The organism is Arthrobacter horti, from assembly GCF_030731045.1.
Lineage (GTDB): Bacteria > Actinomycetota > Actinomycetes > Actinomycetales > Micrococcaceae > Arthrobacter_E > Arthrobacter_E nanjingensis.
Map to the genome: position 1 here is coordinate 168,768 of NZ_JAVALS010000005.1, position 40,968 is coordinate 209,735.

General features: G+C 67.9%; 38 protein-coding genes and 1 riboswitch (1 of these 39 cut by a window edge). Of the genes, 18 read left to right on the plus strand and 20 right to left on the minus strand.

Annotated features, from left to right (window positions below):
• The 5 genes from Q9R02_RS09780 to Q9R02_RS09800 form a co-directional block, all read right to left on the minus strand.
• Positions 1 to 958, minus strand: partial view of an ABC transporter permease gene (locus tag Q9R02_RS09780; RefSeq protein WP_305996486.1) — the 5' portion only. The gene continues 257 nt to the left of window position 1, outside the view; only the first 958 of its 1,215 coding nucleotides appear in the window; the start codon lies at positions 956 to 958; its stop codon lies off the left edge, out of view.
• On the minus strand, positions 924 to 2,528 hold the full coding sequence (locus tag Q9R02_RS09785; protein ID WP_305996487.1) for an ABC transporter ATP-binding protein: 1,605 nt from the start codon (positions 2,526 to 2,528) through the stop codon (positions 924 to 926). The genes Q9R02_RS09780 and Q9R02_RS09785 overlap by 35 nt, the downstream gene beginning before the upstream one ends.
• A 183-nt stretch (positions 2,529 to 2,711) precedes the next feature.
• The gene (locus Q9R02_RS09790) at positions 2,712 to 3,836 is read right to left on the minus strand and encodes a BMP family lipoprotein (protein ID WP_305996488.1); all 1,125 of its coding nucleotides are present in this window, start codon (positions 3,834 to 3,836) and stop codon (positions 2,712 to 2,714) included.
• Between the two features lie 147 nt (positions 3,837 to 3,983).
• Entirely contained in the window at positions 3,984 to 5,198 is a 1,215-nt protein-coding gene (locus Q9R02_RS09795) for an amidohydrolase (RefSeq protein ID WP_305996489.1), read from the minus strand.
• 51 nt (positions 5,199 to 5,249) lie between these two features.
• Entirely contained in the window at positions 5,250 to 6,383 is a 1,134-nt protein-coding gene (locus Q9R02_RS09800; RefSeq protein ID WP_305996490.1) for a mannose-1-phosphate guanylyltransferase, read from the minus strand.
• Between the two features lie 254 nt (positions 6,384 to 6,637).
• Between Q9R02_RS09800 and sdhC the strand changes: the two genes are divergently transcribed.
• The 5 genes from sdhC to Q9R02_RS09825 all read left to right on the plus strand — a co-directional run bounded on the left by sdhC (position 6,638) and on the right by Q9R02_RS09825 (position 11,031).
• On the plus strand, positions 6,638 to 7,018 hold the full coding sequence (gene sdhC / locus Q9R02_RS09805) for a succinate dehydrogenase, cytochrome b556 subunit (RefSeq protein ID WP_305996491.1): 381 nt from the start codon (positions 6,638 to 6,640) through the stop codon (positions 7,016 to 7,018).
• Between the two features lie 3 nt (positions 7,019 to 7,021).
• Positions 7,022 to 7,495 (plus strand): succinate dehydrogenase hydrophobic membrane anchor subunit, encoded by a 474-nt coding sequence (locus Q9R02_RS09810; protein WP_305996492.1) that lies wholly within the window; start codon positions 7,022 to 7,024, stop codon positions 7,493 to 7,495.
• A 76-nt stretch (positions 7,496 to 7,571) separates the two neighbouring features.
• Entirely contained in the window at positions 7,572 to 9,359 is a 1,788-nt protein-coding gene (gene sdhA, locus Q9R02_RS09815) for a succinate dehydrogenase flavoprotein subunit (RefSeq protein ID WP_305996493.1), read from the plus strand.
• Positions 9,359 to 10,141, plus strand: a complete 783-nt coding sequence (locus Q9R02_RS09820) for a succinate dehydrogenase iron-sulfur subunit (protein WP_305996494.1) — start codon at positions 9,359 to 9,361, stop codon at positions 10,139 to 10,141. The genes sdhA and Q9R02_RS09820 overlap by 1 nt, the downstream gene beginning before the upstream one ends.
• A 125-nt stretch (positions 10,142 to 10,266) precedes the next feature.
• Positions 10,267 to 11,031, plus strand: a complete 765-nt coding sequence (locus Q9R02_RS09825) for an alpha/beta hydrolase family protein (protein WP_305996495.1) — start codon at positions 10,267 to 10,269, stop codon at positions 11,029 to 11,031.
• On the opposite strand, the gene Q9R02_RS09830 is transcribed toward Q9R02_RS09825, so the two are convergent.
• The 10 genes from Q9R02_RS09830 to glyA form a co-directional block, all read right to left on the minus strand.
• On the minus strand, positions 10,994 to 12,076 hold the full coding sequence (locus tag Q9R02_RS09830) for a YihY/virulence factor BrkB family protein (RefSeq protein ID WP_305996496.1): 1,083 nt from the start codon (positions 12,074 to 12,076) through the stop codon (positions 10,994 to 10,996). The two genes, Q9R02_RS09825 and Q9R02_RS09830, sit on opposite strands and share 38 nt — an antisense overlap.
• Positions 12,054 to 12,638 carry a 2'-5' RNA ligase family protein gene (locus Q9R02_RS09835; protein WP_305996497.1) on the minus strand — a complete coding sequence of 195 codons (585 nt, stop codon included), beginning with the start codon at positions 12,636 to 12,638 and terminating at the stop codon, positions 12,054 to 12,056. Before Q9R02_RS09835 ends, Q9R02_RS09830 begins: the two co-directional genes overlap by 23 nt.
• 4 nt (positions 12,639 to 12,642) lie before the next feature.
• Positions 12,643 to 13,707 carry a tryptophan--tRNA ligase gene (trpS, locus tag Q9R02_RS09840; RefSeq protein WP_305996498.1) on the minus strand — a complete coding sequence of 355 codons (1,065 nt, stop codon included), beginning with the start codon at positions 13,705 to 13,707 and terminating at the stop codon, positions 12,643 to 12,645.
• 41 nt (positions 13,708 to 13,748) lie between these two features.
• Positions 13,749 to 14,591: an exodeoxyribonuclease III gene (locus Q9R02_RS09845; protein WP_425279252.1), complete on the minus strand. Its 843-nt coding sequence runs from the start codon at positions 14,589 to 14,591 to the stop codon at positions 13,749 to 13,751.
• Between the two features lies 1 nt (position 14,592).
• Positions 14,593 to 15,159 (minus strand): hypothetical protein, encoded by a 567-nt coding sequence (locus tag Q9R02_RS09850; RefSeq protein WP_305996500.1) that lies wholly within the window; start codon positions 15,157 to 15,159, stop codon positions 14,593 to 14,595.
• A 147-nt stretch (positions 15,160 to 15,306) separates the two neighbouring features.
• Positions 15,307 to 15,576, minus strand: coding sequence for an SHOCT domain-containing protein (locus Q9R02_RS09855; RefSeq protein WP_305996501.1), 270 nt, complete (start codon positions 15,574 to 15,576; stop codon positions 15,307 to 15,309).
• Positions 15,577 to 15,736: 160 nt separating this feature from the next.
• Positions 15,737 to 16,408 carry a response regulator gene (locus Q9R02_RS09860; protein WP_305996502.1) on the minus strand — a complete coding sequence of 224 codons (672 nt, stop codon included), beginning with the start codon at positions 16,406 to 16,408 and terminating at the stop codon, positions 15,737 to 15,739.
• Positions 16,401 to 17,555, minus strand: coding sequence for a sensor histidine kinase (locus Q9R02_RS09865; RefSeq protein ID WP_305996503.1), 1,155 nt, complete (start codon positions 17,553 to 17,555; stop codon positions 16,401 to 16,403). The genes Q9R02_RS09860 and Q9R02_RS09865 overlap by 8 nt, the downstream gene beginning before the upstream one ends.
• A gap of 128 nt (positions 17,556 to 17,683) precedes the next feature.
• Positions 17,684 to 18,601 carry a bifunctional methylenetetrahydrofolate dehydrogenase/methenyltetrahydrofolate cyclohydrolase gene (locus Q9R02_RS09870; protein WP_305996504.1) on the minus strand — a complete coding sequence of 306 codons (918 nt, stop codon included), beginning with the start codon at positions 18,599 to 18,601 and terminating at the stop codon, positions 17,684 to 17,686.
• Entirely contained in the window at positions 18,598 to 19,887 is a 1,290-nt protein-coding gene (glyA, locus tag Q9R02_RS09875; RefSeq protein WP_305996505.1) for a serine hydroxymethyltransferase, read from the minus strand. Before glyA ends, Q9R02_RS09870 begins: the two co-directional genes overlap by 4 nt.
• Positions 19,888 to 19,994: 107 nt before the next feature.
• A riboswitch (ZMP/ZTP riboswitch) is annotated at positions 19,995 to 20,080 on the minus strand.
• 30 nt (positions 20,081 to 20,110) lie between these two features.
• Here glyA and purU point away from each other — a divergent pair.
• Positions 20,111 to 20,965: a formyltetrahydrofolate deformylase gene (purU, locus tag Q9R02_RS09880; protein WP_425279253.1), complete on the plus strand. Its 855-nt coding sequence runs from the start codon at positions 20,111 to 20,113 to the stop codon at positions 20,963 to 20,965.
• A gap of 159 nt (positions 20,966 to 21,124) precedes the next feature.
• Positions 21,125 to 22,276, plus strand: a complete 1,152-nt coding sequence (locus Q9R02_RS09885; RefSeq protein ID WP_305996506.1) for a type IV toxin-antitoxin system AbiEi family antitoxin domain-containing protein — start codon at positions 21,125 to 21,127, stop codon at positions 22,274 to 22,276.
• Between the two features lie 91 nt (positions 22,277 to 22,367).
• On the opposite strand, the gene Q9R02_RS09890 is transcribed toward Q9R02_RS09885, so the two are convergent.
• The gene (locus Q9R02_RS09890) at positions 22,368 to 24,044 is read right to left on the minus strand and encodes a flavin monoamine oxidase family protein (protein ID WP_305996507.1); all 1,677 of its coding nucleotides are present in this window, start codon (positions 24,042 to 24,044) and stop codon (positions 22,368 to 22,370) included.
• Positions 24,045 to 24,088: 44 nt separating this feature from the next.
• Positions 24,089 to 25,567, minus strand: coding sequence for an amino acid permease (locus Q9R02_RS09895; RefSeq protein ID WP_305996508.1), 1,479 nt, complete (start codon positions 25,565 to 25,567; stop codon positions 24,089 to 24,091).
• A 127-nt stretch (positions 25,568 to 25,694) separates the two neighbouring features.
• On the opposite strand from Q9R02_RS09895, the gene Q9R02_RS09900 reads away from it, so the two are divergent.
• A complete protein-coding gene (locus Q9R02_RS09900; protein ID WP_305996509.1) occupies positions 25,695 to 27,377 on the plus strand; it encodes a PucR family transcriptional regulator in 1,683 nt (560 codons plus the stop codon).
• Between the two features lie 48 nt (positions 27,378 to 27,425).
• Here Q9R02_RS09900 and Q9R02_RS09905 read toward each other — a convergent pair whose 3' ends face one another.
• Positions 27,426 to 28,217: a carbon-nitrogen hydrolase family protein gene (locus Q9R02_RS09905; RefSeq protein WP_305996510.1), complete on the minus strand. Its 792-nt coding sequence runs from the start codon at positions 28,215 to 28,217 to the stop codon at positions 27,426 to 27,428.
• A 237-nt stretch (positions 28,218 to 28,454) separates the two neighbouring features.
• Between Q9R02_RS09905 and Q9R02_RS09910 the strand changes: the two genes are divergently transcribed.
• The 4 genes from Q9R02_RS09910 to Q9R02_RS09925 all read left to right on the plus strand — a co-directional run bounded on the left by Q9R02_RS09910 (position 28,455) and on the right by Q9R02_RS09925 (position 33,817).
• Entirely contained in the window at positions 28,455 to 29,645 is a 1,191-nt protein-coding gene (locus Q9R02_RS09910; RefSeq protein WP_305996511.1) for an ROK family transcriptional regulator, read from the plus strand.
• A 148-nt stretch (positions 29,646 to 29,793) separates the two neighbouring features.
• On the plus strand, positions 29,794 to 31,344 hold the full coding sequence (gene mmsA / locus Q9R02_RS09915) for a multiple monosaccharide ABC transporter ATP-binding protein (RefSeq protein ID WP_305996512.1): 1,551 nt from the start codon (positions 29,794 to 29,796) through the stop codon (positions 31,342 to 31,344).
• Between the two features lie 63 nt (positions 31,345 to 31,407).
• On the plus strand, positions 31,408 to 32,637 hold the full coding sequence (mmsB, locus tag Q9R02_RS09920) for a multiple monosaccharide ABC transporter permease (RefSeq protein WP_305996513.1): 1,230 nt from the start codon (positions 31,408 to 31,410) through the stop codon (positions 32,635 to 32,637).
• Positions 32,638 to 32,707: 70 nt separating this feature from the next.
• Positions 32,708 to 33,817: a substrate-binding domain-containing protein gene (locus Q9R02_RS09925; protein WP_305996514.1), complete on the plus strand. Its 1,110-nt coding sequence runs from the start codon at positions 32,708 to 32,710 to the stop codon at positions 33,815 to 33,817.
• A 97-nt stretch (positions 33,818 to 33,914) separates the two neighbouring features.
• Here Q9R02_RS09925 and Q9R02_RS09930 read toward each other — a convergent pair whose 3' ends face one another.
• Complete coding sequence (locus tag Q9R02_RS09930; RefSeq protein WP_305996515.1) at positions 33,915 to 34,604, minus strand: phosphonatase-like hydrolase; 690 nt, start codon at positions 34,602 to 34,604, stop codon at positions 33,915 to 33,917.
• Between the two features lies 1 nt (position 34,605).
• Positions 34,606 to 35,367: a GntR family transcriptional regulator gene (locus tag Q9R02_RS09935; RefSeq protein WP_305996516.1), complete on the minus strand. Its 762-nt coding sequence runs from the start codon at positions 35,365 to 35,367 to the stop codon at positions 34,606 to 34,608.
• Positions 35,368 to 35,531: 164 nt separating this feature from the next.
• Here Q9R02_RS09935 and Q9R02_RS09940 point away from each other — a divergent pair, with 164 nt between their 5' ends.
• The 6 genes from Q9R02_RS09940 to Q9R02_RS09965 form a co-directional block, all read left to right on the plus strand.
• Positions 35,532 to 36,680, plus strand: a complete 1,149-nt coding sequence (locus Q9R02_RS09940) for a TIGR03364 family FAD-dependent oxidoreductase (protein WP_305996517.1) — start codon at positions 35,532 to 35,534, stop codon at positions 36,678 to 36,680.
• Positions 36,681 to 36,715: 35 nt separating this feature from the next.
• A complete protein-coding gene (locus Q9R02_RS09945; RefSeq protein WP_305996518.1) occupies positions 36,716 to 37,657 on the plus strand; it encodes a phosphate/phosphite/phosphonate ABC transporter substrate-binding protein in 942 nt (313 codons plus the stop codon).
• Positions 37,657 to 38,421 carry a phosphonate ABC transporter ATP-binding protein gene (locus Q9R02_RS09950; RefSeq protein WP_305996519.1) on the plus strand — a complete coding sequence of 255 codons (765 nt, stop codon included), beginning with the start codon at positions 37,657 to 37,659 and terminating at the stop codon, positions 38,419 to 38,421. Before Q9R02_RS09945 ends, Q9R02_RS09950 begins: the two co-directional genes overlap by 1 nt.
• On the plus strand, positions 38,418 to 39,260 hold the full coding sequence (phnE, locus tag Q9R02_RS09955; RefSeq protein ID WP_305996520.1) for a phosphonate ABC transporter, permease protein PhnE: 843 nt from the start codon (positions 38,418 to 38,420) through the stop codon (positions 39,258 to 39,260). The genes Q9R02_RS09950 and phnE overlap by 4 nt, the downstream gene beginning before the upstream one ends.
• Positions 39,261 to 39,318: 58 nt before the next feature.
• A complete protein-coding gene (locus Q9R02_RS09960) occupies positions 39,319 to 40,389 on the plus strand; it encodes a Gfo/Idh/MocA family protein (protein ID WP_305996521.1) in 1,071 nt (356 codons plus the stop codon).
• Between the two features lie 105 nt (positions 40,390 to 40,494).
• A partial coding sequence (locus Q9R02_RS09965) for a helix-turn-helix domain-containing protein (protein ID WP_305996522.1) occupies positions 40,495 to 40,968 on the plus strand: 474 nt, incomplete at its 3' end.

The window sequence follows — 40,968 nt, forward strand, 5'->3', positions numbered from 1 at the left end:
CGTAGCTGGCGGCGACGCCGTCGGTCAGCACCTTCTCCGTGCCGGCCACCTGTGCCACACCGCTCAGACCCGCCAGGCCGCCGGCGATCGCCATGACCAGGATGGTGGCCCGGGAGACGTTCACGCCGGCCGTCAGTGCGGCCTTCGGGTTGGCACCGATGGCGCGGAACTCAAAGCCGAGCGTGGAGCGGTTCAGCAGCCACCAGACCAGGACCGTGGCGCCGATGGCCACGATGAAGCCCAGGTGCAGACGGTACTGGCCACCGGCGATCAAGGGATACAGGGCGCTGTCATCCAGGCGCGGCGTGATCGGGTTCGACTCACCCGGGCGCAGGAACGCCGGTGTGGTCAGGAGCCAGCGCAGCGCGAAAAGCGCCACGTAGTTGAACATGATCGTGAGGATGACCTCGTGGGCTCCGGTGCGGGCCTTGAGGTAGCCGACCAGGCCACCCCAGGCGGCGCCACCCAGGATGCCCGCCACGACCACCAGCAGGAGGTGCAGGACGATCGGCAGGTGCCAGGCGAAGCCGAGGTAGGCCGCAAGGGTGCCGGAGACGATGATCTGGCCCTGGGCGCCGATGTTGAAGAGCCCGGCCCGGAAGGCCAGAGCCACGCCCAGTCCGGAGGTGATCAGCGGGGTGGCGATGGTCAGGGTCTCCATGAACGGTCCGAAGGGCCCGAGGGGGCCGCTCACGCCGGGCGCGAACACGGCACCCTGGAACAGCGCCACGTAGGAGTTGGTGGCCGCCGACCAGAAGGCGGACAGGAAGTCGGTGGGACGGGCGAAGAAGTACCCGGCCGTGCTCGCCACGTCCTTGTCCGTCGCGGCGATCAGCAGGCCGCCCACCACCAGTGCCAGGAACACCGACAGCACGGACACGAGCGCGCTGCCCGTGAAGATCTTCTTGAGTACGTCCGTGCTCTCAGGCTTGGACACTGCCTGGCTGTTCACCGGCATCTCCTTCGTCAGTGCTCTGCGTCGCCGCGGCGGCGGTGTGCTCGGCGGTGGTCTGCTCGGTGGCGGCCTCCTCGGCCGGGACGCCGGCCATCATGAGGCCCAGGACGTCGCGCGGGGTGTCCTGCGGGACCACGCCCACCACGCGGCCCTTGTACAGGACGGCGATGCGGTCGGCGAGTTCCACCACCTCGTCCAGCTCGGTGGAGACGATCAGCACGGGCACGCCCTTGTCCCGTTCCTCCACGATCCGCCGGTGCAGGAACTCGATGGAGCCCACATCCACGCCACGGGTGGGCTGGGACGCCACGAAGAGGCGCAGCGGGCGGGACAGCTCCCGCGCCATGACCACCTTCTGCTGGTTGCCACCGGACAGGGCCCCGGCCGGGGTGGCCCCGGAAGGGGTGCGGATGTCGAACTCCTGGATCCGGGACTCGGCGTTGCGGGCCACCTTCTCCGGACTCATCGCCAGGCCTCTGGCGTACGGGCCCTGATCGTAGAGGTCCAGGATCAGGTTCTCCGCCACGGAGAAGCTGCCCACCAGACCGTCCTCGGTGCGGTCCTCCGGGACGAAGCCGACGCCGGCGCGCAGGACCTCCTTCACGCTGCGGCCCACGAGTTCCTTGCCGTCCAGCGTGATGGATCCGCTCACGTGCTCATGCAGGCCCAGGATGGCCTCGGTCAGCTCGGTCTGGCCGTTGCCCTGGACGCCCGCGACGGCGAGAATCTCGCCTTCCGCGATTTCCAGGTCGAGCCCGTCCACCACGCGCTGGCCGTTGGATGCCAGCACCGTGAGTCCACGGATCCTGAAGGTGGTGTCACCGGGCTGAGCCGGCGCCTTGCCGAGGCTCAGGTTCACGGGCCGGCCCACCATGAGGGCGGCCAGTTCCGTGGTGGACGCCGACGGATCGGCCGAGCCCACCACCTTGCCGCGCCGGATGACGGTGATGGTGTCTGATACAGCCTTCACCTCGCGCAGCTTGTGGGAGATGAACAGGATCGAGGTCCCGGAGGCCTTGAGCTGGCGCATGATGTCCAGGAGCTCGTCCGTTTCCTGCGGGGTGAGGACCGCAGTGGGCTCGTCCAGGATCAGGACCTTGGCCTCACGGACCAGCGCCTTGATGATCTCCACGCGCTGCTGGACACCCACTGGGAGGTCCTCCACCAGGGCGTCAGGGTCCACGTTGAAGCCGTAGCGCTCGGAGATCTCGCGGATCCGGGCCTTGGTGGCCTCCAGGTCCAGGAAGCCGCCCGCCTTGGTGGTCTCCGCACCCAGCGCCACGTTCTCCGCCACGGTGAACACCGGCACCAGCATGAAGTGCTGGTGCACCATGCCGATCCCCGCCGCCATGGCGTCTCCCGGGCCCCGGAAGGACACCGACTTGCCGTCCACCAGGATCTCGCCCGCCGTGGGTTCGTAGAGACCGTAGAGGACGTTCATGAGAGTTGATTTTCCGGCGCCGTTCTCTCCGAGAAGGCAATGGATCTGGCCGGGTTCGACCACCACGTCGATGTGGTCGTTGGCCGTGAACGTGCCGAAGGTCTTGGTGATCCCCCGAAGCTCAAGTTTCACGCTGTTGTTTCCGTTCCATCGATTCCGTCAGATGGTGCCGCGAACCGCGCTCGGCGCGGCTGTCAGCAGGCTATCCCAGGACGCCGCGTGCGGGGAGGGGTCCCCTCGCATGCAAAGAGCCGCCGCCCCTGATCCGGCTCAGGCCGGAGGGAGGGGCGGCGGCACTTTGGGTGCGCCCGCTGCCTACTGCTTGGGGCTGGACACCGAGTCGACCTTGATCTTGCCGTCGATGATGTCCTTCTTGATCTGGTCAAGGTCGGACTTCACATCGGCGGGGACGGCGGAGTCCATGCTGTGGAAGGGAGCCAGATCCACACCACCATTGGCCAGGGTGCCGACGTACGGCTTGGAGGTGAACGTGTTGCCCTTGTCCTCCTTGATGACCGTCTCCACGGCCTCGCCCATCTTCTTCATGACGGAGCTGAGCATGAGGTCCTTGTAGTCGGGCGCGGTCAGGTAGCCGTCCGAGTCGACCCAGATCAGCTTGATGTCCTTGCCGGCGGCCTTGGCCTCCTTGACCGCGGCGCCCGCGCCCTTGCTGACCTGGCCGGCCACGGGCAGGATGATGTCCGCACCGCCGTCGATCAGGCCCTTGGTCAGCTGCTTGCCCACGTCCTGCTTGTCGAAGGAGTTGGTGAAGCTGCCGTCCTGCTTGTCCTTGTCCCACCCGAGGAGCTGGACATTCTTGCCCTTCTTCTCGTTGTAGTACTTCACGCCGTCGGCGAAGCCGTCCATGAAGATGGTCACGGTGGGGAGCTTCATGCCGCCGAAGGTGCCGACCTTGCCGGTCTTGGTGGTCCCTGCGGCCAGGTAGCCGGCCAGGAACGCGGCCTGGGCCGTGTCGTAGATGATCGGCTTGACGTTCGGGATGTCCTTGTCATACGCGAAGTCGATGATGGCGAAGTGCTTGTCCGGCGTGGCGGCGGCCTGGGCCTTGGTGGCGTCGCCGAGCAGGAAGCCCACCGTGATGGTGAGGTTGCAGCCCGCACCCGTCATGGCGCGGAGGTTCGGCTCGTAGTCGTTGTTGGACTTCGACTCGGCCTTGTTGATGCTGATGCCCAGGTCCTTCTCCGCCTTCTGCAGGCCCTCATAGGAGGACTGGTTGAAGGACTGGTCATCGAAGCCTGCGGTGTCGCCGACCATGCAAGCCTTGTAGTTGGAGGCGCCGGCGGTGGAACCGGACTTCTGGTCCGGGGCGGCGCCGCACGCGCTCAGCACGAGGGCAGCCGCGCTGACACCTGCCACGCCGAGCAGGGAACCGCGCTTGGCGAGAGCGCCGAAACCGCGCGTCTGCTTGGAAATCTTCAAGGGTCCTCCAGGAAACTCGAAAGGCCCAGGCGTTCCAGTCCTGGGCGTTGATGAGGCAACCCTACTAAGGCTCTTGGCGCGCGGCTACCACGGCAGCCTGAAAATTCAGTGATCGTTGAATATTTGTTACCTAGGAGTAGATCCCGCTCACTCCGCGGCGAGCGTCAGGTCCCGGATGGTGCGCAGCGCGGCACCCGCCAGCACCTTGATGCCGTTCCCCAATGCCCGCTCGTCGATGATGTAGTCACCGCGGTGCAGATCGTACTCCTCGCCGCCCGGCACGCGGGTGCCCAGGCGCATCATGGCACCGGGAAGGTCGGCCAGGAACCAGGCGAAATCCTCCCCGCCCATGGACTGAGGCGTCAGCACCACGGCGTTCTCACCGAGCTCGGCGCGGGCCGCGGCCTCGATGAGCGCGGTCTCGTGTTCGGAGTTGACCACGGGCGGCACGCCCCGGGTGTGTTCCAGGTGGACATCGACGCCGTAGGGTGCGGTCACCTGCTGCACCACGGCGTCCAGAAGCTCGCCGGCGCCGTGCCAGGCATCGCGGTCCAGGCAACGCATCGTGCCGGCCATGTACCCGTTCGCGGGGATGGCGTTCGGCGCGGATCCGGCGCTGATCTGCCCCCACACCACGGAGACGGCGCTGCGTACGTCGATGCGCCGGGACAGCACGGCCGGGACGTTCACGGCGATCTGCGCGAGCGCGAAGACCAGGTCCTCGGTCAGGTGCGGGCGCGAGGTGTGCCCGCCCCGCCCGGTGAGTTCGATCTTGATGGTGTCGGACGCCGAGGTGATCGCGCCGATGCGTGTGCCGATGTGGCCGACGTCGATCTTGGGGTCGCAGTGCAGCGCCATGATGCGCGGCACCCCGTCCAGGACGCCCTGTTCGATGCAGGACAGGGCGCCGCCGGGCATGGTCTCCTCGGCGGGCTGGAAGATGATGCGCACGGTGCCGCCGAGCGGCTTCTTCTCATGCATCGCGTGCAGCACCAGAGCCACCCCGAGCATGGTGGTGGTGTGCACATCGTGGCCGCACGCGTGCGTGACGCCGTGATTGGTGCTGGCGAAGGACAGCCCCGTCTCCTCGATGATGGGGAGCGCGTCGATGTCACCGCGCAGCGCGGTGGCGATGGGCCCGTCCCCCACGTCGACCACGACGCCGGTGCCGTCCAGGCGCTTGGGCGAGAGTCCCGCGGCCTCCAGGCGCTCGACGATCCGGTCCGTGGTGCGGAACTCTTTGAAGGACAGTTCGGGGTGTGCGTGAAGGTCCCGGCGGAACTCGATCAGCTCCGGCAGCAGTGGCTCAAGCCACGGGCCTGCGAGCTGCGGCGGGTTCGATTCGCTGGAGTAGTTGCGCACCTTGACACTCTAGATCGAGCGTGAGGAAAAACCTCAAAAGGTCACGCGCGGTTACAGCACGTCCGTATCGCCGCTGGCCTTCAGAGCATCCACGGCACTCTTGACGCGCTGGGCATGCTCCGTGGTGGTCACCAGGAGTGCGTCCGGGGTGTCCACGATGACCACGTCCTTGATGCCGATCAGGGCGATCACCCGCTTGGTGTCGGCCACCACCACGCCGCTGGCGTCCTCGGCGAAGACACGGGGCGTGTCGCCCAGCACCGTCACGTCGTCCTCTTCACGGGCGCTGTTCAGGCGGCCGATCGCCGCGAAGTCCCCGACGTCGTCCCAGCCGAACTCACCGGGCACGACGGCGACGTCGCCGGCTGCCGCGGCAGGCTCGGCCACAGCGTAATCGATGGCGATCTTGGGCAGCGTGGGCCAGACGCGTGCGGTCACGGCCGCCCGGTCCGGGGTGTCCCAGGCGCGGGCGATCTCCAGGAGACCGGCGTGGAGCTCGGGCTGGTTGATCTCCAGGTGCTTGAGCATGAGGGACACCGGCGCCACGAACATGCCGGCGTTCCAGACGTAGTCGCCACCGGCCACGTATTGGCGGGCCACATCCTCGTTCGGCTTCTCCACGAACTCGACCACGGCGTGCGCGTTCGGGGCGTAGTCCACGTTGAGGAGTTCGCCGACCCGGATGTAGCCGAACCCGGTGGAGGGGTGCGTGGGCTTGATGCCGATGGTGACGATTTTGCCGGCGGCCGCGGTGTGGATGGCCTCACGGACGGCGTCCTGGAAGACGCCCGCCGGGCTGATGACCTGGTCCGCCGCAAAGGAGCCCATGATGGTCTCCGGGTCGCGTTCGTGCAGGATCGCGGCGGCGAGCCCGATGGCCGCGCCGGAGTCCTTCGGCTCGCTCTCCAGGACCAGGTCCCTCTCGCCCAGTTCGGGAAGCTGTGCGCACACGGCGGCCCGGTGCGCCTCCCCGGTCACCACCAGGACCCGTCCATCCGCCAGGGGCTCCAGACGGTCATAGGTGGCACGGATCAAGGTACTGCCGGATCCGGTCAGGTCGTGGAGGAACTTGGGCGCGGCCGCACGGGACAGCGGCCAGAGGCGCGTCCCCACCCCGCCTGCGGGGATGACCGCGAAGAAACGGGCCAAGGTGGCAGTGCGGGCATCCACAGCGTCGGTAGTCACTCCCACATGGTAGGGGACGAACCACCGCGAACCGCCTGTCGGCCGACTGTTGCGCGGCCGCTTTGTGGCGTTAATCTCATTACCAGTCGCATTTGGCCCGATTCGCCGCACGCATTAATGGCATGAGGCGATGCTGAATTGAATAAGCTGTGAGCGAAGCCTAGATTTGGCTTGGGCCGTCAGGCTCACACAGCATGCGTTCCCCCGCATGGACATACATGCCAGCGCTGCCGTGTACCAGGGAGGTTTATTCAGTGCCGACGAAACCAGCTGGCACCTTGTACCGCGGCCGTGAGGGCATGTGGTCTTGGGTTGGGCACCGCATCACCGGTGTGGTGATCTTCTTCTTCTTGTTGGTCCACGTCCTGGACACATCGCTGGTCCGAGTCTCCCCCGAGGTCTACACCAGCGTCATCGGCGCCTACAAGAACCCGCTCATGGCCATCGGTGAGACCGGCCTGGTGGCCGCCATCCTCTTCCACGCCTTCAACGGCCTGCGCGTGATCGCCATCGACTTCTGGAAGAAGGGTGCCAAGTACCAGCGCCAGATGCTGTGGGCCGTGCTCATCATCTGGGTCGTGGTCTTCGGCGCCTTCGCCATCCGTCACCTCAGCCTTGCACTCGGAGGTCACTGAGCCATGAGCACCATCCAGGCACCCCGCAGCGGCAACAGCCGCATCGCACTGCAGTACCGCCGCACCTCCGGCTCCAAGGGCAACTTCGAGATGCTCGCATGGCTGTTCATGCGTCTCTCCGGCGTCGTCCTCGTGGTCCTGATCTTCGGCCACCTCTTCGTCAACCTGATGGTCGGCCAGGGCATCCACGCCATCGACTTCGGGTTCGTGGCCGGCAAGTGGGCCGACCCGTTCTGGCAGTTCTGGGACCTCGCCATGCTGTGGCTGGCCTTCCTGCACGGCACCAACGGCGTCCGCACCATCATCAACGACTACGCCGAGAAAACCGCCACCCGCCGGGCCCTGAAGACCCTGCTCTACGCCGCCACCGTCGTCGTCGTGATCCTGGGCACCCTGGTGATCTTCACCTTCGATCCCTGCCCCGTGCTCAACGGCCAGCTGATGGACGGTTCGCCGTCCTTCTGCCCGGCCCCGTAGCGTGCGAGCCGCGCCCGGGCCTCACGGCACGGGCGCGGAGAAGTTTTCAACTCGAAAGAGAGAAGGCATTACGAGAATGCAGGTCCACAAGTACGACGTCGTGATCGTCGGCGCCGGCGGCGCCGGGATGCGCGCTGCGATCGAATCCGGACAGCGAGCCCGCACCGCGGTGCTCACCAAGCTCTACCCCACCCGGTCCCACACCGGTGCCGCCCAGGGCGGCATGTGCGCCGCCCTGGCCAACGTCGAAGAGGACAACTGGGAGTGGCACACCTTCGACACCGTCAAGGGCGGTGACTACCTGGTGGACCAGGACGCGGCCGAGGTCATGGCGAAGGAAGCCATCGACGCCGTGCTGGACCTGGAGAAGATGGGTCTGCCGTTCAACCGCACGCCCGAGGGCCGGATCGACCAGCGCCGCTTCGGCGGTCACACGCGTGACCACGGCAAGGCGCCCGTGCGCCGCGCCTGCTACGCCGCGGACCGCACGGGTCACATGATCCTGCAGACCCTGTACCAGAACTGCGTCAAGCACAACGTGGAGTTCTACAACGAGTACTACGTGCTCGACCTCCTGGTGGTGGAGGAGGACGCCGTCCGCGAGGACGGCACCGCCTACAAGCAGAAGCGCGTGGCCGGCGTCGTGTCCTACGACCTCGCCACCGGCGAGCTGCACGTCTTCCAGGCCAAGAGCGTGGTGTTCGCCTCCGGCGGCGCCGGCAAGGTCTTCAAGACCACCTCCAACGCCCACACCCTCACCGGTGACGGCATGGGCATCGCCTTCCGCCGCGGCATCCCGCTGGAGGACATGGAGTTCTTCCAGTTCCACCCGACCGGCCTGGCGGGCCTGGGCATCCTCCTCACCGAGGGCGCCCGCGGTGAAGGCGCCATCCTCCGCAACTCCGAGGGTGAGCGTTTCATGGAGCGCTACGCCCCCACCATCAAGGACCTGGCACCCCGCGACATCGTGGCCCGCGCCATGGCCAACGAGGTCCGTGAAGGCCGCGGCTGCGGCCCCCACAAGGACTACGTGCTGCTGGACCTGACCCACCTGGAGCCGGCTCACATCGAGGCCAAGCTCCCGGACATCACCGAGTTCGCCCGCACCTACCTGGGCGTGGAGCCGTTCACCGAGCCCGTGCCGGTGTTCCCCACCGCGCACTACGCCATGGGCGGCATCCCCACCAACATCCAGACCCAGGTCCTGCAGGACAACGACACCGTGATCCCTGGCCTGTTCGCCGCGGGTGAGGTGGCCTGCGTGTCCGTGCACGGTTCCAACCGTCTGGGCACCAATTCCCTGCTGGACATCAACGTCTTCGGCAAGCGCGCCGGTGTGGCCGCCGCGGAGTACTCCAAGACCGCCGACTACGTCGAGCTGCCGGAGGACCCGGAGAACCGCGTCCGCGGCCTGCTGGGCGGGCTGCTGGAGAGCAACGGCTCCGAGCGCGTCGCCCAGATCCGCAAGGAACTGCAGGACACCATGGACGCCAATATGCAGGTGTTCCGCACCAAGGAGTCCCTGGAGCGCGTCCTGTCCGACATCGCCTCCTTCGAGGAGCGGTACAAGAACGTCACCGTTCAGGACAAGGGCAAGCGGTTCAACCTGGACCTGCTGGAGGCCGTGGAGCTCGGCTTCCTGCTGGAACTGGCCAAGGTCATGACCGTGGGCGCCCTGCACCGTGAGGAGTCCCGCGGCGGTCACTACCGCGAGGACTTCCCGGACCGCGACGATGAGAAGTTCATGAAGCACTCCATGGCTTACCAGGACTCCTCCGCGTCCACCGAGCACGTCGCCGGCATCCGCCTGGAGACCAAGCCGGTGATCTTCACCCGTTACGAGCCGATGGAGCGTAAGTACTGATGTCCACGTCAACCGCTGAACCCGCGTCCAAGGTGGAGCTGCCGGCCAGTGCCGGCGGTGGCGGGGAGATCCCGTCCTTCGACATCACGCTGCGTGTCCGCCGCTACAACCCGGAAGTCTCGGAAGAGGCCCACTGGGATGACTTCACGCTGACCATGTACGGCACGGACCGCGTGCTGGACGCCCTGCACAAGGTCAAGTGGGAGCACGACGGCTCGCTGTCCTTCCGCCGCTCCTGCGCGCACGGCATCTGCGGCTCAGATGCCATGCGCATCAACGGCCGCAACCGCCTGGCCTGCAAGACCCTGCTGAAGGACCTGGACACGTCCAAGCCCATCACGGTGGAGCCCATCAAGGGCCTGCCGGTGGAGAAGGACCTGATCGTGGACATGGAGCCGTTCTTCCAGTCCTACCGCGAGGTCATGCCGTTCCTCATCCCCGGTGGCCACGAGCCCACCAAGGAGCGCCTGCAGACCATCGAGGACCGCGCCCGCTTCGATGACACCACCAAGTGCATCCTGTGCGCCGCCTGCACCTCCAGCTGCCCGGTGTTCTGGACCGACGGCCAGTACTTCGGCCCGGCCGCGATCGTGAACGCCCACCGCTTCATCTTCGATTCCCGTGATGACGCCGGTGACATGCGCCTGGAGATCCTCAACGACAAGGAAGGCGTGTGGCGCTGCCGCACCACCTTCAACTGCTCCGAGGCCTGCCCTCGTGGTATCCAGATCACGCAGGCGATCGCCGAGGTCAAGCAGGCGATCCTGTCCCGCAACATCTGATCCCCAGGCACCCGTCTGACGCGAACGACGGCGCCGCGCACCTCCCGGTGCGCGGCGCCGTCCGCTTGTTCCGGCGTCGTCGTGCCTCCCTTTAAGATGGGATACAAAACGTGAAAGGCGGCCAGATGCCCACCTCCCTCAAGGTCAATTTCACCGGCAGCACGGGCGCCCGCCTGGCCGGCGTCCTGGACGTTCCGGACGGCCCGGTCCGCGGCTGGGGAGTCTTCTCCCACGGCCTGACGCTCGGCAAGGACTTCGTGGCCTCCTCCCGGATCTGCAAGGGACTGGCGGAGCAGGGGGTGGGCATGCTGCGCTTCGACAATCTGGGCCTGGGCGACTCCGAAGGTGACTGGTCCGACGGCTCGTTCAGCGTGAAGGTGGCGGACACCCTGAAGGCCGCCGAGTTCCTCCGTTCCGAGGGCAAAGCGGCCAGTCTGCTGGTGGGCCATTCCTTCGGCGGTGCGGCGGTCCTGGCGGCCGCGGCCGATCTGCCCGAGGTGGGCGCCGTGGCCACTGTGGCGGCCCCGTACCAGCCCCGGCACGTGGAGCACATGTTCGACGCGGAGATCGGCACCATCCTGGCCGAGGGCAGCGCCGAAGTGGATCTGGGAGGCAGCCGCCGTGAGGTGCGGCGCCACTTCGTGGAGGACGTGGAGCAGGCGGACCTGCGTGGGTGCATCCGCGGGCTTCACCGGCCGCTGATGGTGCTTCACTCCCCCACCGACAACACCGTGGGCATCGACAATGCCAGCGAGATCTTCCTGACCGCCCGTCACCCGCGCAGCTTCGTCTCACTGGAAGGCGCCGAGCACCTGCTCACCGGCAAGGGCCAGGCTCAGCGCGTGGCCCGGATCATCGGCGCCTGGGTGGAGCCTTACCTGAAGGCCTGAGGTCCGCGGCCCGCACGGCCGCCCAGGACGTGCCCAGCAGGAGCACCTGGCTGAGCAGATTGAACCAGAGCAGCACGCCCACCACGATCCCCAGGGACGCCATGACAGGGTTTCTCCCCACGTGGGCCAGAAGCTGACTGCTGAGCGCCTGGAGGAGGGACAGGACCACGGCGCTCAGGAGTGTGCCCTCCAGGAAGGGGCGGCGGGGGAAGCGGATTCTCGCCCCCACCCGGAGGAGCAGCGCCGCCGCGCACCAGTTGAGGACGAAGCCGGCCGCGGTGGGGAGGAACGGCACCTGCAGGACGTCCTCCAAGGGCAGCCGTCCGAAGATCTGGTGCAGCACCGTGCTGGAGAACAGGGTCAGGGCGACGCTGAGCACCAGCGCCAGCCCCAACAGGGCCAAGGTCACCAGATCGCGCACCCGGGCCAGGACCGGGTTCAATTTCAGGCGTCCCCGGTCCGCCACCAGGCGCATCCCGTCCCGCATTCCGCCGATCCAGCCGAGGGAACCGAACACGGCCACCAGCAAGGCGATGCCCACGGTCCAGCTCAGCCCGCCGGTGCTCAGGAGATCGGCCGGATCCACCAGTCCCGGGCCCGCCCCGCTGGCGAACACTCCGGGGACGGCCCGGTCCACCGCATCCAGCAACTGATCACGGAATCTCGGATGGCCGTTCAGGAGCAGGCCGCCGATCCCGAGGCCGGAGACCACCAGCGCGCCGATCGAGAAGAACATCCGGAACGCCATGCCGGCGGCGGCCAGCGGACCGTTCCGGGTGGAGTAGTTCTGCAGGACCCTCACGGGAAGCACCGCGGAGGACAGGGCCTGCAGCCAGGCCCCCAGTGCCTTCAGACGAGGGAGGATCCCTGCGCCGTCCCGTTGCGCGCGCAGCCATGCCGCGCGCCGTCGTCGTTCCTCCTGGCGCAGCCCACGCAGATCCAGCGGCGAGACCTCATGTGGCTCCTCCGCAGGGTCCTGTTCTTCTGAGGCCTGTGGGCCTGAGGCCTGTGGGATCCGGGACTCACCTCCCTGCCGGCGCACCACCCAGGGGGACCTCCTCGCGCAGCTTCCAGAAACCGTTGGCGACGTGCTCGTACACGCCGATCCTATCCACGGGGATCGTGGCTTCGTATGAAGAGAGCGCCTGCTCGGCGTCCTGGAGGCTGCTCGTGCCGACGTCGTGGGCCACGGTGACGTGCGGATGGAACGGGAAATCGAGGTCACGGGCCAGCGGGCCGTCCTGCAGCGCCTCGTGGAGACGCACGCAGGAGTCGAAGCCACGGTCCACGTTGAGGAAGACCACCGGGGAGACCGGCTGGAAGGAGCCGGTGCCCTTGAGCGTCACGGTGAACGGTTCGCTGTGCCGTGCCACACTCCGCACATGGTCCAGCGCGCTGCCCCAGTCCCGGGCGGGCGTGGTGGTGACCAGGGTGATGTGGGCGGGCACATGGGGCGCCATGGGGTCACCGAAGGAGGCCCTCCACACCTGGAGTTCGGAGGCGACGTTCTCCGGGAAGCCGATCACCACCCCAACCAAGGGGGTGTCCTCCGTGGGGGGACCCCCGCGGATGGCCCCGGACGTCCCCGCGTTCGCCTCCTGGGACATCCTGTCAGTCAGCCTGTCCTGCCGGGGCCAGGAAGCCCACCTTCCGGTAGACCTCGGCCAGCACGGGCGACGCGACGGCGCGGGCCTTCTCGGCGCCACGGGCCAGCAGGCGGTCCAGCTCGGCGGGGTCTTCCAGCAGTTCCAGCGTGCGGCTGCGGATGGGCTCCAGGCGTTCCACGACGGCGTCCGCCACGGCCACCTTCAGGTGTCCGTACATCTTGCCCTCGAACTGCTCCACCAGGGCATCCACCGGGGTGTCGGACACCGTGGAGAGGATCTCCAGCAGATTGCTGACACCCGGCTTCTCTTCACGGTCGTAGGAGACCACGGTCCCGGTGTCCGTCACGGCGGACTTGATGCGCTTGGCGATCACCTTGGGGTCGTCCAGGATGTTGACCAGGCCGTTGGGGCTGGAGGCCGACTTGGACATCTTGGACGTGGGGTTCTGCAGATCGTAGATCCGGGCACCGTCCTTGCGGATCAGCGCCTTGGGCAGGATGAACGTCTCACCGAAACGGTGGTTGAACCGCTGCGCCAGGTCACGGGCCAGTTCCACGTGCTGCCGCTGGTCATCGCCCACCGGGACGGCGTCCGGGTTGTAGAGCAGGATGTCGGCCGCCATCAGCATCGGGTAGGTGAACAGGCCCACGCCGGCGGACTCCACACCGCCCTTGGCGGACTTGTCCTTGAACTGGGTCATACGGGATGCCTCGCCGAAACCGGTCAGGCACATCATGATCCACGTCAGCTGGGCGTGCTCCGGCACATGCGACTGGACGAACAGCGTGGACTTCTCCACGTCGATGCCGCCCGCGATGTACTGGGCGGCCGTGCGGCGGGTGCGATCGGCCAGCTCGGCCGGGTCCTGCGGCACCGTGATGGCGTGCATGTCCGGGATGAAGTAGAAGGAGTCGTAGTCGTCCTGCGCCTTCACCCAGTTGACCAGCGCACCCAGGTAATTACCCAGGTGGAGCGAGTCCGCGGACGGCTGCATGCCGGAAAGCACGCGGGCACGGCGTCCTTCGTGGAGGCTGAGAAGGTCGTCTTCGGTGATGATGGTGTGGGTCATGGTGTCCTAGGGAAGACGCCGGTGATCCCGGCGCCTGAGCGTCAGAGGCTGTAGTCGACCACCAGCGGGGCGTGGTCGGAGAATCGGGTGTCGTAGCTGGCGGCACGGTCCACCACGGCCTGCCGCGCACGGGCGGCGAAGGCGGGGGTGGCCATGTGATAGTCGATGCGCCAGCCCGTGTCGTTGTCGAAGGCCTGGCCGCGCTGCGACCACCAGGTGTACGGGCCTTCCACCGGACCGGCCAGCTCACGGGCCACGTCCTTGTACCCGATCTCCTCGCCGAAGAAACGGTCGAAGTAGGCACGTTCCTCCGGCAGGAAGCCGGCACGCTTGATGTTGCCGCGCCAGTTCTTGATGTCCAGTTCTGTGTGCCCCACGTTGAGGTCACCGGTGATGACCACGTGGTCGCTCTCCTGGGCCATGGCCGGGAGCTTGGTGATCATCTCGTCCAGGAAGCGGTACTTGTCCACCTGCTTGGGGGTGTCCACCTCTCCGGAGTGCACGTAGGCGCTGACCACGGTGAGCTTTTCGTCGTTCGGGAGGGCGAAGTCGGCCTCCACCCAGCGGCCGGTGGTGGCGAAGTACGGGTCGCCGATGCCGATGCGGGTCTCCACGGGCTCCTGGCGGGACACGAGCGCCACGCCGGCGCGGCCCTTGGCCTCGGCCTCGGCATGCAGGATGTGCCAGCCATCGCCGATCAGCTCGGAGACCACGTCATCGGGAGCACGGACCTCCTGCAGGGTCAGGATGTCCACCTCACGCTGAGCCAGCCATTCGGCCATGCCCTTGCGGTAGGCGGCCCGGATGCCGTTGACGTTGACGGTCGCGATGCGCAGATAGTCCTTCTGCGCTGAATCCTCTGTGGCCACGTTCACCCTTGTCACTCTAGTCGATGACGGTGCCGCTGACCGGCTCGTCCGTGGTGCCCCCGGACTTGATCATGTCACGGGCATTGCTGGAGGTGATGGTGATGGTCTCCAGCGCCCGGGTGACCATCCCGGCGTCGCCCTCGTCCCCCTTGGCCAGCTGCTCCTCGATGACCCGGGCCTGCACCTGGACGATCTTGAAGGAGTGGTCCAGCTTCATGTCCCGCATGCGCGCGGACTCGCCGTCCTGCTCCACCAGGCGGGTGCCTTCGGACGCCGACGACGGCGCGCGGCCGGCGGCGGCGTTGAAGGCATTGCCGGCTTCGGCCAGCTTCGCCGCGGCACGCTTGGTGGCGCGCTGGATGCCGAACACCACGAAGGCGGCGAGTGCCAGCCAGGCGGCGGAGATGACCACCACGAACCAGCCGACCACCGAGTTCTGGTTGGCGGCGAAGATGACCGCCACCAGGAACGCCAGCACCAGAACGGACATGCCGAGGCTGCCGAGCCGGAACGTGCTGGTCCGGGCTGCGGCGAAGCGCGAGCCGGCGCCGGACTGGGTGTTGTCAGGTCCAAGTGATTGCATGATTCCATTCTCCCCCACGGGATACGGCGCCCCTGCCATGTTCCCCGGCGGCGAACGGGTCTCCCCTCCCCCGTGATCTCGCTGCCGGAGGTCCGAGCTCGGTGCGGGCGGCAGCGTGCTCGGGCCTCCGGTAGCGAGCTCGGCGGCTCAGGAGTTGGCGCGGAGCACTTCGAGGCGCTGACGGTACTCCGTCTCGTCGATCTCGCCGCGGGCGTAGCGTTCGCGGAGGACGGCTTCGGCGCCCATCCGGCCGGCCTGATGCATCCAGTGACGACGGCGGCGGGCGAAGAAGAAGATGCAGACGAAGAACAGGACGAACCAGAACAGCGGGAAGATCAGGAACCAGGGGAAGAAACCGCCGGCCCAGGCCCCGTGAGCTGCGAACGCCGGCAGTGCGGTGGCTGCGGTGGTGAACATGATGAAACCTTTCGTCGTGCCGTGCGAGGGCGGCTCGTGGTGACCGAATGTCCGGCCTGATTCCATCCTTCGCGTTCCGGCTCCGCCGCGCGTCTGCCGTGGGGAAGCACTTCGCGCTCCGCACTACTCCCGCTGGAGTACGCGCCGGGAGTACCTGCGTTCAGCCGGCCCAGCCGGGCCGGACCAGTCCTGATTCGTAGGCGGCCACCACCAGCTGCGCCCGGTCCCGGCAGTCGAGTTTGCCCATGATCCGGGAGACGTGGGTCTTGGCCGTGAGCGGGGTGATGTAGAGCTTCGCCGCGATCGCGGCGTTGTTCAGGCCCTCCCCGACGAGGGCCAGGACCTCCTTCTCCCGCTCGGTGAGCTGCTCCAGAGTCCGCGGCGGTTCGACATCCCCGCCGCTCTTGAGGAAGTCCAGGAGGCGGCGGGTGACGGGCGGCGAGAGGAGGGCGTCGCCGTCGTGCACGGCGCGGATGGCGTGCAGCAGCTCGGTGGGCTCCGTGTCCTTGACCAGGAAGCCGGCGGCGCCGGCTCGGATGGCCTCCACGATGTACTCGTCCAGGCCGAAGGTGGTCAGAATGATGATGCGCGGCAGGGCTCCGTGGCGGGCGATCTCACGGGTGGCCTCCAGTCCGTCGCCGTCCGGCATGCGGATGTCCATGAGCATGACGTCCGGCGCGGCGGTGCGGGCGAGTTCCACGGCCTGGCGTCCGGTGCCCGCCTCCCCGGCCACCTCGAGGCCGTCCTCGGCGTCGATGAGGGCGCGGAAGCCGGCGCGGATGAGGGCCTGGTCATCGGCGAGGGCCACACGGATGGGCTGATCCTCAGTCACGGGAGGCCTCCTTCACCGGAAGGGTGACGAGCAACCGGAATGCACCGTCGGCGACCTCCGCCTCCAGAGCTCCTCCGCAGGCCGTCACCCGCTCCCGCATACCGCTGAGGCCGTGCCCCTCGCCCGCCGGCCCGCCATCCGCGGGGTTGAGGCATTCCAGCGCCACCTCTCCAGGACGGCGCTCCAGGCGCAGCTCCGCCTCCGGGTGCGCGGCGTGGCGGCGGACGTTGCTCAGCGCCTCCTGGACGGCGCGGAAGAGCGCATCCCGGCCGGCGTCGTCGAGCGCCTCCAGCGGCGCCGCCCACTGTTGCACCCCGGCGGACGGCGTGAGCGTGACGCGCAGACCGCCGTCGCGCGCCTCCTCGATGAGCAAGCCGAGGTCGACGGCGCGGCGCAGCACGCGGGCGGGTGTACGTGGCGAGTCCCCGGGCTCCCGCAGCACGTCCAGGAGCTCGCGGACCTCCGTCAGGGAGTCCTTGCTGGCCTTCTTGATGTCCTCCAGCGCCGCGATCAGCCGCTCCGGGTCCTTGGCGCCGAGGTGCAGGGCCACGGACGCCTGCACGTTGATCAGGGAGAGGGAGTGGCCCACCACGTCGTGGATGTCACGGGCCAGGGTGAGACGGTATTCGTCCCGCTCCGCCTGCCGGCGCGCCAGGCGCTGCTCTCGCAGCTCGCCGATGCGCTCCCGACGACGGCGCGCGGCTTCCCCCAGCACCACTGCGCCGAGGAGGAACGGAGGGGCGCCGTCGGACACGAGGATGCCGGTCCACCACCCGGTCAGCCGGCCCACGTCGCCCGCCAGTACGACGGCGGTGCCAAGGCCAACCACCGTCCAGGCCTGCCAGCGGCGGCCGCGGAACGCGGCGTGGAACAGGGCGATGAGGAACGCCAGGTAGGCCGGACCCGGTGGGAAGCCTGCGAAGGCATAGACACCGGCCAGAACGGTCTCCGCCCCGAGGACCGCCGCCGGGCGGCGGGGCGCGAACGCCAGGAGGGCCGCGCTCAGCAGCAGGATCGCCCACGCACCGGGCGGCACCACGAACCCGCGCCAATGCGCCGTGCCCGCCGTCCCGATGAGCTGGATGAAGGCCACGGCGCAGGGCAGTGCCACCCGGACGATCCTGAAGCGGCGCTGTGCATGATCCATGGACCTGAGCCTAGACGCGGTGGGGTCGCCGCGCGTCCCCCAGCTGGAGTATGGGGATTTGGCACGACTGCGCTTTAAACGGCGGAACGCCGGACCCCGTGAGGGATCCGGCGCCTGGGCGCGAACCGTCAGCCGCGTGCGGCGGCGCGCTCCGCGGCCTCGACCACATTGGTCATGAGCAGGGCCACCGTCATGGGGCCCACGCCGCCCGGGTTCGGGGAGATGAATCCCGCGACCTCGGCCACCGCGGGCTCGACGTCACCGTAGATCTTGTGCTTCCCGGTCTCCGGATCCGTCTCACGCGTCACGCCGACGTCCAGCACGGCGGCACCGGGCTTCACGTCCTCGGCCTTGACGATGTGCTTGGACCCGGCAGCGCCCACGATCACGTCGGCCTGCCTCAGCAGTTCGGACATGTTCGGGGTGCCCGTGTGGACCACCGTGACGGTCGCGTTGATCTCACGGCGCGTGAGCAGCAACGGCATCGGACGCCCGATGGTGACGCCGCGGCCCACCACCACCACGTGCTTGCCCTTGAGGTCGTAGTCGTTGCGCAAGAGCAGCTCGATCACTCCGCGGGGCGTGCACGGCAACGGCGTGTCGATCCGGCCGTTGACGTTCAGGACCAGGCGGCCGAGATTGGTCGGGTGCAGTCCGTCGGCGTCCTTGGCAGGGTCGATGCGCTCGAGGATCGCGTCCGTGTCCAGGTGCTTCGGCAGCGGAAGCTGCACGATGTACCCGTGGCAGGACGGGTCCGCGTTGAGCTCGTCGATGACGGCCTCGACCTGTTCCTGGGTGGCGTCCGCCGGCAGCTCCTTCTGGATCGAGTTCATCCCGATCTCCTTGGACTGCTTGTGCTTCATACCGACATACAGCTGGGATGCCGGGTCGGCACCCACGAGCACCGTCGCGATGCCCGGGGTGACACCCTGCTCCTTGAGCACGGCGACTCGCTCGGTCAGCTCCTGCTTGATCGAGGCTGCAGCCTTCCGGCCGTCGAGGATCTGCGCCGACGCGACGCGGCCATTCACGGACTGCTCCGTCACTGGGCCAGGCCCGGGTACAGCGGGAAGGCGGAGGCCAGGACGTCCACGCGGGCGCGGAGTGCGTCGATGTCCGCACCCGGCTGCAGGGCCAGGGCGATCACGTCGGCGACCTCGGTGAACTCGGCGTCGCCGAAGCCACGGGTGGCCAGGGCGGAGGTGCCGATGCGCAGACCGGAGGTGACCATCGGCGGGCGCGGGTCGTTCGGAACGGCGTTGCGGTTGACGGTGATGTGGGCCTCGTGGAGGAGGTCCTCGGCCTGCTTGCCGTCGATCGCGGCGTCACGCAGGTCCACCAGGACCAGGTGCACGTCCGTGCCGCCGGAGCGGACGGCGATGCCGGCGTCCTTGACGTCCTGCCGGGTGAGGCGCTCAGCGAGGATCGCGGCGCCTCGCAGGGTTCGCTCCTGGCGGTCCTTGAACTCGTCGGACGCGGCGATCTTGAAGGCGGTGGCCTTGGCGGCGATCACGTGCATGAGCGGGCCGCCCTGCTGGCCCGGGAACACGGCGGAGTTGATCTTCTTGGCCAGCTCGGCGTCATTGGTGAGGATGAAGCCGGAGCGGGGGCCGCCGATGGTCTTGTGCACGGTGGAGGACACCACATGGGCGTGCGGGACCGGGTTCGGGTGCACGCCCGCGGCCACGAGGCCGGCGAAGTGGGCCATGTCCACCCAGAGGTAGGCGCCGACCTCATCCGCAATGGCGCGGAAGGCGGCGAAGTCGAGCTGACGCGGGTAGGCGGACCAGCCGGCGATGATGACCTTGGGCTTGTGCTCCAAGGCCAGGCGGCGGACCTCGTCCATGTCCACGAGGGAGGTCTCCGGGTTCACGCCGTAGGCCACGATGTTGAACAGACGGCCGGAGAAGTTGATCTTCATGCCGTGGGTCAGGTGACCGCCGTGGTCCAGGGACAGGCCCAGGAGGGTGTCGCCCGGGCGGGCGATCGCGTGCAGAACGGCGGCGTTGGCCGTGGCGCCGGAGTGCGGCTGGACGTTGGCGAACTCGGCGCCGAACAGCGACTTGGCGCGCTCGATGGCCAGCGACTCCGCGACATCGACCTCTTCACAGCCGCCGTAGTAGCGGCGGCCCGGGTAGCCCTCAGCGTACTTGTTGGTCAGAACGGAGCCCTGAGACTGCAGCACGGAAACGGGGACAAAGTTCTCAGACGCGATCATCTCAAGGTAGGTGCGCTGACGGTTCAGCTCACGCTCGAGGACGGCGGCGATCTCGGGATCGACTTCAGCCAGCGGAAGGTTGCTGACGGATTCCAGCGCGGGGACAGAGGTCACAGAAGGCTCCTGGCGGTACGGGATACAAAGGCAGGTCAGGTACCGGCGCCGGGCGCGGATCCACCCACTCGGGGTTCCGGATCCATGCTTGCGGCAACGGAAACGCGACCCTCGGCCCAGGCGGACGATCCGTGGTCTTCGACTGTGCCGCTCCCTGATGGTGACCCATCCGACGCCAGTTGCGACGCCCTTAGCCTACCCCACGGCGGATATCCTTGGCCTTGTGATTGAAGCCTCCACGTCATACACGCTGACGCTCTCCTGCCCCGACCGCCCCGGCATCGTGCACGCCGTCTCCGGCGCGCTGCTGACCGCCGGATGCAACATCCTCGACTCGCAGCAGTACGGCAGCGGCACCACGGGCACCTTCTTCATGCGGGTGGAGGTCACGACGACGGCGGCCGCGGAGGCGGTCCGCGCGGCGATCGCTCCGGTGGCGGACGCCTTCGGGATGCGGTGGGCGGTCCACTCCGGCGGGCAGAAGGTCCGGACCCTGGTCATGTGCTCCACGGCGGCGCACTGCCTGAACGACCTGCTGTTCCTGCACCGCTCCGGGACCCTGCCGGTGGAGATCCCGGCGATCGTCTCCAACCACACTGACCTGGCCCCGCTGGCCGAGTTCTACGGCATCCCGTTCCACCACATCCCGGTCACCTCCTCCACCAAGGAGGAAGCCGAGCGGAAGCTGCTGCAGATCATCGAGGACGAGGAGATCGAGCTGACCGTCCTGGCCCGCTACATGCAGATCCTCTCCGATGAGCTGTGCCGGGAGCTGGAGGGCAAGGCCATCAACATCCACCACTCCTTCCTGCCGTCCTTCAAGGGCGCCAAGCCGTACCACCAGGCGCACACCCGCGGCGTGAAGCTCATCGGGGCCACCGCACACTATGTGACGGCCGCGCTGGATGAGGGCCCGATCATCGAGCAGGAGGTGATCCGCGTCAGCCACAACCGCACGGCCGAGGAGTTCGTGCAGATGGGCCGCGACGTGGAAGGCCGGACCCTGGCCCAGGCGGTCCAGTGGCACGCCGAGCACCGGGTCCTCCTGGACGGCACGCGGACCGTGGTGTTCAACTAAGGGCTCCCGGAACCCCCGAACTGGGCGCCCTTGTTGACTGGGGGCGCCACGATTGTGGCGCCCCCAGTCAACAAGGGCGCCCGCCGAAAGTCGTCTTGGTAGTCCACATAGAACATACGGTCCGCTGAGCTGCAGTTCCCCGGCGGCAGAGTGTCCCCCATGGACGAATCCTGCTTCCACCTGATCAGAGTCGGTGATGCCCGGGACCGGGGCATCGACGCATACGAGCTCTCCCGTCGGCACCGGGCGGGGTCCTTGCACCGTCTGCGCCGCGGCGTGTACGTCGAAACCGCCCGGTGGGAGGCTCTTTCGCCGGCACAGCACCAGCACGTCCTGCTTCAGGTGGCTGTGGAGGCGTATGGCTCACGGTTCCCCTTGTGGGGACCCAGCAGCGCGTTCCTGCTTGGGTTGCCGCTCAGGAACACTCCTGAATTCGACGGGATCGCGCCGGCTCATCTCCTGAACCCGGTCGCCACCGGCGGACGCTCGACGAGCGGAATCATCCATCACCGCCCGGATGGCCGTGAACGCCGCATCATCGGCGTCAAGGGGCTGCCCTGCGGGGACGTCGTCAACACGGCGGTCGATGTGGCATCAGGGGAATCGTTCGACTGGGCGGTCGCCGCCATGGACCGCGTTCTCAATCCCAGGAAACTCAGCGGCGAACGGTTCACCGGACCGTGGGATTCCGAGCGGCGGATTCAGCTTTCCCCAACCCGGCCGGCCGCCGTTCAGCAGGGGTGGGCACTCCCGGATGGCGTTGATCCGCCAACGGAGTTTGGGGCAGCCCTGGCAACGCCGAGTCCGGGAACAAGCTGCGACACGACGCCCCCGCCCTCTGTCCGAAGCCGTGAGAGAATCGCCGCTGCGATCTCACAACTCAGAAATACGGCCGTTCAGCGCCGCATGCACGCCGCTCTCGCCTTTGCGGATCCCGGTGCATTCCTTCCAGGGGAATCCCTCAGCAGAGTGCTCATGCATCGCTTCGATCTGCCACAGCCGGAGCTGCAGACGCGATTCACCGACCGGCATGGGCTGATCGGCTACACCGACTTCCACTGGAAGCAATGGCGGATGGTCGGTGAATTCGACGGCAAGGAGAAGTATCTCAAGCCGGAATACCTGAACGGCAGAACCCCGTCCGAGGTGGTGATCGCGGAGAAGGCCCGGGAAGACCGGCTGCGAAGGCTCGGACTGACGGTCGTCAGATGGATCTGGCGTGACCTCGACCATCCGGACCGGCTGATCTCCCTGCTCCAGAGCGCCGGCCTGCCTCGCTCCACGCGGCACCATTGGGTTCTGTCTCGGTGAGCCAGGCGCCCTTGTTGACGTGGGGCTCCACGATTGCGGAGCCCCACGTCAACAAGGGCGCCCAGGGCACCGAAGTGGCCGGCGGAGGACCTCAGTCCAGCGGCTTGGGACCGTACTCGGCCAGGAACTCGCCGGGGCCGGGGTTGCCGGGGGCGGAGGAGCCGCCCAGGTGGTTCACCACGCCCCACACGGCGTTCAGGCCCGTGGTCACGGCACCCTCGGCCCAGCCGGCGGTCCAGGACACGTCGTCGCCGGCCAGGAAGATGCCGCGGTGCGCTTCATCCAGAGAAGACTGCTCGAAGTGCGTGTACAGGCGCTGCTGGTACCGGTAGTGGCCCGGCAGGTTCGCCTTGAACGCGCCCATGAAGTTGGGGTCCGACTCCCAGGAGACCGTGATCGGGGACCCGATGATGTGACTGCGGATGTCCAGGCCCGGGTAGATCTGCTCCAGGGAGTGGATCATGAGGTCCGCCCGCTGTTCGGCGTCCAGGCTGAGCCACTTCAGGGCGTCGTCGTTCCAGGTGTAGGAGAGCAGGATGACGGCGGGCTGATCCGGGCCGTTGTCCAGCAGGTAGGTGCCACGGGTGAGGCGGTCCGTCAGGGTCATCGACATGACCTCCTGTCCCGTCTTCGGATCACGGTCCTTCCAGAACGGACGGTCCACCATCACGAAGGTCTTGGAGGACTGCATGTAGTGCGAGCGCTCGATCGCGGTCCACATCTCGGCCGGGAAGAGCGCCTCCTCCGTGTCGATGCGGGTGGACAGCAGCCAGGACTGCGTGGTGGTGACGACGGCGGCGTACTCACGCGTGCGGCCCCAGCGCTCGGTGACGGCGATGCGCGACGTCGGCGCACCGGCGTCGTCCTTCACGCGCCGGATCTTCGCCACGGCGCCGCGCGGGGCACCTTGGTGGAGGCTGGCCAGGGTGGTGCCGGCGGGCCAGTGCACCAGGTCCGCCGGCGCGTGGTTCCACATCGCCTCCGGCAGCCGGGCCGCGCCTCCGACGATGCCGCGGTGGTGGTCGTCCGCGTCGGTGTAGACCACGCGGAGGATCTCCAGGATGGAGTTGGGGAAGTCGGTGTCCCAGCCGCCGGTGCCGAAGCCGACCTGGCCGAACGCCTCGCGGTGGGCGAAGCCGGCCTCCTTGAACGCGCGGCTCTTGGCGACGAAGCCGGAGAACGTCTCCTCGTCGTAGTCCTCCAGCAGCGAGTCCCAGATCTCCTTGATGCGTGCGGTGTCGCGGGCCTTGATGGCCTCCTGCATCTCGTCGAAGCGGGCGTCCTCCCGCAGCGCGGCACGCCAGGCGTCGGCCACCTCGTGGAAGAACGCCGGCAGGTCCTCGGACTTCTCCGCGTAGAACTTCTCGCCCTTGAGCTCGATCACCGTGCTGGTGGTCGGCCCGGCCAGCGGGTTGGGGAACTCGGAGGTCTCAAGGCCCAGCTTGTCGATGTAGTGGTACAGCGCCTTGGAAGAGACCGGGAAGCGCATGCCGCCCAGGTCGGCCACCACGCCGGGCGCGCTCGGGAAGCTCGCCGTGCGCAGACGGCCGCCGATCCGGTCCGCCTCATAGACCACGGGCTTGAGGCCGAGCTTCATGAGCTCGTACGCGGTCACCAGGCCGGAGACCCCGGCGCCGACCACGGCCACCTCGGTGCCGTACAGCTCCTCGGGGATGCTGCCGAGACCGGCCGGGTTCTCCAGGTACAGGTCGTAGCTGAAGGGGAAGTCCGGGTTCAGCATGGTGATGGGTGCGGCGGTCGGTTCCATGGGTCCTTGCCTTGTCTTGCGAGTGGTACGGGAAGGGGAAAGAGTCAGTCGTCCTGATGGCTGAGGAGGTAGTCCTCCTCGGTCAGGGTGCCGACGCGGGAATTGCGGCGCCCGTAGCCAAGGTAGAGCACCACACCCACGGCCATCCAGACCCCGAACACCAGCCAGGTGATGCCGTCCAGATTCGCCATCAGGAAGAGGCACGCCAGGGCGCCGAGGACGGGGACCACGGGGTACAGCGGAACACGGAAGGTGCGGTTCTTGGCGGGCTTGGTGACGCGCAGGTAGATCACGGCCACGTTCACCAGGGCGAAGGCGAACAGCGTGCCGATGCTGGTGGCGTCGGCCAGGGCGCCGAGCGGCACGAAGGCCGCGGTCAGCGCGACGACGACGCCGACGATCCAGGTGCCCTTGACCGGCGTGTGGGTGCGCGGGGAGACCACGCCGAAGACCTTGGGCACCAGGCCGTCACGGGACATGGTGAGCAGGATGCGGGTCTGGCCGTAGAGCACGGTGAGAACCACCGAGCCGATGGCCAGCACCGAGGTGATGGCGAAGACCAGGGCGATCCAGGGCTGGTGCGTGACCTCGTTGATGATCTGGACCAGCGGGGCGTCCACGCCGTTGAACCACTGCCAGTTCCGGGCGCCGATGGCGGCCACGGAGACCAGGACGTACACCGTGGTCACGATCAGCATGGAGAGCAGGATGGCGCGCGGCAGGTCCCGCTTGGGGTTCTTGGCCTCTTCGCCGGCGGTGGAAGCGGCGTCGAAACCGATGTAGGAGAAGAAGACCTTGGAGGCGGCGGCGCTCATGCCGGCTGCGCCCATGGGCATCAGCGGCTCGAAGTTGCCGGCGTTGAAGGCCGTGAACGCGACGATGCAGAAGAAGATGAGGATGCCGACCTTGGCGAACACGATGACGGTGTTGACCACGGCGCTCTCCTTGGCACCACGGACCAGCAGGAGGGTGGCCAGGAGCACGATGATGAGGGCCGGCAGATTGACCACGCCGCCGCTGCCCGGGGGCTGCGAGATCGCGTCCGGCATCTGGATCCCGAACACGGCGATGGTCTCGTTGACGTACTGCCCGGCGCCGACCGCGACTGCGGCCACGGAGACGGCGTACTCGAGCACCAGGCACCAGCCGCAGATCCACGCCATGCCCTCACCCATGGTGGCGTAGGAATAGGAGTAGCTGGACCCCGCCACGGGGACCATGCCGGCCATCTCGGCGTAGGAGACGGCGGACAGCAGGGCCGCCACGCCGGCGATCACGAAGGAGAGCCAGATGGCGGGGCCGGCGATCGGTACGGCGTCGCCCAGGATGACCAGGATGCCGGTGCCCAAGGTGGCGCCGACGCTGATCATGGTCAGCTGCAGGACGCCGAAGCCACGCTTGAGGCTGCCGTGCCCGGAGTTGTTGCGCGCCTCGCGTTCCATCTGGGCGATGGACTTGCGGCGGATCAGCTGCCGGCCGAGCCCGGGCGCGGTGCCCGCTACGGTCTGGGGGGTGGTGGTCATGGGAATCCTCGGTGTTCAGGGGAGACGTTCCGGCGGCATCGTTGCCGGCCGAACGGGGAGCCTAGATCCAGGCTAGGACTGTGAGCCAGCTCTCACGATGGTGCAATCTGGACTAAAGTTTGCCCTTATGGGACAAAGTGCACATTCCATCCATGGTGCCGCGAGTGCCGGCGAGGCACAACTCGGCACCCTTCCGGGGCTCACGACCCACGGTTTCCTGGCCCAGCTGCCGGACGGCGTCCAGGTGCTGCACGACGCCGGCAACCTGCCCCTGCGCTGGGTGGAGACCAGTGAGCTGGAGGACCCCACCCCCTACTTGCTGGACCACGAACTGCTGCTCACGGCAGGGCTGCCGTTCCTGGGCGACGGAGGCGACGACGACGCCATCGACCGCTTCGTGGCGCGCCTGGCGGCCGCAAGGGTCTCCGCCCTGGCCCTCGGCCTGGAGCCGCACTTCAGCGCCGCGCCGCCCGCCGTCGTCGACGCCTGCCGCCGGCACGGCCTGAGCCTGTGGCAGCTGCCGGAATCCCTGCCGTTCGCCGCGGTGGGGCTCACCTTCTCCCGGCTGCTGGAGTCCGGCAACGCGAGCGTCCTGCGGCAGGTGGGTGAGGCGAACCGGCGGCTCATGCGGGCCGTGCTGGGTGAGCGCGGTGAGGAGAACCTGCTGGAGGCCTTGATTCAGAGCGTCCCCGGCTCGGCGTTCCTGTACGGGGCGCGCGGGGAGCTGCGGCTCGCCGCGGGACCCGCCATCGACGGCGGCGTGCAGGACGACGCCGCGGATCTCGCCGCGGGTCTGCTGACCGGGAGTGGGCCGCGTGTCGAGCTCCTGGACCGCGAAGACGGGCATCTTCAGGCGCTCCCCCTGCGCGGCGCACCGCGGGCTTCCTCAACCACCCGGGACTCCCGGCGCCCGCGCCGGGCCGAACCGACCCTCGGCGCCCTCGTCCTGTGCACCGGCCGCCGGCTCACGGCGCCGGAGAACGGGATCGTCTCCACCGCCGTCGGGCTCCTAGAGCTGCTGGCCCGCCAGCGCGCGGCAGGTTCCCTCTCCCCCGGCCAGCTCGCCACACTCCTGCTGCTCCGCGGCGGGCAACGGACCGACGAGGCAACCCTGTCCCGCCTCCTGGCCGACGGCGCTCCCGGCACCGGGTCCGGCTTCCGCGTGGTGATCGGCACGGCGCATGTGGAGGACGGCCCGGACACCGCGGCCGAAGTGCTCGCCTGGCGGAGACTCTGGGACACCCGCTTGGTGGCCTACGACGGCGGCCGCCTCCTGGCGCTGACCCGGCAGGATCCCAGCGCTGCACGGCTGGCCAGGGTGGAGGCGGAGGGGTATGCGTGCGCCGTGTCCCGGCCCGCTCCCGGGCATGCCGCCGGAGCCGGTCTGGCCGGCCACCTGCTGCGGCACGCGCCGTCCTTGCTTCAGGAGGCCATGACGCTGCTGCCCCGGGCGGAGGAAGAACACCGGAGTCTGCTGGCCGAACGGGAACCCGGGTCGTTCGCGCGGCTCCTGCCGCGGGAGGCCGGAGCGGCCGTCGCCCGCGGGCTGCTGGCGCCGCTTCTGGAGGTGGACCAGCCGCGGCGCGCCCTGCTGCTGAAGGTGCTGAGGGCGTGGCTGGGCAGCCACGGTTCCTGGGACGGGACGTCCGCCGCGCTGGGGATCCACCGGAACAGCGTGCGGCGGCATGTCACGGCCATCGCCGAGACCCTGGGCCGCGACCTGGGCGACGCCGCGGTCCGCGCCGAATTGTGGTTCGCGCTGGAGTTCCTGGACCCGGCGGACGAGACGCGTCCGACCGAGGAGGACTGACCCGGGGAGCCTGGAGGCAGGCGGGCCTACGCGGGCGAGGGGCCCCGGTTACAGGCCCCAGGCGCGGTACAGATCCGGGCGGCGTTCGGCCAGGTACGGCACATCGGCGCGGGCCGCCGCCAGGCGCGCGGGATCCACGTCCACGATCATCAGCTCCGTCTCCGGGCCGCCTTCGGCCAGCAGTTCACCGAACGGATCCGCCACGACGCTCCCGCCGCTGAGCCGGAAACCGTCCTCCACACCGGCGTGGTTCACGTACGCCAGGTAGAGGTGATTTTCCATCGCGCGGGTGGGGATGAGCCGTTGCGGCACCTGCGAGTACCCCTCGCCGAGTGCCGTGGGCACCATGAGGAGGTCCACACCCTGCAGGCCGGCCGCACGGACGGCCTCGGGGAACTCGACGTCGTAACAGATGATGGTGCCCAGCGTCAGATCGCCGAAGCGCACGACGGCGGCGGGGTCGGTCCCGGGGGTGAAGACCTCCTGCTCCTCGGCGCCGAAGAGGTGGACCTTGCGGTAGTGGGACAGCACCGTGCCCTCAGCGCTGAGAAGCGTGGCCGTGATGTGCCACTTTCCGCCTTCGACCTCGGGAAGGCTGTAGAGCAGGGCGATCCCCGTGTCCCGGGCGATGGCGGCAAGCTCCTCGCGGAGGCTGGGCAGGCTGGCTGGGTCGAGGTCCCGGCGCAGCACGCGCGGGGCGTAACCGACAGGGAAGAGTTCGGGGCTCAGCAGCAGCTCACCCCCCCGTTCTCCCGCCCGCACTGCGGCGTCGCGCAGCGCGGAGAGGTTGGTCGCGGCGTCGAGCACGGCCGACTCCCCCTGCATGATGGCCAGGCGCACGGCGCCCCCTTCCCCGTCGGTGTCATGCCGGCACGATCGCCTGCATGACACCAGAGTAGGCCCCCTGGCTGACGATCCAAACAGGATCATTTGCACCATGATTGCGAAGCGTGAGTGCCATTCGTACCGATCTCAACCCGCTCGCTCGCGGCCTGGACCCTCAGGAGTCCTGCGCCGGAACGCCCTACTTGCGTTAACTTCTTGACCGCAAGAATGAGATGCGCCATGCTTGCGTTCATGCCCAGTCGCGAGGAGAACACCAAGCCCACCCGGACGAATCCGGGGTCCCAGTCAGCCCTGCGGCTGCTCAACCGGGAACGGGTCCTTCAGGCCCTGTCCGCCGGGCCCGCCACTCAGGCGGAACTCTCCCGCGCCACAGGGCTCTCCACGGCCACGATCTCCAACATCGTCAAAGAGCTGGAGCGCGAGGGGTCCGTCCGCACCGAGCCGACCACATCCTCCGGCCGGCGCGCGCTCAATGTCCGCCTGGTGGCGGACAGCAGCGTGGCGGTGGGCATCGATTTCGGGCGGCGGCACGTCCGCGTGGTCCTTGCGACCCGCGACTACCGCGTGATGGCCGAGGCGGCCGCCAGCCTGTCGCTCGGCCACCACGCCGAGCTCGGCATCAGCACGGCCCGCGGCCTCATGGAGCGGCTCCTCACCGAGAACGGCCTCAGCCACTCGGACGTGATCGGCGCGGGAGTCGGCATCCCCGGCCCCCTGGACCGCCGCAGCCACACCGTGGCCCACGGGGCGGTGCTGCCCGAATGGGTCGGCATCGAGACGGACACGCGGCTCCGCGAGGCCCTGGGGATCCCGGTCCACGTGGACAACGACGCCAATCTGGGCGCACTGGCCGAGGCCACCTGGGGGCCCCACGGCGGGGCGGACAACCTGGTGTTCGTCAAGATCGGATCCGGCATCGGCGCCGGACTGATCGTCAACGGCGCACCCGTGTACGGCAATCTGGGCATCACGGGCGAGATCGGCCACACCGCGATCGACGACCGCGGCGCCGTCTGCCGCTGCGGCAGCCGCGGATGCCTCGAGACGGTCGCCTCGACCACCACCATGATCGAACAGCTCAGCCGCAACGAGCCGGGCCCTGTGAGCACACAGAGCATCATCGCGGCCGCCCGGAACGGCCACCCTCCCACCCTGCGAGTGCTCGACGACGCCGGACTGGCGATCGGCCACGCACTCGGCACCGTCGCGAACCTGCTCAACCCGGAGGTCATCGTGGTGGGCGGGCCGCTGGCAGAGCTGGGAGAACTTCTGCTGGCGCCCATCCGGCGCGGGATCCTCCGGCACACCATCCCCATGGTGGGGGCGAACACCTCTCTGACGGTCTCCTCACTGGGGGAACGGGCCGAGGCGCTCGGCGCCGCCGCACTCGTTTTCCGCCGCCCGGCAGTCACCAAGAGATAACGATTGTCACCTTCGATGCGTTCAAGTCTTGACGTCAAGAAGTAATCTCATATTTACTTATCCGTCAGGAGGGTGATGCAAGCCACACGGCAGGCATCCCGACCAGGGCACGGAGCCCGCACCGTATCACCCGAGGCAAGGACGAAAGATGTCTGAGACCACCACCGCCCCGACCATCCTGGAAATGCGGTCCATCACCAAGGAGTTCCCCGGGGTGAAGGCCCTCTCCGAGGTCAATTTGCTGGTGAAGGTCGGTGAGGTCCACGCCATCTGCGGCGAGAACGGCGCCGGCAAGTCCACTCTCATGAAGGTGCTCTCCGGGGTCTACCCCTTCGGGAGCTACCAGGGCGACATCGTCTACCAGAATGAAGTGCAGCAGTTCCGGGACATCCGTGCCAGCGAAGCCGCCGGCATCGTGATCATCCACCAGGAACTGGCGCTCATCCCCGAGCTCTCCATCATGGAGAACATCTTCCTGGGCAATGAACCCACCCGATTCGGCGTGATCAACTGGGCCGAGGCCCGCCGCCGCTCCATCGATCTTCTGGCCCGGGTGGGCCTGGCCGAGGACCCCGACACTCCCATCAAGGAGATCGGCGTCGGCAAGCAGCAGCTCGTGGAGATCGCCAAGGCCCTCAACAAGTCCGTGAAACTCCTCATCCTGGACGAGCCCACCGCGGCCCTGAACGAGAACGACTCCCAGCACCTGCTGGACCTGCTGCTCGGCCTCAAGGGCAAGGGCATCACGTCCATCATGATCAGCCACAAGCTCAACGAGATCGAACAGATCTCCGACTCCATCACGATCATCCGCGACGGCAAGTCCATCGAAACCCTGGACGTCAAGGGCGACGGCGTGGACGAGGACCGCATCATCAGGGGCATGGTGGGCCGCAGCCTCGAGTCCCGCTTCCCGGACCACACGCCGGCCATCGGCGAAACATTCTTCGAGGTCAAGGACTGGACCGTGGCGCACCCCCAGGTGGAGGACCGTATGGTCTGCAAGGGCTCCGAGTTCTTCGTCCGGCGGGGCGAGATCGTCGGCTTCGCCGGGCTCATGGGCGCCGGACGGACTGAACTGGCCCGTTCCCTTTTCGGCCGTTCGTACGGCCGGTACATCTCGGGACACATCATCAAGGACGGCAAGGAGATCACGCTCAAGACCGTCCGCCAGGCCATCGACCACGGCCTGGGCTATGTCACCGAGGATCGCAAGGCCCTGGGTCTGAACCTCCTGGACGACATCAAGACCACAACGGTGGCCGCCAATCTCAAGGGCGTGAGCAAGCACTTCGTGGTGAACGAGGACCAGGAGTTCCAGGTCGCCGAGGACTACCGCAAGTCGCTTCGCACCAAGACCCCCACCGTCGAGGAGGGCGTGGCGAAGCTCTCCGGAGGCAACCAGCAGAAGGTGGTCCTGGCGAAGTGGATGTTCACGGACCCGGACCTCCTGATCCTGGACGAACCGACCCGCGGGATCGACGTCGGCGCCAAGTATGAGATCTACGGCATCATCCAGAAACTCGCGGCCCAGGGCAAGGGCGTCATCGTCATCTCTTCCGAACTTCCCGAATTGCTCGGTCTTTCCGACCGGATCTACACGATTTTCGAAGGCTCCATCACCGGGGTCCTGGACAAGGCGGAAGCCGACCAGGAGAACCTGATGAAGCTCATGACAGCCAAGCGCCAGGCCGCCTGAACCCCTCTTCCCTCTGCTGCGGGAGTCCGCAGGCTCCCTCCCCACGCACCCAAGGAACCAGCAATGAATGCACTGAAAAAGATCTTCGGTGGAGACATCCGGCAATTCGGCATGATCTTCGCCTTGGTCGCCCTGATCGTCTTCTTCCAGATCATGACCGGCGGGATCACGCTCACCCCTGAAAACGTGATCAGCCTGTTCAACGGCAACTCCTACATCCTGATCCTGGCGATCGGAATGGTCCTGGTGATCATCGCCGGCCACATCGACCTTTCAGTGGGTTCCGTGGCCGCCTTCGTCGGCATCGCTGTCGCCCTCGCCATGCGGGACTGGGGCTTCCCCTCCTGGATGGGGGTGGTCTATGGCCTGTTGCTGGGAGCCCTGGTCGGCGCCTGGCAAGGTTTCTGGGTGGCCAAGGTCGGCATCCCCGCCTTCATCGTGACGCTCGCCGGCATGTTGCTCTTCCGGGGTCTGAACCAGCTCCTGGGGAAGTCCAACTCCGTCCCCGTGCCCGGCGATTTCCAGAACATCGGTGCCGGTTACCTTCCGGAGATCGGCCCCGACACTGGTTACAACAACCTCACACTGCTACTCGGGATCGTGGCGATCGTCGCCATCGTGTGGGGCGAACTCCGTCGCCGGAAGGCGTCCATCGCCCTCGGCGCCGAGGTCGAGGAGACCTGGGTGATGGTGACCCGTCTGGTGCTCATCTGCGGCGCGCTCCTGTACGCGACCTACCTGTTCGCCACGGGCCGGCCCGGGACCTCCTTCCCGATCTCCGGGATCATCCTGGCCGCCCTCGTCCTCGTCTACGGTTTCATCTCCTCCCGCACGGTGATCGGCAGGCACGTCTACGCAGTGGGCGGGAACAAGCACGCAGCCGAGCTCTCCGGCGTGCAGGCCAAACGCGTCGACTTCCTGGTCATGATGAACATGTCCATCCTGGCCGGCCTGGCCGGCATGATCTTCGTGGCCCGTTCCACCGCCTCCGGCCCGTTCGACGGTGTGGGGTGGGAACTTGACGCCATCGCGGCCGTCTTCATCGGCGGCGCCGCCGTCTCCGGCGGCGTCGGCACCGTGATGGGTTCCATCGTCGGTGGTCTGGTCATGGCCGTCCTGAACAACGGGCTCCAGCTCCTAGGCGTCGGCTCCGACTGGACCCAGATCTTCAAGGGCCTGGTGCTTCTGGCGGCCGTGGCCTTCGACGTCTACAACAAGTCCCAAGGGAAGCCGTCCATCATCGGGCTTCTCCTGAAGAACTTCCAGAAAACCCCCGAACCCCAGGCCGCCTGAGGCCCACAACCCCCGGACCGGTGGCACGAAGACCGTGCCACCGGATCATCAAAAGAAAGAGAACCCACCCATGCGTATGTTCGGAAAAGCGGGCAAAGCCGCCGCCGTCGCCGCCATCGCCGCCCTGGCTCTCACCGGCTGTGGCCGCGCCGAGACCGGCTCAGCGGCCAGCGGAGGCGCCTCCGGGGCCACCGGTTTCGCAAAGGACTCCCTGATCGGCGTCGCTCTGCCCCAGAAGACCAGTGAGAACTGGGTCCTGGCGGAGAAGCTCTTCAACGACGGTCTCTCCGGGGCCGGCTTCAAGGCGGACGTCCAGTTCGCCAACGGCGGCGTGTCCGACCAGCAGAACCAGATCACCAGCATGATCACCAAGGGCGCCAAAGTCATCGTGGTCGGCGCCATCGACGGCTCCCAGCTCGGCACCCAGCTCAAGCAGGCCAAGGACGCCGGCGCCGTCGTCATCGCCTACGACCGCCTGGTGAAGAACACCAACGCCGTCGACTACTACGTCGCCTACGACAACTTCAAGGTCGGTGAGCTCCAAGGTCAGGCCCTGCTGGACGGCATGAAGGCCAAGAAGCCTTCCGGCCCGTACAACGTGGAGCTGTTCGCAGGTTCCCCGGATGACGCCAACGCCAAGGTGTTCTTCGACGGGGCCATGAGCGTGCTGCAGCCGAAGATCGACGACGGGACTCTCAAGGTGGTCTCCGGCCAGAAGACCTTCGAACAGGCCGTGACCCAGGGCTGGAAGGCCGAGAACGCCCAGAAGCGCATGGACACCATCCTGGCCGGCAACTACGGCTCCGCCACCCTGGACGGCGTGCTGTCCCCCAACGACACGCTGGCCCGCGCCATCATCACCTCCGTGAAGGCGGCCGGCAAGCCGATCCCCGTGGTGACCGGTCAGGACTCCGAGGTGGAATCCGTGAAGTCCATCATGGCGGGCGAACAGTACTCCACCATCAACAAGGACACCCGCAAGCTCGTGGAACATGCGATCCAAATGGTCCAGGATCTGCAGTCCGGGAAGACCCCGGAGATCAACGACGACAAGTCCTACAACAACGGCGTCAAGGTGGTCCCGGCCTTCCTGCTGCCGCCGGTGATCGTGACCAAGGCCAACGTGGGCACCGCGTACGCCGGCGATCCTGTTCTCGGCCCGATCACGCAGGGCAAGTAACTCGCGTGTGAAACGCGGCGCAGACAGCGCCAGACGGCGGTGGCCCGTGGACGTACGTCCATGGGCCACCGCCGTCTCCGCGTTCCGCCGAGGGTGATCAGGCGATGCCGGGCAGATCCGCCACGGACTCCAGGATCGCCTCGTGCGGATGTACGGCCAGCTCCTCGCGGCCCAGCTTGCCGGTCAGGACGCCGACGCCGCGCACCCCCGCATGGTGGGCCGCCAGCAGATCCACCACGGTGTCGCCCGCCGCGATCACCTGGCGTACGTCCAGCACCCCGGTGCGCTCCATCGCGCGGTGGATCATGAACGGCGCCGGACGTCCGGTGCTGACCTCATCACTGGTGACCACGGCGTCCAGCACAAGTGCCGCATCCGCCGCGGCGTCGTCGTCGGCCAGTTTCCAGTTCAGGCTCTCCAGCAAGGGACCCGCGACGTCGGCCGAGAAGCCGGTGGTCAGCGCCACCTTGACGCCGCGCTCGCGCAGCCCGCGCAGCGACTCTTCGACGCCGGGCAGGGCGGTGGGCGGGTTGGCGGTGTACAGCTCGGCCAGGATGGCCAGGAAGCGCTGGAAGGACTTCGCCACCGTGGCCTCATCCGCCGGGTGGCCGCCGATCTTCAGCAGAGCCGTGATGGCCTCCACCTTGTCCGCGCCCATCCAGGTCTGGACGTCCTGATCCGTGGTGGGGACGCCGTTCTCCTCGACACTGCGTGCCAGGGCTCGGTACACGTCGCCGTGTTCGTCGATGGTGGTTCCGGCCATGTCGCAGGCGACGAGCTGGGTCATGTCACTGTCCTTCGGTGTGGATGCGGAGCAACGCCGCGCGCTGCTCCACGGTGTTGTCGATGATGAAGTTGGTGATGCCCGGGAGATAGCAGTCCTCGGCGAGTTCCACGGGAGTCCCGTCCTCGGTGGCCGTGAGACGCCGTTCCCGCAGCAGGGGTGAGCCCGCACGGGTGCCGAGGATCTCCGCCTGTGCCTCGCTCGCGGCCACCGCGTCGATGGTGTGCCGGGCACTGTGGATCCGGATGCCCTGGCTCTTCAGGTACTCGAAGATCGAGCCCGAGTCCGTGTCGAAGTCGATCAGAAGACGCCCCACCTCATGGACGAAGGTGCTGGTCTCCAGCATGGCGGGCTCACCGTCCAGGAGCCGCAGCCGCAGAACGTCCACCACTTTGTCCCCGGGACGGATCTCCAGGGCCTCGGCCGCCTCAGCGGTGGCCTGCCGGATGGCCAGCTCCACGGTGCGCTGCCCCGGTTCCTTGCCCATCTTCCGGGCCCACTCCGTGAAGGAGTTGAACGTGGAGAAGGACTGCGACGGGACTCCCCCGCGGACCACGGGCGACTTCCCCTGGCCGCCGGTGATGACGCCCTCGCTGCGCAGGAACGCGAGCGCCTGACGGATGGGTCCACGGCTGGTGCCGAACTCCCGGCAGAGCTCCGCCTCACTGGGAAGACGACTGCCCGCGGGCCATTCGCCGCTGTTGATGCGACGCATGAACTCATCGCTCAGACGAGCGTGCAAGGGTGCCGATGCTTGAGTGCTCACCACTTGATCATACAAGTGCGCTTCCGCGCCATTCCACGGAATTCTGCTCTTGATGATGAACACTTGATGAACCGAAGCGGCCTCCGGTGAACAATGCGTGAAGCTGTCTATACAAGTGCCGTTTCGGCTTGAAGAGCACTCGTCCGCTCCCGCACGCTGGATTCGTGAACAACGAAACCACCACCGATCTCCTGGTTGTCGGCGCCGGCATCATCGGCCTGGCCCACGCCGCCCTGGCCGTCGAACGCGGGCTCTCCGTACGGGTCATCGAGCGCGACCACCGGGCCGTCGGAGCCTCCATCCGGAACTTCGGCCACTGCTGCATCACCGCGCAGAGCGGCGAGCTCCTGAGGCTGGCGCAGGTGTCACGGAGGAACTGGCTGCGCATCTCCGAACTGGCCGGTCTGCACGCGGCGCCCACCGGCGCCGTCGTCCTCGCCCACAGCGACGCCGAGCTGGCCGTCCTGAAGGAGCTCTCCGCCTCCCGCGAGCCGGGACAGGTGGTCCTGCTGGACGCCGCGGAGACCCGCGCCAAGCTCGGCCCGGCGGGCGCGCAGGCGCCGTGGCCTGGGCTCATCGGCGGTGCCTTCCTGCGTGACGATCTGCGGGTGGACCCCCGCACCACCGTAGGCCGGCTTGCCGACTGGGTCGACAGCCGGCCACAGGCGATCGTGCACTGGAACACTCCGGCGTCCGGGTTCACCTCGGTGCCGGACGGCGTCAGGGTCACCACCCCCCGTGGGGATTTCACGGCGTCCCAGGTGGTGGTCTGCGTGGGTCACGACCTGGACCATCTCTTCCCCGAGGAGGCCGCGGAACATCGCATCCAGCGCTGCTCTCTCAACATGGCGCTGGGCCGCATGTCCGAGGGATTCCGCCTCTCCCCGGCCGTCCTCACGGCCACCTCCATGCTGCGCTACCCGGCATTCGTGGAGACCGAAGCCGCTGCGGAGCTCCGGGACCAGGTCACCACCACCGCTCCGGAACTGCTGGAGGTCGGTGCGAACATCATGTTCACCCAGCGTCCGGACGGGACCGTCATCCTCGGCGACTCCCATCACTACCACCGCACCGCACCCCCGTTCCTGGACGAATCCGTCAGCGAGACTCTCCTGGAACACCTCGAGAACACCATCGGCGAGCGCCCCAGGATCCTGGAGCGCTGGCAAGGTGTCTACGCCTCCTCCGAGGTGGCACCCCTCTTCGTCCAGGAGGTCCTCCCGGACGTCACCGCCGTCTCGGTCACCTCGGGGGTGGGCATGACCCTCTCCTTCGGAGTGGCCGAGCGGACCATCGATTCCCTGTTCACCTGACCCCACCCCCGCATTCCCCCTACGAAGGAACCATGATGAACAAGCCCAACCGCGTCCGGCTCATCGCCACGGCCGCAGCCTCGCTCACTGCCGTCCTCGCCCTGAGCGCCTGTGGTGGCTCCTCCCAGGCCGCCGGAACCGCCCCTTCGGCATCCGGCGCCTCCTCCGTCTGCCCCAATGGCGAGGTCAAGTTCGGCGTCGAGCCCTACGAAGCCCCGGACAAGCTGCTCCCGGCCTATCAGACCCTCGCCGACGCCCTCGGCAAGAAGCTCGGCTGCACCGTCAAGGTCCAGGTGGTGGACGACTACGCCGCCGAGGTCCTGGCGATGAAGAACGGCAAACTCGACCTCGGCGAGTTCGGCCCGCTGGGCTATGTCTTCGCCAGCCAGCAGGCCGGCGCCGAGCCGATCGCCTCCTTCGCCGACTCCACCGGCAAGCTCTCCAGCTACAAGGCCGGCATCTGGGTCCCCAAGGACAGCCCCATCCAGTCCATCAAGGACCTCAAGGGCAAGTCCCTGGCGCTCGGCTCCAACGGCTCCACCTCCGGTGACGCCCTCCCCCGCTTCGCGCTGAAGCAGGCCGGCATCGATGAAAAGGACGTGAAGCTGGACTACGCGGGCGGCCACCCCGAGGCTCTCCTGGCCCTCAAGAACGGCAAGGTCGACGCCGGCGAGATCAATACCCAGACCATGACCCGCGCCGTCGCCGAAGGGACCTTCAAGAAGGACGACTTCCGCGAGATCTGGGCCTCCGACCCCATCCCGAACGACCCCATCACCATCCGCAAGGACGCCGACCCGGCTTTCAAGAAGGCCGTCACCGACGCCATGCTCCAGCTGAGCCCCCAGGACATGCAGAAGGTGGGCGAGTTCCTGGACATCAAGCCCGCAGGCACTTTGATCGCCGTCACCAAGGACGAGTACAAGCCCCTCTTCGACCTCGCCTCCGCCCTCAACCTGACCGAAAAGAACCTCTGATGAACCGCCCGCTGCTTGACGTGACCTCCCTCGCCAAATCCTTCGGCGGACGGAAGGTCCTGGACGGGGTCGACTTCTCCGTCTCCCCCGGTGAACTCGTCGCCTTCCTCGGTGCCAACGGCTCCGGGAAATCCACCACGCTCCGCTGTGTCATGGGGATCACGGAGGCCGACGCCGGGACGATCAAGCTCGGCGGGCAGGACCTCGGCCTGCTGCAGGGCAAGTCCCTGCAGCAGGCCCGCAGGCGCGCGGCCATGATCTTCCAGAAGATCCACCTGGTGCCGCGCCGCACCGCACTCGAGAACGTCTGCACCGGGGCACTCGCCCGGATGAGCACCGGACGCAGCCTCAGCCCTCTCTTCTTCCCGGACGACATCCTCCAGGAGGCCATGGACTGCCTGGACCGCGTGGGGCTCGCCGACCGGGCCCACGACCGCGTGAGCCGCCTCTCCGGAGGCCAGCAGCAGCGCGTCGCCGTGGCCCGGGCACTCTGCCAGCGTGCCGACGTGGTCCTGGCGGATGAGCCCGTGTCCGCACTGGACCCGCACGCCGCCGAGCAGGTCATGCAGTTGCTGGCCGGGCTCGCGCATGAGCACGGCCTGGCCGTCGCCGCGGTGCTCCACCAGCCGGACCTGGCACTCCGCCATGCGGACCGGGCCATCGGTCTCCTCGGAGGACGCCTGGTCTTCGACTCCCCCGTGAGTTCGCTCGGCGCCGCCGATCTGGACCACCTCTACGCCCCGGACAGGATGGCCGCCGCATGAGCGCCCCCACCACGGGCGCCTCGGTGACGCCCCGCCCGGATACCGCACCCCGCCCAGTTCGCCGCAGCCGCAGGCGCTGGTTCGGCTGGGCGGCGCTGGCCGCCGTCGTCGTCTGGCTGCACATCCTGGCCATCCAGGGCACGGGCTTCGAGCCTCAGCTGCTGGTGGACGGCTGGAAGGGCATGGCCGACTTCCTGGCACAGTCCTTCCCCCCGGACCTGAACTGGGACAAGACCATCAAGCCGGGCCTGGACGCCACGCTGATCACGCTCTGGATCGGCCTGCTCGGCACCACGTTCTCCGTCCCCACCGCCCTGCTCCTGGCCGTGTTCGGCGCCCGGACCACCAGCCCAGCGGGCTGGACCTACCAGCTGGCCCGCGCCATCCTGTCCTTCTTCCGCGCGGTACCGGACATCGTGTTCGCGCTGATTTTCGTCACCGCCGTGGGGCTTGGCCCGTTCCCCGGCGTCCTGGCGCTGATCTGCCACAACACCGGCGTGATGGGCAAGCTCTGGGCCGAGGCCATGGAGGAGACCGACGGCGGGCCGCAGGAGGCCCTCCGCTCGGCAGGCGCCAACCGCCTCCAGCAGGTGGCCAATGCGACGCTGCCCATGGTGGTCCCCCAGTTCGTCGGCCTGCTGCTGTACCGCTTCGACGTCAACGTGCGCTCCTCCCTGGTCCTCGGCCTGGTGGGCGCGGGCGGTATCGGCCTGCTGATCAACCAGTCCATCAAGACCTTCCGCTTCGATGCCATGCTGACGCACATCCTGATCGTCCTGGTGCTGATCATCGTGGTGGACCAGCTCTCCGCCTTCGTGCGGCGGCGACTGGCGGCCTGACCGTCGGGCGGTCATGGGCCCATTCCCCGTGGCAGGGCCGGGTGCAATGATGGGGACCATGGCTTCACTCATCCCCCGCCCCTGGCTGCTGTCCCAAGAACAACAGAACCCGGCCGTCGCCACCGGACGCCGCCTGCGCTGGGGGATGGTCTCCACCGGGTCCATCGTCCAGAAGGTCTCCGCGGACCTGGCCCTGCTGCAGGACGCCGAACTGTACGCGGTCAGCTCCCGCTCGCAGCAGAGCGCGGACACCTTCGCCAGTGGCCACGGCTTCTCGCTCGGATACGGCGACGACGGCGGGATCCCCGGCTACCGGCGCATGGTGGAGGATCCCGAGGTGGACGTCGTCTACGTCGGCACGCCGCACGCGCAGCATTACGAGGTGGCCCGCGCGGCGCTGGAGGCCGGCAAACCGGTGCTGGTGGAGAAGGCCCTGACCATCAACGCCCGAGAGGCGGAGTCCCTGGTGAGCCTGGCCCGGGAGAAAGGCCTCTTCCTCATGGAGGCCATGTGGAGCCGCTTCCTGCCCTCCATGCAACGGGCGTTCGAGATCGCCCGCAGCGGTGAGCTGGGAACGGTCCAGTGGATCTCCGCAGATCTGGGTTTCCCTGCGCCGGCCAATCCGGACGCCCGGATCTGGGCGCGGAAGGACGGCGGCGGAGCGCTGCTGGATCTGAGCGTGTACCCGCTCCTGTGGCCGCTGGGCATCCTGGGCTTCCCCGACTCCGTGGTGGCACGCGGCACGCTGACGGATCAGGGCGTGGACGCCCAGAACCTGCTCAGCCTGGGGTACTCGGGCGGGGCGCAGGCCGGCCTGAACTCCTCACTCGTGGCGCACGGCCCGGGCAATGTGGTGGTGGCCGGGGACCAGGGCGTACTGCAGACCTTCGGTTCGGTGAACAATCCCAAGGAGCTGCACATCCGGACGGGCTGGAGCGACACCCGGGTGGAATCGTTCGAGACCGTGGGGACCGGTTACAGCTACGAACTCCGGGAGGTCACCCGCTGCATCCAGCAGGGCCTGACCGAGAGCCCCACCATGCCCTGGAGTGATTCGGTGGATGTCATGCGCCTCTTCGACGGCGTCCGCGCCCAGCTCGGAGTCACGTACCCGAACGACGAGCACTGAGCGGCGTCGAACCTCACCGCCCTTCCCGCGAGAGTGCAGAAGATGCCGCTAAAACCGAGGCGAGTTCAGAAGGTTAGCGCAACACCCTGATGGTGGAGGGTGTGCGTGGCGAAGAAGATCGCGTGGGAGGTCCGGGCGGAGGCGTATCACCGCTTGTTGGCGGGTGAGTCCGTGCTGGGTGTCAGCGAGGTTCTGGGTGTCTCCCGGACCGCGTTGAGTAAGTGGGCGATGCTTGCTGGTATGGAACGAGTGACTGGGCCGGTGGGCGGGGTCGTGGTGGCACCGGAACCGGTGCCACCACGACAGGCCCGGGTGAGGAGGTATGCGCGCCTGGGGTTGGAGGAACGGGCGTATATCCAGGCGTGTCTGGATCTTGCCGAGCCGTTCAGTGTCCGTCGGATCGCCCGGAATCTGGGGGTGGCGGCCTCCACTATCAGCCGGGAAATCCGAACGCATCAGCTCCGGCACTGGGAACAACACCACTATGACGCCAGGACCGCCGATCACCGGGCCCGGCGCAATCGGTCCCGGTCCCGGGCAGGGAAACTGGAGCATCCACCGCTGCGGGCCGCGGTTAAG

Excerpts from the sequence above, each read along its gene's own strand:
- Q9R02_RS09810 (WP_305996492.1), top strand. The coding sequence starts at position 7,022 with ATGAGCACCATCCAGGCACCCCGCAGCGGCAACAGCCGCATCGCACTG.
- sdhA (WP_305996493.1), top strand. The coding sequence starts at position 7,572 with ATGCAGGTCCACAAGTACGACGTCGTGATCGTCGGCGCCGGCGGCGCC.
- Q9R02_RS09820 (WP_305996494.1), top strand. The coding sequence starts at position 9,359 with ATGTCCACGTCAACCGCTGAACCCGCGTCCAAGGTGGAGCTGCCGGCC.
- Q9R02_RS09825 (WP_305996495.1), top strand. The coding sequence starts at position 10,267 with ATGCCCACCTCCCTCAAGGTCAATTTCACCGGCAGCACGGGCGCCCGC.
- Q9R02_RS09835 (WP_305996497.1), bottom strand. The coding sequence starts at position 12,638 with ATGTCCCAGGAGGCGAACGCGGGGACGTCCGGGGCCATCCGCGGGGGT.
- trpS (WP_305996498.1), bottom strand. The coding sequence starts at position 13,707 with ATGACCCACACCATCATCACCGAAGACGACCTTCTCAGCCTCCACGAA.
- Q9R02_RS09850 (WP_305996500.1), bottom strand. The coding sequence starts at position 15,159 with ATGCAATCACTTGGACCTGACAACACCCAGTCCGGCGCCGGCTCGCGC.
- Q9R02_RS09855 (WP_305996501.1), bottom strand. The coding sequence starts at position 15,576 with ATGTTCACCACCGCAGCCACCGCACTGCCGGCGTTCGCAGCTCACGGG.
- Q9R02_RS09865 (WP_305996503.1), bottom strand. The coding sequence starts at position 17,555 with ATGGATCATGCACAGCGCCGCTTCAGGATCGTCCGGGTGGCACTGCCC.
- Q9R02_RS09885 (WP_305996506.1), top strand. The coding sequence starts at position 21,125 with ATGGACGAATCCTGCTTCCACCTGATCAGAGTCGGTGATGCCCGGGAC.
- Q9R02_RS09890 (WP_305996507.1), bottom strand. The coding sequence starts at position 24,044 with ATGGAACCGACCGCCGCACCCATCACCATGCTGAACCCGGACTTCCCC.
- Q9R02_RS09895 (WP_305996508.1), bottom strand. The coding sequence starts at position 25,567 with ATGACCACCACCCCCCAGACCGTAGCGGGCACCGCGCCCGGGCTCGGC.
- Q9R02_RS09900 (WP_305996509.1), top strand. The coding sequence starts at position 25,695 with ATGGGACAAAGTGCACATTCCATCCATGGTGCCGCGAGTGCCGGCGAG.
- Q9R02_RS09910 (WP_305996511.1), top strand. The coding sequence starts at position 28,455 with ATGCCCAGTCGCGAGGAGAACACCAAGCCCACCCGGACGAATCCGGGG.
- mmsA (WP_305996512.1), top strand. The coding sequence starts at position 29,794 with ATGTCTGAGACCACCACCGCCCCGACCATCCTGGAAATGCGGTCCATC.
- mmsB (WP_305996513.1), top strand. The coding sequence starts at position 31,408 with ATGAATGCACTGAAAAAGATCTTCGGTGGAGACATCCGGCAATTCGGC.
- Q9R02_RS09925 (WP_305996514.1), top strand. The coding sequence starts at position 32,708 with ATGCGTATGTTCGGAAAAGCGGGCAAAGCCGCCGCCGTCGCCGCCATC.
- Q9R02_RS09930 (WP_305996515.1), bottom strand. The coding sequence starts at position 34,604 with ATGACCCAGCTCGTCGCCTGCGACATGGCCGGAACCACCATCGACGAA.
- Q9R02_RS09945 (WP_305996518.1), top strand. The coding sequence starts at position 36,716 with ATGAACAAGCCCAACCGCGTCCGGCTCATCGCCACGGCCGCAGCCTCG.
- Q9R02_RS09950 (WP_305996519.1), top strand. The coding sequence starts at position 37,657 with ATGAACCGCCCGCTGCTTGACGTGACCTCCCTCGCCAAATCCTTCGGC.
- phnE (WP_305996520.1), top strand. The coding sequence starts at position 38,418 with ATGAGCGCCCCCACCACGGGCGCCTCGGTGACGCCCCGCCCGGATACC.
- Q9R02_RS09960 (WP_305996521.1), top strand. The coding sequence starts at position 39,319 with ATGGCTTCACTCATCCCCCGCCCCTGGCTGCTGTCCCAAGAACAACAG.